The organism is Pseudoalteromonas sp. BSi20311 (genome assembly GCF_000239875.1).
In the GTDB taxonomy this organism is placed as follows: domain Bacteria; phylum Pseudomonadota; class Gammaproteobacteria; order Enterobacterales; family Alteromonadaceae; genus Pseudoalteromonas.
The window spans coordinates 1-47546 of record NZ_BADU01000083.1 but is presented as its reverse complement, the minus strand read 5'-3'; the positions used below and the strand labels follow the sequence as shown (position 1 = coordinate 47546).

The window sequence follows — 47546 nt, the reverse complement described above, 5'->3', positions numbered from 1 at the left end:
TTATTTTTATTAAAGGCTTTCTAAGAAATCTTCGTCAAAATCTTCAGGCTCTTCTTTTATTGGCGGATTACCATCGTAGAGTTCATATAACTGACGCTGAAAGTAAATGTCTTTAACAAACAGGTATGGGTCTAATGAATCATTTAATAAACCCTCTTGAGCCATTAAAGACGCCCTTGCCTCAACCGCCTTTAACGCAAACACTAAAATTGTTTGTGGTGTTGTCAGTGCAATTTTAGGTAAAACCACATTATCAACAACATCACCGGTTAAGTTGCGTGCAGTTGATGGCCCCATTGCAGGGATCATTAAATAGGCACCATCGCCTACTCCCCACACACCTAAGGTTTGGCCAAAATCTTCATCAGTTACTTCAAGCCCTAACGAACTTGCAACGTCAAATAAGCCAAACACCCCCACCGTAGAGTTCACTAAAAAGCGCGCAAAATTAATTCCGGCACTGCTTGGCTTTCCTTGCAGACCCGCATTAATAATATCAACCGGTGCTGTAATATTATCGGTAAAATGCACAATACTTCGACGCACAGGCTGTGGGGTTACTGTTATATAACCCACTGCCGCAGGCCTTAAAATATAAGCATCAAGTACGTCCATATTAAAGTCATAAATAGGTCTGTTTACACTTTGTATGGGATCGCGCTCATCATATTTACTCTCAGGCACTTGAGCACAACCCGATAACGTGAGTAAACATAATAAAAGTAAGCCTTGTTTTAACATCTCAAATCCTTAAGGTATTAATGTATCAATGTTCAGTTGCACTTGGCGCACCTCTTTAGAAGCAAGCACTTGAGAATGCCCTTCAAGCTCCCCAGTGCTTGGCATCACTGAATCATCATTAGAGATACGCGCAGAAATGATAATTTCACTGGCACTGGATAAATTTAGCCCTGCCATCATGGCATTAGCATCGCTCAGCTCAACCGTAATTGGAAAGCTATAGTCTGTTAGTTTGACCACGGCTAAAGGCATCGGTGATCCCTTAGCCGCTTTAGCAAACACAAACAAAATACCGTTATTGGGCTGTTTGTCTGCAAGTTGCTCGTCAATCTTAACCGTGACCTGAATACCCTGAACAACGTGCTGTTCATGACTGTTTAACTCACTTTGCTGAGCTATTTGGCCATCAATTTCACTGATGCGCTCAGAAATCATAGCATAACGCGTATCTGACTCGTCCATACTGGCAAGAAGTACTTCAAATGCAGCTTTTGCCTGTATCCAATCTTTTCTCTCAAAGGCAATCAGCGCAAGTAACGAAATCGCATCGAGGTTATTTGGTTGTGCTTGTAGTACTTTAGAAAGCATACCCGCTGCGCGAGTCATATTCTCATCACTGCCCTCAAGTAATAGCACCTGAGAGTAGCTAACAAGCGCTTGCATATTATCAGGGTTTATTTTTAATGTTTTATCGAATGACTGTTTCGCCATATCAAATTCATTTAGCATTAAAGCAACACGCCCTAACAACATCCAAGCGACTTCATCATCACCGCTTTGACTTAACTTAGTACGCAGTGCTAGGGCAAACGCTTGTAACTCATTTTTAGTTAACGGCTCGCCCTTTTGCATTACGGCGCGCTGACCATAATCGGCCAAGTTATCCATTGCATCATGCCAAGCTGCAATTTGTTGCTGGCTGCCTGTCATTGCATAGAAAATACCTGCTAATGCAATTAAAAACGCCGCCCCTGTTAAAGCAAATATACGATTGTCACCACGACTATTGAGTGACTTCTCTGGTGATAATTCATTTAGCAAACGGCGTTTTAGCTCAACAATTGCCTCGCTGTGGTTTTGCGAGTCTATGCGTTGGTTGTCTAAATCAGCCTGTAGTTCAACTAAACGCTGCTCATAAATGCTGATAAGCTCAGCATTAGCGTTATGAGTAATGGTTACTACGCGCTCTTTTTTTAAAAAAGGCACAATAATAAACAGCAATGCAATGAGTGTGAGTAAAGCAAAAGACGCCCACATTAAAATCATTTAACTTTGCTCCTGACGTTTATTTTGTTTAATCAACTTATTGAGCATCACTTCATCAGTGTCACTCCACGTTTGTTTTACCGACGCTTTACGCTGGCGAATAACAATAAAGCCAAAGCCTATTATTACAATGAGTACTGGCAACACCCACAGAATTAACGTAGCCGGCGTTACTGGTGGATCGTAATGAACAAAGTAGCCATAGCGGTCAATCATGTAATCAATAACTTCATCTTTGGTTTTGCCATCTTTTACCAACGCCAGCACTCGCTCGCGCAAGTCTTTTGCGACAACGGCATCAGAGTCAGCAATATTCTGATTTTGACACTTCGGGCAACGTAATTCTTTTGTTAGCTCTTCAAAGCGAACAGCTTGCTCGTTGCTATCAAATTGATAACGGTCTTGCTGAGCAAACGCAGCTACACTAACAAACAAGCTAAGGGTTAATAAAAACAATCTCATGGCTGCAGCTCCTGCATAATAGGCGCAAATTTAGCGCGCCAAACTCGAGGGTTTATATCACCGGTGTGGTGTAACAAAATAGTGCCATTTTTATCAACTAAAAATGTTTCTGGTGCTCCAGACACACCCAAATCTAACGCCAAAGAGCGCTCTAAATCTAAAATATTAAATTGATAAGGGTTACCTGCGCGCGCAAGCATATTACTCACATCGTCACGCAGTGCTTGCATATCAAACGGGCCATCAAAATCAGCATCGTAGCTTTGTACATAATACAAGCCGATAATTTTAATGCCTTGCTCGCGAAGCTTAGTTAAATAATCAAGCTCAGATAGACACGTTGGGCACCATGTACCCCACACGTTTAATAAATACACGTCACCTTTTAATTGCTCATCAGTCCAACGTTTGTCATCTTGCATTAAATCAGGCAAGTTGAATGCTGGTAAGGTTTGACCAATGCGCCCCGTTTGTATTTCCCGAGGGTTAGCAAACAACCCTTGATATAAAAACACACAAATAAAGATAAAAATTAGTAAAGGTACAACTGCCATCAATTTACGCTTCATAATGCCCCCTCTAATTCATCTTTGCGAGGTGAGGCGCGATAGCGCTTATCAAATAAAATTACAAAACCAGCGAGTGAGATCAGAACACCACCAATCCACATCCAACGCACAAACGGCTTGTGGTAAATACGTAATGACCAAGCCCCCTCACTTAGTTGCTCACCAAGCGCGAGGTATAAATCACGAGTAAAACCAGCATCTATTGCGGCTTCAGTCATAAATTGCATACCAATGTCGTATCGGCGTTTTTCTGCATATAAACGCGTTACAGTGTCATTTTCTTTTAATACCGTTACCACGCCAGCATGACCACTGTAGTTTGCACCACGAATTGTCTTTACGCCTTCAAAACGATATTGATACTGATTAAGCTGTACACTATCACCTGGCTTCATGGCTACATCGCGCTCAACTGAATACGCTGAGGTAAGGGTAATACCGGCAATAACAAAAGCTAAACCAACATGACCAAGCACCATAGCCCAGTAACTTAAACCTAAGCGTTTGATGCCGACTTTAAGTGAGCCATGAACAGCGGCTTTGGTGTAAAGGTCAATAAAGGTGGCTATAAATATCCATACACCCAATGTAGTCGCTAACAGAGTGAGTGGCGTAACCACTTCATAACTGCTAAACAGCCAAGCACAGGTAATAACAACGCTGGCTAGTGCGCCAACAAATATTTTATTTTGTAAAAAGGCCCATTTATTTTGCTTCCAGCGCAAAAATGGTCCTATGCCCATTAAAATCGCAAATGGCACCAGTAGAATTGCAAACATTTTATTAAAGAAAGGTTCGCCAATAGAAATACTACCTAAGCCCATTTCTTTGTGCACCATAGGTAATAAAGTACCTAATAGTACAATTAAGGTGGCAACCACTAAGAAAATGTTATTTAGCCAAAGTGCTACTTCACGAGAGACAAACTTATAACGTCCTTCACTTTTAACTTGTGAAACACGCAAGCCGTAAAGCGCTAAGCCGCCGCCAACAACAATAGCTAAGAAAGCAAGAATAAATAGCCCACGATCCGGATCGGTTGCAAAGGCGTGCACCGAAACAATAATCCCTGAACGAACAATAAAAGTGCCCAGTAAACTTAATGAAAAAGCAGCAATTGCTAATAATACGGTCCATGATTTAAATACACCGCGCTTTTCAGTCACACTTAAAGAGTGTAATAAAGCCGTTGCCACTAACCATGGCATCAGTGATGCGTTCTCAACTGGATCCCAGAACCACCAGCCGCCCCAGCCAAGTTCTGCATAAGCCCACCAACTACCAATGGTAATACCTAAGGTTAAAAAGCCCCATGCAGTCATCGTCCATGGGCGTGACCACTTAGCCCAGGTATTATCGAGCTTACCGGTTAATAGCGCGGCAATAGCAAAGGAAAAAGCCACAGAAAGACCCACATACCCCATGTAAAGTAATGGTGGATGAATGATCATACCTGGGTCTTGTAATAATGGGTTTAAATCTCGCCCTTCAACTGGGAAATAGGGCAATAAACGCTCAAACGGACTTGAGAGCAGTAAGGTGTACATCATAAAGCCGACACCTAAAAAGCCAAGCACACCTAATACACGAGCACGAAGCACCCAAGGAAGTGACTTTGAACGCACCGCGACCAGAGCTGTCCACCCGGCTTGCATAAGTAACCACAGTAAAATAGCGCCTTCATGACCACCCCATGTAGAGGTGATTTTATAATACCAAGGTAAGGTGCTACTTGAATGATAAGCAACGTAAGACACGGTAAAATCATCGGTTAGGCTGGCATAAATAAGAACAGCGAACGACAAAGCAACAAATGCAAACTGACCAACCGCTAATGATGGCGCTGCGCGCATCAATCGAAGATTACCTGTGTGTGCTCCCCAAAGTGGGAAAATACACAACAGCACACTGAGCACCATGGCCAATGTTAAAGAAAAATAACCAATTTCTGGGATCATATCAGCTCCCACTATCTAAGTTATATTTTGGCTTTTCGTGCTTAATGCCTTTTACTGCCTCAGCAACTTCTGCCGGCATATATTCTTCATCATGCTTGGCCAACACTTCAAATGCTTCAATCACGTTAGGCTCAACTAACACACCTTGCGCAACAATCCCTTGTCCTTCACGAAACAAATCAGGCAAAATACCTTGATAGCGTACCGTTACCAATGGCCCCGTATCAATCAGCTTAAAGCTTACTTTTAAGCTTTGTTCATTTCTGATCACAGAGCCTGGCACTACCATGCCGCCAATTCTCAGCTTTTGGCCTACAAACGGCTTTTCTTTATTGGGACCTTTACCATCAATTAATTCGCTGGGGGTGTAAAACAAATTAATATTTTCTTGTAAGGCGTACAACACTAAACCTATTGATCCACCAATACCAAAGAGTACGGCGATAATAACCAAAAGGCGTTTTTTACGTCTAGGGTTCACGAGGTTTGCTCCTGCTTAGAATTTTTAATTCGAGTTTCACGTGCAATTTGTTGCTCAACCGATGCTAAAATTTGTTTTTTGTCGCGTAACGAGCTAAATAAAATACCTAATAGAATCAATGCACATGTACCAAAAGAAAGCCATACATAAAAACCATAGCCTCCCATTGCAATAAAATCTGAAAACGAGTCAAACTGCATAATTACCCCTTAGTTAACAACTGTCGCACCCATGGGCGGTGCTTTTCACGGTGTAAAATTTCATTTTTAAGACGAATTAAAGTCACCGTACCGACAAACGCGGCAAAGGCTAAAATATTAATCATTAATGGCCAAAACATACTAGGGTCAACCGCATCGCGATTAAACTTAGTGATACTCGCCCCTTGGTGCAGGGTATTCCACCACTCCACCGAAAAGTGAATAATAGGTAGGTTGATCACCCCTACAATGGCTAAAATAGACGCGGCGCGACCTGCTGACTTTTTATCTTCAAAGGCATGGTACAAAGACAACACCCCTAAGTATAAAAATAATAAAATAAGCTCAGAAGTCAGTCGTGCATCCCATACCCACCAAGCGCCCCACATAGGTTTACCCCATGCAGCACCGGTAATTAAAGCTATTGCAGTCATACACGCGCCAACAGGCGCGATTGCAATTACCGCAAGCTCGGCATTACGTAGTTGCCATACCAAGGCAACAATGGCTGCAATCGCCATTGATGAATAGGCGCCCATAGATAAAATAGCGGAGGGCACGTGAATAAAAATAATACGGTAACTGTCTTTTTGTTGGTAATCGGCAGGGGCAAAACCTAATCCCCAAACCCAACCAACAATCATACTAACGACCGTTACTACTGCAAAATATGGCAGTAGAGTATTGCATAACTGATATGCTCGCTCTGCTTTCGCATACGGATGTAACCACTTCCACATATTAACTTACACTCACTTTTAATGCTGATGATATGGCAATTGGCGCACTGATAATCGCAACGACTAACATGGCACCAAGGATTGCAAGCTGACCACTGTAATCCAGCGACATAGTGCTGGTATCAATAGCGGAAGTTGCAAAAATTAAAACCGGAATATACAAAGGCAGCACTAGTAAGCTCATTAAAATGCCGCCTTTTTGTAATCCCACAGTCAAACCCGCTCCTATTGCGCCAATAAAGCTCAATAAGGGAGTTCCTAGTAATAGCGTTAATAACGTAGCCATTAAGGCCGTCGTTTCTAAATTTAATAACAAAGCAAATAAGGGGGTCATTAGTACCAGCGGTAAGCCAGTGATCACCCAATGTGCCGCTACTTTGCCCAGTACCGTTAATGATAATGGGTATGACGAAGCAATGAGCTGCTCCAAAGAGCCGTCGTGGTAATCATCTCTAAACAGTTTATCAAGGCCAAGCATGGTCGATAATAAAGCCGCAACCCAAATAATGCCCGGTGCCATCCTTGATAACAAGCCTGGCTCAGGCCCTATGGCTAATGGAAACAACGAGATAACAATTAAAAAAAACAAGATAGGATTAACTATTTCAGCGCGCTGACGAAAAGCGAGCTTAACGTCTTTGCTAAATACCGCGACAAATAACTGCCAATATGAATGCTGTCGTATCATTAGTGGCGGTACTCCAAAGTCAACGTTTGTAAGTCACTAAAGTGGGTGGTTAAATCTTGGTGTGTTGTTAACAAAATAGCGCCCCCCTTTGATAAGTGCTCAGTAAAACGTTGCTGTAAAAAGGCAACCCCGCTTTTATCTAGCGCCGTGAAAGGTTCATCTAAAATCCATAACTTCGCTTCAGATAACCATAATCGAACGAGTGCCACCCGCCGCTGTTGACCCGCAGATAACATTCTTACAGGCACATCTTCCAGCCCCACTAAACCTAACTTACTTAATAAAGGGTATAAGTCAGGAGTATCAACATAACCATTAATAGCCAACCAATGTGCTACATTTTCAAGTGCACTAAGTTGTACGTTAACACCGGTTTTATGGCCTATAAATAATAAGTCTCTGGCATATTCGTCATAATATTTTTTGATAGATTGATTTAGGTATAAAATATCACCTTCATCCGGCAGCGAAAAACCAGCAATAATGCGCAGTAATGATGTTTTACCAGCCCCATTAGGGCCAGCTAACTGCATGATTTGACCGCTTTTAAGGCTAAAATTAAGTTCATCAAACAAACAACGCTCTTGCTTGATACAAGTAACGGACTTAATGTGTAACAAGATGACGATTCTCTCTGCCAAAAATTAGCCGTAAGTCTACCATAATGATAGGGTAATACGAATATTTCTTTAGAATCGATTTACTTAAAATAAAGAAAACTTGATATAAAACAATGAATACACCAACGCACATCACATTGTCTAACCCACAGGTTAGTAATCAAACAACTGATTCAGGTAAGGCTGCGTTAGCAACACTGCCACCTGAAGTGCTGGCGGCAAAAAATATTCAGTTTTCTAAAGATTCAGTCACGCTTGATGTGTTTATGAATAAGCATTGGCAAACGATTCGCCTTGGGACAACTGAGACATTCACAAACGTTGAAAAAATAGCAAGCGCTAACATACAGTTAAGTGCAGATGGTAAAAGCTTAACCATCATCCCTAACAATACAACGTTAACAATTAAACAACCGGCTCAGTTGCAACGATTTTTAAATTTTATAAACACCCAAAGTGATATTCAAAACAGTCCACTATCACTTCAGGTGGTATTACAACCCACACCAAAGTTGGTCATTGAAAAATTTAATGCCAGTATTGCTATTAATAAACACGTTGCACAATTACTCGCAGATGAGCCTTTAATAAAGGGGATGATTGAAACGGATAGCAAAGGTACACGACTTAATATTATTAACCGTTTTGCTGATATAGTGCATTCACAGCCACTAAACCAAGCCAAACTAACACAGTTGCTTGCCAGTAATTTAACCTCTGCTCAACTTCATGCTATGCCTAAGTTTGCGGTATTAAGCCCAAACTCTTTTAAAGACTCATTAACTATTAACCTAAGTCATCGACAATTAAGTGAACTACCTACCATCCCGACTAAGGTAAACATTACTCACCAAGCAGATAAATTACTGATCAAAACCGCTTATCACACTATGACTGTGAGCCTTAAAAACTCATTTAGTAAACCGTTTAATGAGATGCTCTCTTTGCAACAGTCGCAAGGCCTAATTGATCCCTCGCCAAGTAAACAGCATCCGCTCAGCACGATAAACAGTCCCATACAATCATGGTTAAAAAGCAGTTTTGCTGATTTTAAAACACGTATTTTAGATGCGGTAAAGTACTTTGAAAGCAAGCCATTTACGACCTCGGTAAGCTCATCTCAAAAACCAGTATTTACAGGCAATGCTCAGCAAAAATGGCTCACCCCAATGCAAAAAATTGACATGACACAATTAAAAAACGTGTCAAATTTAGCGCCGCCCCTAATGCAATTTACCCAGCAAATAAAATCAAGCGTTTCTATGTGGCAACAACAACCGTTAGCAGCACTCGCTTTATCTCCTTTAGTGACTCCTTTTTCATCCTCACCAACTAACGCGGCTACATTTGGTCAGAGCTTACAGCCTTTAGAAAAACTCTTATTAGCGACGGTTTTAAAACACAGTCCAAACACCTCAATAGAACAAAAAGATGCGACCAACCAAATAGTAAGCAGCCAACTTAATACCATTACAAGCAAACTGACTGATCAAGGAACCGATTTAAACCGTTTAGTTAATCAGGCTTTTAATCGCATGTTGTCAGATAGTAATTTGCACCCAGCAACCATACAGCGCGAAATACTCAGCACCATAAAGCCCACACAACTTCAAAGCGACATCTTACAAAGCTCGTTTAATAGAGGTGTTGAACAGCTTTCATTAAGCATTTTAGCCGCGCCTATCATTAACCAAAATCCAAGTGCGGTGAGTATTAATAATCAAACGGGTTTAGAAGCTTTACTGCAGGTTTTATTACCGACGTTTAAAGTGGGTAATAGCGCCAATAAATTGTTGGAACAATTACAGCAACCACAAGTACAAGCATTAGCAGGTGAATTAACCCAAATTAAGAACACATTAAGCCAAGTACAAACGCCCGCGATTAGTCAACAACCTGACACAAACGCCTTGGTACAATTTTTATTACCGATGAAGTTGCCTGCTGAAGCGGCGCAAACAGAAATAACTTTAGGGCAGTATAAAAAGCACAGTAGCGGTAAACTAGCGGATAAAAATGTTTGGTTTGTTAGGCTCAACTTTGATTATGCCGAGCTGGGTAAGCTACAAATAATCGCAGAACTCATGGATAAAGCTTTAGATTGTCAGTTGTTAGCCTCAACCCAAGCGGTGAGCGCTTTAGCTCATCCACATCTTGATAATTTACGCTCAAAACTGGCAAAACAAGGCTTACAAGTGGGTGAGCTTAAACTAAAACGAGCGGATGACAACCATCAAGCATTTTACCAATCCCATGCCATTATTAATATTAAGGTTTAGCCATGACTGAGTCATCAAAAAGCAATTCAGCAATTGGACTACTCTACGAGGCGGGACATTCACCCATTGTAAGTGCTAAAGGGTTTGGTGAACTGGCGGATGAAATTATTGCCCTAGCCAAAGAAAAAGGAATTTTAATCCATCAAGATGAAGCACTTGCAAATACACTATCGAAACTAGACCTCTCAGAAGAGATCCCCAAAGAGTTGTACTTTGTTATTGCTGAGCTCATTGCGTTTTCATACGTGGTTAGAGGAAAGTTTCCGCCTGGTTGGCAAGACTTTCAGGGAAAGCTAAATATAAAAGCATAACGCAGTGTTATAAAAGCAAAAAAGGCGCTAAGCGCCTTTTTGTTTGTGTAATGAAAACAACAGTTCAGCCTCGGCGCGGGGTAATTCACATTCGCGAATAACCTCATCTAAATCAGCACCTAACTCAACCATTTTTACCGCACGAGAGTATATTTTAGCATCGGGGTCATCGTATTTTTGAGCTGCTTGTTGCTGTATCAGCTCTTGGTTTTGTTGTTCTACCTCAAGCACACGCTTACCAATACTCAGTAAACCGGTTCGCAACTCTGACACTTCGCTACGTAAAATATTAATCTGCTCTGATGAATCTTTAAACTGTTGTAATTGCGCGCCAAGCTCACTCGCATAGCGCTTTTTAAACATCACAATTAAAAGCAGCGAGAATAGTCCAAAAACTAAACCCGCAATAGCAATACCAAGTAATAACATAGTTTTATGTAGAGAAGCTTATATATCGCTTAACTCATCCCATTCGTCATCACTAAGTAGTTTATTTAAATCAACCAGAATAAGTAACTCATTGTCGCGGTTACATACACCTTGAATAAATTTAGCACTTTCCTCTGTACCTACATTTGGCGCACTGTCAATTTCAGAGCTACGTAGGTAAACAACCTCAGAAACGCTATCGGCTAGAATGCCAATCACTTGCTCTTCTGCTTCAATAATTAAAATACGTGAATTATCCGTCGCTTCAATATCAGGTAAACCAAAACGAGAGCGAGTATCAATAACGGTAACAACATTACCACGTAAGTTAATAATACCAATCACATACGAAGGTGCACCTGGTACAGGAGCAATCTCGGTGTAACGCAGTATTTCTTGCACTTGCATTACATTTACGCCATAAGTTTCATCTTCTAGCTTGAACGTAACCCACTGCAAAATCTCATCATTATTATCTGCATTTTTCTTAGCTGACAGTAATTTATCTTCACTCATGCTCTTACCTCGTAATGGTCATTACTTGTGACGGCTATCTAAGCCTTTCTCTAATAGTGCGTTTAAATTATTAACATCTATTAAAGCACACATTTTTTCTTTAATTACTCCAGCAAGCCATGGGCGCTTACTGTTATTTGTACGCCATTTTACATCTTCTTTACTCAATGTAATGTTATTTATTAGTTTTTCTGCTAATAAACCCCATTGGCTATCACCTAAAGTGATGAGATATTGATAATTTAAAGATGCCTCTAACTGCTCATCGTACTTTTCAGGCATAACCCAGCGAGCGGTATCAACAACATTGAGCTTTTCTTCTCGGTTTATCATAACCCCTTTAAACCACTTAGGCTTGCCAAATAAATGATTTACTTCTCCAAGCTCATGAATGCCACCTAAGGCTTTTAGCGGCACCGCTAAAGTAAGCCCTGCCACTTCAAAAAACAGCGCTTGAAACTCACCATCAAAGTAGTCAGCTTCACCACCTACAACCACCTCTTGCTCAGGCACGACGTGTTGCTCTTGGTGGGTGTCAATTTCTACATTCGATACTTGCTTATTGAGCTTTTCAACTTCAACAACAGGCTCAACTATTACTGGTTGTTCTTTTTGCTCTTCATACGTTACCTGCTCAAGCAGTTTAGCAACAGGCTCAAGGTCTTTTGTTGGTTCGTCATCAGATAATAACGCCCCTAAGTACTGAGTGACTACTTTTTCATTAGCAAATAATTGCTTACTCATTTATTAACCTTGTTTTATTAAATATTTAAGTAATGCTTTATAAGCATAGACTCCACGCGCATTTGGGCAAAAATCTACCGGTACTTTTTGCGCTAAACTTGCATCTCTAAATTTAGTATCAACAGGAATAACGCCTGGCCATACTTTTTCTTTATACGTTTCTTGTAATGTTTTATAGGCCTCAAGCGATGCTTTGGTTCGTTTATCATACATAGTTGGAATTATAGTATATTCATAGCTTTTCGCTTGAGAGGTTTGCATTAACTCCATAGTACGCATCATTCTATCGAGCCCTTTAAGCGCCAAGAACTCAGTTTGCACCGGCACTAACACTCTTTCACAGGCGGCAAGCGCATTGACCATCAGCACACCTAAAACAGGTGGGCAATCTAAAATTGCGTAATCGTAATACTCGCTAATTTTAGCCAGTGTTTTTTTTAAAATCAGGCCCATTCCCGTTTTATTACCCATGCTACGGTCAAGTGTCGCGATCGCCATAGTTGCAGGTAAAATATCAAGGTTTTCAATTGTTGAGGGGCATAATGCTTGCAGTATTTCTTCACTTTTCATACTCGAGCCGCGAGTAAAAATATCGTAAACACTGACCTCTAAATCTTCTGAATCAATACCAAAGTAATAGGTTAGTGAAGCATGAGGATCTGTATCAATCAATAACACGCGCTTGCCTTGAAGCGCAAGGATCCCTGCAAGGCTAACCGCTGTAGTGGTTTTGCCTACTCCCCCTTTTTGATTGGCTACTGTCCAAACTTTCACATTACATCCTAATTACTGTTCGTTGCGCGTGGTAACACGGATGCCACCATGCTCTAAACGGATTATTTTTATTGTATCGTCTTGGGCAGGTAGCTCAATTTCTGGCTGACTTTGCTCTGATACTGAAATTGATGATTTCGTTTGTTCATCAGAGGGCTCTGGTGCTAAACCATATTTAGAAAGTGCAATCACGACTTTACGGTTTTCAGCACGCCCAGCTTCGGTATCATTATCGGCAAAGGGCGAGTATTGACCATATCCCTCAATGGCCATGCGCGCGGATTCAATGCCCAAACGCTCTAGCTCAACTAATATTGAGGTTGCACGCGCCACTGATAACTCCCAATTAGAACGAAATATTTCATTTCGTATGGTTTCGTTATCTGTATACCCGCGTACTCTTATATAGTTATCGACTGATGCGATGATTGCTTCAATTTTTTTTACAATCTCTTTGGCCTTGTTATGTGCAACAGCACTACCACTGGCAAACAACAATCCGGAATTGAGCTCAATAACCAACCAGTCTTGGCTTAGTTCTAAGCTAGCCTCGCCACTGCGTATCTCATCAATCAGCGACGATTGTAATTTAGCCAATAAACTATCCAGCGGCTTACCTAAGTGGCGTTGACTAATATTGCTATTGTCACTTTGACCATCGAGTAACATTGGGCCTTGCTCTAGCTCTTGAATACTTTCGCCATAGAGAATTTCAGCCTCAGGGGTAACCCTTTCAAGCAATAAAGCATCACCATTTACCCCGTTACCCTGCTTAGAATATTGTTTTGCAGACTTATCAAAAACATGCTCAAGAGAATCAGATAAAACCTTGATGTTGTCTTCTTTGTTTATCGCAATTGCATACAATACAACAAAAAATGCAAACATTATGGTCATATAATCCGCATAAGAAACTAACCAACGCTCAGTATGTTGGCTCTTTAATTGGTGATTACGTAAGCGACGGCGTAACATAGGCGCTAATGGGCCTGTAAAATTGGACGTTCAACGCGGTAGGCTTCAAGCTTTAGTTCAATATTAATAGGGCTCTCACCTTGGCTAATAGCAATTACACCTTCCGCTAACATTTCGTGATAAAGCATCTTTTGTTCAACCCGTTGCTTTAGCTTATTGGCCATAGGTAAAAATAATAAATTAGCCAAACCAACACCATATATAGTTGCAATGAACGCGGTGGCAATACCCGTTCCTAACTGCTCAGGATCGTTAATAAATGACATGGCTTGAATAAGCCCAAGTACCGCACCTAAAATACCAATAGTTGGGCTATACCCACCCATTGCTTCATATACCCGGCTAGCATCAAGTAATCGTTCTCGCTCAAGTAATAAGTCAATCTCGAGGGTATCGCGTAGTTTTTGCTCTGAACAGCCATCAACTAATAAACTCAGTCCTTTGGCGGCATAGGGATCTGAATGCACAAGTGCTTCGTTTTCTAATGCTAAATACCCTTCTTGACGGGCTTTATGCGACCAGCGTTTTACTTGCTCAATAGCATCTTCAATATCATGGTCGTCGGTAACAAAAACCCAATGAGTAATACTAAGCATTTTTTTAAATGTATTGGCTGATGTTTGTAGCATCACCGCACCTAATGTACCGCCTAATACAATAATTAGTGCAGGCCCATTAAACAGCGCAGATACCACACCTCCCTCTAAAGAATAACCGATTGCAATAGCACCTAATGCAACCAGTAATCCTAAAACAGAAAGCTTATCCACAGCCAACCTCTCTTTTTAAACGTGCAGCCACATCATGAAGGCTAATGCTTTCGCTCGCTAAACCTGCACTGGCTATCGCCTGAGGCATACCATAGACAACACAGCTTTTTTCATCCTGAGCCCAAATTGTAGCGCCAGTTTGCTTAAGCATGCGAGCACCATCACGACCATCTGCACCCATGCCTGTCAAAATAATGGCAAGCACATCACCTTGATACGCTTTGGCCGCACTGGCAAAGGTAATATCAACACTTGGTTTATAGTTTACTCGTTCATTTTTATCTTCAAACACACGAAGGGTTCTATTAGAGCCACGTCCTTCTACCATCATTTGCTGGCCACCTGGCGCTAAATAAGCGCACCCAGGTTGTAATCTATCGCCTTGCTGCGCTTCTTTTACCTTAATCTTACACAAGCCATCTAAGCGAGTAGCAAAGGCCGGGGTAAATGCAGCAGGCATATGCTGTATGAGTAAAATAGGGTGTGGAAAATTAGCAGGTAATTGCGTCAAAATAGTTTGCAGTGCAACTGGCCCACCTGTGGATGTACCAATAGCAACTAACTGATACTGCTTACCACTGGCACGCGCTGAGGCACTGCTGTTAGTAGGTGCAGGACTCGCATTATTAAAGCTACGATCAGGTTGAACTATCGGCTTTTTAGCAAGGTTAGAAAAGCGTTCAGAACTGTTTGACGCTGGTTTACTAATACTTGGAGATGGGGCCGTTCTCGTAATTCTTCCAATACGCTGGCGGCCTATTTCCTTAACCTTATTTTGCAATAACTTAATTGCATCATCGTTATTGCGAGCAATATCTTCAAACTTTTTAGGTAAAAAGTCCATCGCCCCAGCATCAAGCGCATCCAAAGTGGCAGATGCCCCTGCTCGTGTTAACGATGAAAACATTAAAATAGGTGTTGGATTACTCGCCATGATCTCTTTCACAGCACTAATACCATCCAGCACCGGCATTTCAACATCCATGGTGATAACATCAGGACGTAACTGAGCTGTTTTTTCGACGGCCTCTCGGCCATTTACAGCAAAGCCTATTACCTCAATGCCGCTGTCTTGTTCAAGAATTTCACTCACTCTGCGGCGAAAAAAGCTTGAATCATCAACTACTAAAACTTTAACAGCCATTTCGCTCTCTTATTCAATGAATAGGTAGGCATAAAATATATGCCTACTTTTAATTATCCAGCGTAATGCTTTAACATACTTGGCACATCTAATATCAGTGCAATGCCACCATCAGAGGTGATTGTTGCACCTGCCATACCAGGCGTACCTTGAAGTAATGCGTCTAAAGGCTTGATCACCACTTCTTCTTGACCTATTAGTGAATCAACAACGAACCCTACTTTTTGAGTCCCTATTTGCACAATAACGACATGCCCTTGTGCTTTTCGCTGACCTCTATCGGCCCCTTTTATGAGCCAATGTTCAAGGTAGAATAACGGAATCGATTTTTTACGAACAATTATAGTAAGCTGACCATCAACCACATTGGTTTTTGTTAAATCTAAGTGGAATATTTCACTTACACCCGCCAGCGGCAACGCAAAGGTTTGCTCTCCCACCACCACCATTAAGGTAGGCAATATCGCAAGTGTTAGTGGAACTTTGATTTCTAAAATAGTCCCTACGCCCATTTCTGATTTTATGTTAACCGAGCCATTGAGCTGAGTGATTTTTGTTTTAACCACATCCATACCAACACCACGGCCAGAAATATCTGAGATTTCTTCTTTGGTTGAAAACCCAGGTGCAAAAATAAGGTTATAAGCTTCAGTATCAGAAAGACGACTCGCTTGGTCGTGATCAAGCACCCCTTTACTAATCGCAATCTTTTTAAGCTTTTCAGCATCCATACCGGCACCATCATCTTGGATGGTAAGTAGAATATGATCACCCTGTTGCGAAGCTGATAAAGTCACCGTACCTGTTCTAGGTTTACCCGCTGCTTCACGAATATCGGGCATTTCAATACCATGGTCGACCGAGTTGCGAACCAAATGCACCAATGGATCGGCCAATGCTTCCACTAAATTTTTATCTAAATCGGTGTCTTCACCGACAAGTAATAAATTAATATCTTTTTTAAGTGTTCGTGCTAAGTCACGTACAACACGAGGAAAACGGCCAAATACTTTTTTAATCGGCTGCATTCGTGTTTGCATTACTGCACCTTGGATATCAGCAGTCACTACATCTAAGTTAGAGATTGCTTTACCCATGGCCTCGCTATCAGAGTTAGTCGCTAGACTTACTAAACGATTTCGCACAAGTACCAGTTCACCTACCATGTTCATTATTTGATCTAGGCGTTTGGTATCAACACGTACTGTTGTTTCTGCCGGTGGTGGCGCTGCTTTTTTAGCGGGAGCTGCTTTTGCAGGCTGTGCAGCCGGTACCGGCTTGGCTGGCTCTGGCTTGGGCTGTGGTTTTGCTGCAGCAACAGGCGCTGGTTTGTTAGCGGCTACGGGTTCAGATTTACTTTCAGGAGCCGGTGTTTCTATCGACTTAGGTGCACCTTTGCCGTGTAACTCATCTAGCAGAGCTTCAAACTCATCATCACTTATTTCATCATCGCTCGCGCTTGAATCATTATTTTGCGAGGCTGTAGGAGCTGATGGTGCTTGCTGTGGTGTGCTTGGGGCGTTTTGAGTTACTTCACCAAAACTACCGACACCATGAAGCTCATCTAATAAGCTATCAAATTCATCATCTGTAATATCGCCACTGACATCACTGTCGCTTGATGAGGATTGTTTTTCTTGCGGGGCTTGCCCTTTTCCATGAAGTTCATCAAGTAGACTTTCAAATTCATCTTCAGTGATCTCATCAATCTGAGAATCTGTACTACTAGTATCTGGGCCGCTAAATAATTCATCAAAAGCAAACGGATCTTCTTCCGCATCATTGCTTGGCTGCTCAACTACAGGTTCAGGTTCTACCGAGGGAGTTTCAACAGGAGCTATGTCTTCAACTGCAGAATCGCCGGCGAGTTCTTCAGCCGTTGGTGGTTGTCCAAGCTTGTGAAGTACTGCAAGTAACTCTGGATCTGCAGGCTCTGGCTGGTCACGATTTTTAATTGTGGCAAACATTTCATTAATGGTATCAAGTGCTTGTAAAATCACATCCATTAATTCAGAGTTAACTGTTCTTACACCTTGGCGCAATAAATCAAACACGTTTTCAGCACCATGACATGCATCAACAAGCTCTGTCATTGCCAAAAATCCGGCACCTCCCTTAACGGTATGGAAGCCACGGAATATTGCGTTTAGTAGTTCAGTATCATCTGGGTTGTTTTCCAGTTCTACTAACTGTTCAGATAAAAGCTCAAGGATTTCTCCGGCCTCTACTAAAAAGTCTTGTAAAATATCTTCATCGACTTCAAAGCTCATGCAGTACTCTCCTATTAGAAGCCCAAACTTGATAATAGATCATCAACTTCATCTTGATCAGATACAACATCATTACGCGATTCTTTATCAATAATAGGCCCTTCTGGACCTGCTAGTGTTTGTGCAACAATGGAATCTTCTGTTTCTTCTGGTTGTTCAGTTGGTTGTACTTGCTCAACCTCACCTTGCGCCGCAAATGCAGTTAACAAGTGGATTAAGCTCTCTTCAACTTCACGCACAAGTTCAATAACACGACGAATAACCTGACCAGTTAAATCTTGATAGTCTTGAGCCATCAATACATTGGTCATCAACATTTGTAACTCATCCGTTTTATGATGAGAGCTGTTCATAAACTTATCAATGCTATGGCAAAGTGACTTAAACTCACCAAGCTCAATTTCACGGTTCATTAACCGATCCCATGTTGGCTTGATATCAGCTATTTCGTCAGCAATTTCTTGCGCTAAAGGTAAGCTTGCTTCAACCGCATCCATCGTTTTGTTGGCTGCGTTTTCTGTCATTTCCATAACATAGTTGAGGCGTTTTTTAGCATCAGGGATGGCATCAGTGGTAATGTCTGTTAATCGCGTATCTAATTCAAAGCTTTTTAAAGCTTCGTGCAGTTGACGCGTTAACTTACCCACCTCAGCAAATAACTGTGATTGCTCTTGTGAAGCTGTTTCTAAAATTAACTGATTCGCTTTATCTTGCTCACCATTTTCTAAAAAAACCACTAACTGGCGAGCTTGTTCTAAAGTAATCTGAGGCGCAGCAGGTGCTGACATAAGCCTCTCCCTCTCATTAACCTAAGCGTTCGAACACTTTTTCTAATTTAGTTTTCAATGTACCTGCAGTAAATGGTTTAACAATATAGCCATTAACACCTGCTTGGGCCGCAGCAATTATTTGTTCTTTTTTAGCTTCTGCTGTAACCATTAAAACAGGAATATGCTTTAATTTTTCATCAGCTCGAATTGCCCTTAAAAGATCAATACCTTGCATGCCTGGCATATTCCAATCTGTTACAACAAAATCAAACGCTTGATTTTGCAACATAGGCAAAGCAGTTGAGCCGTCATCTGCTTCTTGAACATTGGTAAAACCTAAATCGCGCAACAGGTTTTTAATAATACGTCTCATTGTTGAGAAATCATCAACAACAAGAATTTTAATGTTTTTATCCAAAACATCCTCCAGTGAGGCCTGAACCTTTATTTACTTACTTCTAGTTTATCCAGTCATTGATTTTTGCTTTAAGCTTAATCATCGCCTGACCATGTATCTGACTTACACGCGATTCACTTACATCGAGTATATGCCCAATTTCTTTTAAATTCATCTCATCGTTGTAGTACAAAGAAAGCACCATTGCATCTTTTTCAGGTAACGACTTTATTGCACTGAGTAAAGACTCATTAAACCGTTCATTTTTAACATTATTGAACGGTTTGTCTAGTGCTAAATCTTGGCCATGAGGTGTAATCACATCATCATCTATACCAAGGTCTTCAATGCCTAACACTTTGCTTACATTTACATCGTTTAAAATATGATGGTACTCATTTAGCGAAATTTCAAGTTTTTCAGCAACTTCACTATCTTTAGGTTCACGGTTTAAACTGTTCTCAAGCGCAACAATAGTCTCTGCAACCAAACGGCTTTTTCTGTGAACTGAACGTGGAACCCAATCGCCTCGGCGCATTTCGTCTATCATCGCACCACGAATACGAATACCGGCAAAGGTTTCAAAGCTTGCGCCTTTGCTTGCATCAAAGTTTTTTGAAGCTTCAATTAAACCAATCATACCCGATTGAATTAAATCATCTAGCTGCACACTGGCCGGTAAACGAGCAATTAAATGGCACGCCACTTTTTTGACTAATGAGGCATGCTTTTCAACAATCATATTTAAATTTTGTGTTGACTGATATCCCATAGCTCTATTCACCGGTATTGTCATTGTTAGTTACTAACTAGTTTCTCAATGAAAAACTCTAAATGACCCGAGGCTTGACTAGGTGTTGGCCACTTAGCAATTTTTGTCGCCAGTGTTTTAAAAGCAATTGCAGCAGGCGACCCAGGAAAAACCTCAACAATTACTTTTTGGCGACGCGTTGATTTGCGCATATTCTCATCATAAGGAACTGTTGCAACCAGCTCCATTGATATATCTAAAAATCGGTCGGTTACTTTTGAAAGTTTAGCAAATAATTCCTGCCCTTCACGTAAGCTACGCACCATGTTGGCAACAATTTTAAATTTGTATACGCCGTGCTCACGGCTCAGTACTTTAATGAGCGCATAGGCATCGGTAATTGATGTTGGCTCATCACATACCACCACAACCACATCCTGTGCGGCACGAGAAAAGCTCAATACCATGTCAGAAATACCCGCAGCGGTATCAACAATTAAAATATCAAAATCAGTGTTAAGTTCACTAAATGCACGAATAAGTCCAGCGTGCTCTGAGGGTGATAACTCAACCATACTTTGCGAACCCGATGTTGCAGGTACTATTTTTATACCTGCAGGGCCTTCAACTAAAATATCTTCAAGTTCACACTCACCTGATAAAACATGAGATAAATTGCGCTCTACACGCAGTCCAAGCATAACATCACAATTAGCTAACCCTAAATCAGCATCTAAAACCAGCACACGTTTGCCTTGTTGGCCTAGCGCGATTGCCGTATTAAGGGATACGTTTGTTTTACCTACTCCACCTTTGCCGCCGGTGACAGCGATAACTTTTACGCCGTTATTATTATTCTTGCTCATTTTGCGAAGGCCGCTTGCTTGATCTAAAACTGTGTTAATCATACATCTCTACTGTGCTCGACGCCACTGATTGGTGTCGTGATTGTTGTGCTTTTATTCTTTTTAAATACAATTGCTCAGCTTTTTTTACTAGTTTTTCGGCATTTGCCACTCTAATATCTTCTGGTACTCGCTGACCGTTAGTAAGATACCCTATTGGGAGACGATTTTGAATCGCAATACTAATAATCTCACCTAAACTCAATGACTCATCAAGTTTAGTAAAAATACATCCGCTTAGCTGTACTTTTTTAAAGTGCCTTACTGTTTCTTGTAATACATTAATTTGCGCCGTCGCACTTAATACTAAATAACTACGTATATCAACACGCTGATTACGCATCAAGGTGTTTAACTGCTCGGTTAAGCGTAAATCACGTTGACTCATTCCTGCTGTATCAATTAAGACTAGACGTTTATTTCGTAAATGGTATAAAACTTCTGCTAATTCATTTGCATCTTTAACTTGTTTAACGCCACAACCTATAATACGACCATACGTTGCTAGCTGCTCATAAGCACCAATACGGTAGGTATCGGTAGTAATAAGCGCTACTTTATCGGCACCGTATTTTTGTGCACCCAATGCTGCCAGTTTTGCAACTGTGGTGGTTTTACCCACGCCAGTAGGTCCGACTAACGCAAAAACACCGCCTTGGCGAAGTATTTCGTTGTTCGTGGTTTGCATTTGATCTTCAACCATGTTCAATAAAGCTTTCCAGCCTTGTTGGCGAGACACATCGTCTGGTACAAAACATGCCATTTGCTCAGCAACATTTTTTTCTATCCCCATACCGACTAAGCGGTCAATCATACATGCACGGGTCGGGTCGCGACGTGCCATATCTTGCTGCATTAAACCTGATACTTGGTGCTCTAATAGTTGACGAATTGCGTTCATTTCTTCACGCATTGTGCTGATGTCACTGGATTCTTTATGCATTGTTTGCTGACGCGGTGCGCTAGGTGAATCTAAATCGTCAAAGCCACTGTCTAAGTCGTCGAAACCTAAGCTATCGGCTTGGGGGCGAGGGCGCACTGGCGCGCTTTGTTCACGTTCAAACATATTTTTAGGTCGTGATTGCACAGGCTCTTGTTCTTGATAGTGACCAGAAGTGTCAATGCCAGAGTGTGAAAACATTGAAGCAAGCTCTGCTGAACGAGGACGTGGAGACTGACGCTCTAGTAAAGCTTGTAAGCTATCTGCAACCTTTGCCTGTGGCTTAGGTTGAGCGCGTTGCGGTTCTGGTTTAACAAAATTATGTGAACTTTGCTCAGTATGTGCAAATGAAGCTCTTGCAGCAGGTTGGCTTTGAGGCTGCTCTGGCGCTTTTGTCGCTGCTTTGTCGTAATCAACTGCAGCAACAATTTCAACGCCATTAGCTAGTTTTTTATTTGACATAATAACCGCATCAACACCCAACTCTTCTTTTACTTCTTTTAGTGCAGTGCGCATGTCTTTAGCAAAAAAACGTTTAATTTTCATAATTCAAACCCCTTTAAAATCTTATTGTTGGCCTACAGAGCTGACAATCTTGATCTGTCTTTCATCTGGTATCTCTTGATAAGACATCACTCGCAATCCTGGAATGGTGTATTTAACAAATCGAGATAACACAGTGCGTAACATTCCTGACGTTAGCAATATTGAAGGTTCACCGGCCATTTCTTGATTTTGATGCGCTTCATTCAATGATGTTTGAAGTCTATCAGCAAGCCCTGGTTCTATTCCGGCACCTTCATCACCTGCATTTTGAAGTGACTGATGCAACATCTGTTCCAACTCAGGCGCCAAGGTTATGACAGGGATTTCAGAAGACATACCAACGGCATCTTGGACGATTAATCTACGCAGTGATATTCGCACTGCAGCCGTTAATACATCTGGGTCTTGGCTACGAGGGCCATACTCAACAAGGGTTTGAACAATTGAACGCATATCTCGTATTGCCACCCCTTCGTTTAATAAATTTTGTAGTACTTTAACGATGGTGGTCAGCGGTAATACCTCAGGTACAAGTCCTTCAACTAAGCGAGGGTGACTCTTACCTAACATATCTAATAAGTTCTGTACTTCTTCATGTCCGAGTAATAATGCGGCGCTATTGGTGAGTAACTGGCTAATATGGGTTGCCACCACGGTCGCCGAATCAACCACCGTGTAACCTAAAGACTGTGCTTCATCTTTTTGATCGGGTTTTATCCAAACCGCATCTAAACCAAACGCAGGATCTTTAGTTTCAATTCCTTTTAGCGGGCCAAATACTTGGCCTGGGTTAATCGCTAATTCATCACCATGTTTAAGCTCACCCTCACCACTTGATACACCCATCATGGTTATGCGGTATGCATTTGGGTCGAGTTCTAGATTATCGCGTATATGCACCGGCGGCACTAAAAAGCCCAGCTCTTGAGATAGTTTTTTACGCACTCCTTTAATACGGTTTAACAGCTCGCCACCTTGTGATTGGTCAACGAGAGGAATGAGTCGGTAACCGACTTCTAGACCAATAACATCAACTTGTTGAACATCATCCCAACCCAGTTCTTTTTGCTCTTGTTTAGCCGCAATTCCGGTACCTGAGGCCGCATTTTCGGCTTCTTCTGCTTCTGCAGCGGCTAATTTCAGTTTATTTTGCTGAGTATAGTATGCAAGGTAACCTAAAAGCGCCCCTAAGCTTAAAAATGCAAGGTGTGGCATACCTGGGACTAAGCCCATAGTAATAAGGATACCTGAGGCAATAAATAACGATTTTTCGTTACCTAATTGCTTCTTAAACTGATCGCCCATGTTGTGCGATTCATTTTGACGGGTTACAACAATTGCAGTACCAATTGAAAGTAGTAATGAAGGTAATTGCGCGACTAAGCCATCACCAATGGTCAATAGTGTGTACACTTCCATAGCGCGTGAAAAACTTAAATCATGTTGGATCATGCCAACAAATAAGCCACCCACAATATTGATCACTAAAATGACTATGCCAGCAATAGCATCGCCTTTTACAAATTTACTAGCACCATCCATAGAACCATAAAAGTCAGCTTCACGAGTTACTTCCTCACGACGTTCTCTGGCTTGCTCGGCACTGATAAAACCGGCATTCATATCTGCATCTATGGCCATTTGCTTACCTGGCATAGCATCTAGAGTAAAACGCGCTGATACTTCTGAAATACGACCAGCACCTTTGGTGATTACCACAAAGTTAATGATGATCAGAATTAAAAACACCACCAAGCCCACGGCGTAGTTACCACCGATTACCACTGAACCAAATGCTTCAATGACTTTACCAGCAGCATCCCCACCGTTATGACCCTCAAGCAGTACCACCCGGGTACTGGCCACATTGAGTGCTAAGCGCATTATGGTTGCAATTAACAGCACGGCTGGGAACATACCAAACTCAAGCGGTTTCATGGTGTATACAGTGACCAGTAATACAACTAACGCAAGCGCGATATTAAACGAAAATAATATATCAAGCAGGAATGGAGGCAGTGGTAAAATAACCATACCCAGCGCAGCCAACACCAAAAGCGGTGTACCAACGCCCTTCGCATATTCTTTTTTATCTTTATTAAGTTGTTGTAATACCGCTTTAAATTCCATAACTCTACAATTTCAAAAAATTGACACTACGCTGAAATTGCAATAACTATTCCAAGTTAGTTGGTTAGCAGTTAATACTTAAATTCATCGGGGATAGGCAGCTTTTTATTAAGGGCAACAGGGCGTTTTCCACGGCCTTTTTTAAACCGTTTAAGCTGAAACACATAAGCAAGCACTTGAGCAACCGCAGTAAATAGCTGATCGGGGATTTGCTCACCCACTTCTGCAGTATGATAAAGCGCTCGGGTTAAAGTTGGAGACTCAACAATAGGCACTTCATTACCCAATGCAATTTTACGAATTTGCATGGCGAGCTCATCCACACCTTTGGCTAATACAATAGGCGCGCCTGCTCGCTCTGTATCGTATTTTAAAGCTACGGAATAGTGAGTAGGGTTGGTAACAATAACATCGGCGTCTGGCACATCCTGCATCATTCTCTTTTGCGACATTTGACGTTGGGTTTGCCTTATGCGCGCTTTAATCTGCGGATCACCTTCTGAGTTTTTATATTCGTCTTTTACCTCTTGCATAGTCATTTTAAGCTGTTTGTTATGGCTATAACTTTGAAAAGGCGCATCAATAGCAGCAATAATAATTAAGGTGCAAGACATGGCTAAAAACATCCACGCTAAAATTTCCAAAGCATGAACAATATTGCCAGGCGCACTTTCTATACTTAAATGTAAGATTTCATCAAAAAACGTATTAATTAAAAAAATAGCAAATGCGGCCACCAAGCCAAACTTTAATAATGACTTAAGCAATTCTATAGCCGCTTGTGGACCAAACATGCGGGTAAAGCCTTTCATTGGCGACATTTTACTGGCTTTGGGCGCAGCTGCTTGCCAACTAAAATTAAAGCCGCCAAGCATGGTATTACCGATAAATGCAGCCAATACAATAATGAGTACAAACATCGACATAGGAAATAACAGTACGTCGGCCACCTCTCCCCATACGGCAAACATTTTGGTGGTGTCGTAGGTTTCATTGCGGTTAAGACTCAGCATTCTTCCCATAATGCGGTACAAGCCTTTGCCAATTTCAGGCCCATACATTAATAAGGAAATAGCAGAAAAAATAAGCACAAACATGGTACCTAACTCTTTAGAACGCGCTATTTGGCCTTTCTTTTTAGCATCATCAACTTTTTTTGGGGTGGGTTCTTCGGTTTTTTCTTGTCCGGAATCTTCAGCCATTACGCTCTCCTAAGGGGAACAACCAATTAGAGTACACATCAGCTCAACCATTTTTAGCCATTGGAACTCAAACTGAGTGACAAAGTTACCGAGCGTTGCCCAAATAATAACGAGCCCTGCCACTAAGGTAAACGGGAAGCCTATCGAGAAAATATTTAACTGCGGTGCAGCACGGGTCATAATACCAAATGCCATATTAATAACCAGCATGGCGGTTAATGGTGCTAATGACAGCACTAATGCAGTGGTAAACATCCAACCACCCCATGTCACTATGTCCCAGTAATGATCAACCGCCCACCAATTACCATCAATTGGCAATACCTGAAAACTATGCACCACCATTTGAATCATCATTAAGTGGCCATTAAATACAAAAAATAACAAGGTAGCTAAAATGAGGTAGAACTGCCCTACAGCAGGCACACTCATTCCATTTGAGGGGTCAACAACAGACGCAAAACCTAAACCGGTTTGCATAGCAAGAATTTGCCCTGCTAATACAAACGTATTGAGCAATAGTGTAGATGCAAAACCAATCGCGACACCAATCAGCATTTGTTGTAGTACCACTAAAATCATTTCAAAAGAAAATAAATTAGTAAACGTAGCAGGAGGTAAAACAGGCACTACTAAAAATGTGACTACCACAGCTAAGCCCATTTTAATTCGAGAGGGTACATTTTTGGCGCCAATACCCGCCATGATCATGATCATTGAGCTTATGCGGACCAAAGGCAGTAAAAAATCACTTAGCCATTGAATAACAACGGAAAATGGAAACTCCATCGTTAACCTGCTATTTCGGGTATAAGAAGTACTAAGCGATTAAAAAAGTCCATCAGCTCTTGAGTAAACCAATGTCCACCCACAATTAATGCACCAATGGTAATTAATAAACGCGGTAAAAAGCTCAGTGTTTGTTCGTTAATTGAGGTTGCCGCCTGAAATACTGCCACTACTAAACCAATAATTAAACCAGGGACCACAATAGCAGACACCAGCTTAATCACTAAAAACAGGGCTCCACTTAAAATATCAACAAATACTTCAGGTTCCATGGGCGACTCCTAGTGTGATTGGTTCAATTTATAAAGCACTGCTATGTGCCTAAACCAAAGCTTTTAGCGAGCGTACCCATCACCAAGCTCCAACCATCAACCAATACAAACAACATAATCTTAAACGGTAGCGATACAATCATGGGGGATAGCATCATCATACCCATGGCCATCAACACCGATGCAACCACCAAATCGACAATCAAAAAGGGAATGAAGAACATAAACCCAATAATAAAGGCCGTTTGTAGCTCACTGGTTACAAACGCCGGAATAAGAACAATCATTGGCGTTGCTTCAGGTGAATCAAGCTGATCGTACCCAGCTATTTTTGCAAAGGTTTCTAAATCTTTTAGTCGTACTTGAGAAAGCATAAAGGCTTTCATTGGCTCTTTGGCTAAATCGAGTGCCTCTAGTGATGTTACCTGCTCACTTAAGTACGGTTCGATTGCACGTTCGTTTATTTGCTCATAAATAGGCGCCATAATAAAAATACTTAAAAACAGCGACATACCTAATAAAACTTGATTCGAAGGGGTTTGCTGTAAGCCAATCGCTTGGCGCAAAATAGCCAATACAACAATAATTCGAGTGAACGAGGTCATCATGATAATGGCCGCTGGAATAAAGCTCATTGCCGTCATGATCGCTAATACTTGAAGCGTCACTGAGTAATCTTGTGTGCCGTCAGCATTAGTGGTTATGGTTAGCGCATCAATTCCCTCTGCATTAACACCAGGAATGAACACGATGGCAAGAATGATAAGCAGCCATTTAGTCATAATATTAATTCTTTTTATTTTGATTAAGTTGCGGATTCAACATTTTGCCAAAACGCTTCGCTAATTCTGGTAACTCTTTTTCCGTTAAAGGAGTTTCTAGCTTATGTAAATAATTAATGCTGTGCGGGGTCACCCCTAATAGGTGCTGAGCGTTATCTATTTCAACAACCATTAATCGCTCGCGTGATCCTAGAGGAAGACTACGGATCACTTTAAACTCATCGTTGTTGGTTAAATTTGGATTGAGCTTTTTAACAAAAAAAGCCAACACTAAAATTAACACCACTACCACAGCTAACGACATCACCATTGAAATAATGTCTGTGGTGGGTGTTGCAGCATCGGTAGCTGCAAACACTGAATTGCTTAAACCAAGTAATGCTATCATCGTAATTTTTTGATCCGTTCAACCTGACTAATTACATCTGTTAAGCGAATACCAAACTTATCGTTCACCACAACCACTTCACCATGTGCTATCAATGTACCATTAACTAATACATCAAGCGGCTCACCAGCAACCCTATCAAGCTCAACAACTGAGCCTTGGTTAAGTTGTAGTAAATTACGAATATTAATTTTAGAACGCCCTACTTCCATCGAAATAGTAACGGGAATATCTAAAATAGTGTCGAGTTTACGTTTTTCTTCACCGCTGAGCTCATGTTTTGAATCATCCAGCTCATCAAGTTCGGTTACTTTAACCTCTGCACTATCATCAGTTCCCTCAGCCTCAGCAAGTGCTGCTGCCCATTCGTCCATTGTATCTTGATCATCGCTCATACTTTTAACCTTTTAATCAATTACCAGTCTAAGTCTACACCGTTTGAAAGGTGTAAATCATCTTCTAGTTCTGCTAATTCTGCATCTGAATCAATTTTTTTGCCGCCTTTGGTAAAGACATGCAGCTCAGATTTAACTGAATCAGGGCGTTTAATTTTTTCACTTATTTGTAGCGCAACGTTATCGCGTGAACGACCCATTTTAGCTCTAAATGTAGGTAACTCTTCCACAAACACAGTAATATGCTCTGGCATTTCAACAGGAATAATATCCCCAGCCTTAAGCTCCATAATTTGTTTTAAGCTTAAATCAACTTCAAGTAGCTGAGTCGATAAGTCGACTTCTACATCCATTATTTCGTCACGAAGCGCCTTACTCCAGCGTAAATCAGTATCTTCAGTATCAGACTGAACACCTGCATCCAGTAGCTCTCGAATAGGTTCGAGCATTGAATACGGCAGCGCAATATGAAAGTCACCACCACCGCCATCAAGTTCAATGTGAAAAGAGCTTATAACCACCACTTCGGTTGGACTAACAATGTTAGCCATGGCGGGGTTCACCTCAGAATCAAGATACTCGAACGACACATCCATCACAGGTGCCCATGCCTCTTTGTAATCTTCAAAGATTATTTTTAGTAGCATTTGCACGATTCGGCGTTCTGTTGGGGTAAATTCACGCCCTTCAATTTTGGCATGATAGCGGCCATCGCCACCAAAGAAGTTGTCTACCAATATAAAAACTAAGCGCGCCTCCATAGTAATTAGGCCGGTGCCTTTTAGTGGACGAAAACGCACCATGTTCAAACTAGTTGGTACAAATAAGGTGTGAATATACTCACCAAACTTGATCATTTGCACGCCGTTAATTGACACCTCTGCGGTGCGGCGCATCATGTTAAATAAGCTAATTCGCATATGACGCGCAAATCGCTCATTAACAATTTCAAGTGTCGGCATGCGACCACGTACGATACGATCTTGCGAAGAGAAGTCATATTGAAGTGTACTTCCATCACCTTCGTCACCGTCGTGTATATCTTCCTCTTCGACCTCATCAACACCGTGTAATAGCGCATCAATTTCGTCTTGGGATAATAAATCGCTCACACTGACCCCTTATTGCATTACAAAGCCGGTAAACAGTACCCGCTCAATTACTTTACTTCCTTCCACATCCATCATAGCTGCTTGCACTTTATCAAGCGCAGTAAAGCGCAGTGTTTCCTTACCAACACTGCTACTTAACTCATCAGCTGTGGTCATAGAAAATACATTTAACAACGTACCTTCTATAAGAGGAATATGCTTTTTAGCTATTTCTTCATTGCCATCCCCGCGCACCAGTAATTGCACTTTAATTTGCACAATTCTATCGCGACTTGCCCCAGGGACATTAAATACAAAAGGTCTTGGCATTGAAATATATAAGGCTGTGCCTATTGTTGCTGAAGAGCTTGATGATGCAGCAGCTAATTCACCACTGGCACTATCATCTGTTAGAGTTTCTAAGGCCTCATCATCCCCCGATAGTAAAAAGTAACCAGCTACACCGCCAACAATTACCAATACAGCAGCTATAATTATAATGAGTTTGCTTTTATTTTTACTGACTTCTTCTATTTCTAAATTAGTATCTTCAGCCATTGTATTTCCTTTATTCGCAAAGGTATTTGCTTGTTTTAACTATTATAATAGCAGGACTTAGGCATAGTAATCTATTGATGATGACGTTTGTTGTCCAGAACTGTCTGTTTGCATATCTGATTGCTCACTATTTGTCTCATCTGAAGAGCGATTATTAGCCATTTGACCTTGTGCCTGACCTTCTTGTTGCTCGTTTTGTTCTGCCGATGAATCGCCATAAGAAATACTGCTTTCACCTAGTTCTAAACCCTGTTGCATTAATAATTCTCTAAGCCTAGGTAATGACTGCTCCAGCGCTTCTTTGGCTTGCTGATTTTGCACTACAAAGTTTATTTGTGCTTGTTCCGCGTCACTTCGAATGCGAATTTGCATACTGCCCATCTCAGGTGGATCTAAACGAATTTCAGCTTCTTTATTATTAATGCTTAACATTGAGGTAACGCGCTCTTGTAGCATTTTTGCAGCATCACTTTTAATAATATTTAACGCCTGTAAGGTAGCAGGATCAATGCTTACCTGTTTAGCTTGTGCAGTACTTTGCAACTGCCCGGCCTGTAAACTTTGCGCTTCAATAATAGCTTGCTCGTAGCCTAAAGTATCGTATTTAGCGAGCGTATTAAGCGACGATTTATCAAATATATTAATGATTTGAGAAAAAACCTGTGCAGCACGCGGTGGCATTTGTTCTGCGTTAGTGGCACGCATACTCTCTTTTTGTAACGCGTCTAACTGTTTGGCAAGCTCTTCAGGGTTATCAGCTACCGATTTTGAACTCTCTAATTTTAGCTCAGGTTTTACATTAGCTGATTCAGTACCTTGTTGTGTTTTAGGTGTAACAACTGGTGTCAAAGTATTATTGGCAAACAATGGCTTATCTTTGGCACTAAACAAAGTATCTGCGTTAATAGCAGTTTCTAAATCACTGATAACTCCTTTTAAAGAGGTCAGTTCTTTAGTAGATAGAGACTCGCTTTTAATGTATCCCTGCAATTGATTGAGCAATGCCTGTTTCTCTGGGGTAGTTAGCGTACTTATTTGTGCATTAATGACCTGCTGAGGTGTTTGCGGCTTCTCACTTTCACTCACATACTTACTGAGTAATTGCTTTAAATCCGCTAGGTTATCTTTATTAATTGGCTTGCTCATCGCATTAAGCTCAGTGGCTAATTCACCTTGCTGAGCAGGTGTTAAATTTGCCAATAATTTATCTGCTTTAATGGCATTATCATCTTTTGATAACAGCGCCAAAATTGATGAGTCTAATGATGATTTTACGGTTGTGGTATCAGTCGGCTTATCGGCCACCTTATCTGTTGCTAATTGGCTTGAAACAACATCGCCTTTTTGACTCGCATTAACAGCTGCTAGCGCTTTTGTGTCAAGCAGTGTCGGCTCACCTTCGCCTTTTCCTGCTAAATTAGCACCTTGTACATTTTGTGTTTGTGGAATGATTTCATCATCCATAACGGCATCACTTGGCATAGTAATAATAGGTGCCAGCTTATTTTCAGGCTTAGCGTTTATTTTAACAGCGTCTTTGTCTATTAACTGCGCACCACCATGGGGGTTATTTTTTACTGAGGTATCGATGACTTGTGCCGCATTAATTTGCGCCAGCATATCTTCACCGCTCAAAGGCTTTTCTTCGCTACTTTGCTCTTTTAGATCGGATTGTTCATCTGCTGATTGTTTGTTTGGCGCTTTAGCTTGCGTACTGTGTGTTTCAGAAGCTTGGTTAGCAAGGGCTAATTGATCAAAAAAGCCAGCATCATTACTGCTATCTAGCTTTGTTTTATCACTGTCTTTTTTAACTAAGTATGAGTCTTGCTCAGATACCGCTAACATTGAAATATCATTTATCGCCATAAATCACCTAATAAAAGCGGCAACAGCCCACCGCACAATCCTAAAAATCATTGCTCTTGTAGAATCTAAGCAATTAGCATGCCTACCTTATAGTGCTTTATGCCTTTGATAAAACTGATTAGAGGAAAATTCATCGAGCATTTTTTGCTCACTTTTAGCGGCCAACATATCCGCTTTTATCTGTTGTTTTTCAATTAACTTAGCAACCGCTTTCGCTTTTACTTGTTGCTTTAACCACAAGGTTTTACGCTGGCTAACCACCTGCTTTGCAGTGTTAACAGTGCTTGCTTGTTGACGTATCGCTTCTTCAATCTTAGCAATGAATGCATGATACTGACTAAATCCGGCACTTGATAAACCCGACTGCCCCTTAATATGAAGTTGCTGCGTGTATTCAAGTCGAAAGTCATTTAAGCCCTGCAGCTTTTGCTGATTTACTTGCAAATTTTGATTAGCTTGCAAGTAGCTCATGCGCAACGTTTCTTCTTTTTCGTTTTCAAGCCTGAGCAACAAATGCAGTTTATTTTTTGCCATTATGCTTGTCCTAATAATTGCGCGAGCCCTTGAAGGCCATCATCATAGCTAATCACATCACGCATCCCTTGTTGTAAAAATGCGTTCACTCTTGGCATCATGTTTATTGCCTGATCGAGCATTTGATCACTGCCTTTTTGATAAGCGCCCAAGGTGATCATGTCTTTGTTCTGTTGATACATTGAATACACTTGCTTAAGCACCCGAGCTTGTTGCATGTGCGATTCAGACACCACTTGAGGCATAACTCGAGAAATCGATTTTTCTATGTCAATGGCAGGATAATGGCCGCTGTCGGCTAAATCACGAGATAAAACAATATGTCCGTCAAGTATGGCACGTGCAGCATCAGCAATCGGGTCTTGCATGTCATCGCCTTCACTCAGTACGGTAAAAAAGGCAGTAATAGAGCCTTGCCCTTCCCCGCCATTACCCGCTCTTTCCACCAGCGCAGGTAATTTAGCAAATACTGAAGGTGGGTAACCTTTTGTTGCAGGGGGCTCACCGACGGCAAGGGCGATTTCACGCTGTGCCATAGCATAACGCGTCACCGAGTCGAGTAATAACAATACGTTTAAACCTTGATCTCGAAAATACTCTGCAATGGTTACCGCACTTTCGCAGCCTTTTAATCGCATTAATGGTGAGGCATCAGCGGGGGCTGCAACAACAACTGAACGTTTACGCCCTTCAACACCCAGTATTTCTTCAATAAATTCTTTTACTTCTCGACCACGCTCACCGACTAAACCCACTACAATCACATCGGCTTCACTGCCTCGGGTCATCATGCCTAATAATACTGATTTACCCACACCAGAGCCTGCAAATAAGCCCATGCGCTGGCCTTGGCCGACAGTAATCACCGAGTTAATAGCACGTACCCCCACATCCATAGGCTTACTAATGGGGCGTCTTGCAAGAGGGTTTATTGCATTTTGAGCAAATTTGAGTGTATGTTCTGCATTAATTTTACCTAAGCCATCTAAAGGTCTGCCTAAGCCGTCTACCACTCGACCAAGTAAGCTCATGCCAACAGGCAAACCTGTGTCATTAACTTGGGGGATAACTCGCGCACCAGGAAGTACGCCTGAAATGTGGTCGTTAGGCATTAAATACAAAGTTTGATCGTTAAATCCAACAATTTCAGCGTCAACAAAGCCGTTCATTGTTTCAATTTTACATTGGCTGCCTACCGGAGCGCGCAAACCTTTGGCTTCCAGTGTTAAACCAACCACACGCGTTAAAACTCCCGCGACTGCAGGCGCTGGAATTTTAATATGTCGTTGGTATTGAGATAAGCGTTCGCTTAATGAAGTATCGCTCACAGACATGACACGCCAATAAAAAAGTTAGATACCACTATTATGCAAAAAGCTATCCAACGTTTCTTTGACACGGGTTTTCAAGGTCATATCTAAAGATGATAACGTTGTTTTAACTTCACAACCGCCCCGCTCTAGAGTGGGTTCTGCAATTAATTGCCAATGATTATCTTCAATAGCTTGTTCACCATAACTGGCTTTTATCAGCGTTAAGTCATCTGGATGAAGATGAATTCGAACTTTTTCTTGTTCTGCATTAAGTGCATCAATGCTTTTTTTCAAAGTATGTAAAATAATATCAGGTGATGTTTTTACTTCTTGATAAATAATCGCTTCACTGAGCATAGTGGCTAGCTGTACCAGCTGTTTTTCTGCTTGCTCGTCCACTTTTTTAAGCGGGTCGCTTAAACTATCTAGTAAGCCACGCAGGCTGGTCAACTGCTCATCAATTAAGGGTTTAACGTCTTCTTGGCCTTGTGTTTTACCCAGCTCTACACCTTCTTTGTAACCCGCCTCTTTACCCTCGGTTACGCCTTTGTCAAAGCCATCTATATAGCCTTGTTCGTGCCCTTGTTTAAGGCCTTCTTCGTAGGCATCTTGGCGAATACGCTCCAGCTCTACCATAGTTAATGAAGGCAGCTCTGGTTCTTCCGGTTCTTCTACTTGTTCTTTTGCTATTTCTTTACGGTATAGCTCGGCTAAGGGTGTGCCATAAGCCGTAGAGCGATTGCCAAAACTTCGCTCATCTGGCGCAACGTCAGGAATTGGCCAATTTTTTAATAGCTCATCAGCTTCATCTGCCTGTAACGGGCGACCCTTAGAGTTACTCATAGATTACAAGAACTCCTCACCACCGCCACCACCAAGCATAATTTCACCTGAATCTGACAGACGACGTGCTGTTGAGAGTATTTCTTTTTGCGCTGCCTCTACTTCGCTAATACGCACTGGTGCCATAGCCTCTAAGTCATCAGCAAGCATTTCAGCGGCACGTTTAGACATGTTACCCAAAATCTTCTCTTTAAGCGCTTCGTCAGTGCCTTTAATGGCTTTCATCAGTACATCTTGCGGCACTTCGCGTAAAATTGCTTGAATACCTCTGTCTTCTACATCCATTAAGTTTTCGAAAACAAACATTAAGTCTTGAATTTGTTGTGACATTTCTTCGTCATGCTCACGGATAGAATCCATTAACTGCCCTTCAACATTGGTATCGAGGTAGTTCATAATATCTGCAGCCGCTTTTAAGCCACCCATTTTCGCAGCTTGTGCGCCTGCTTGACCAGCAAATTGTTTTTCCATAATTTCATTCAATTCTTGTAAAGCCGCTGGTTGTACTTCTTCTAAATTAGCAATACGCATGGTTAAATCGAGGCGCACTTTTTCAGGAAATTGCGCTAAAATTTCAGCTGATTGTTCCGGCTCTAAATAAGAAAGCACAATTGTTTGAATTTGCGGATGCTCATTACGAATAATGTTAGCTACCTGCTTTGAGTCCATCCATTTTAATGAATCAAGCCCTTTAGCGCCTGAGCCCATAACAATTTGGTCTATTAAGCTGGCGGCTTTATCTTCACCTAATGCAGCTGTAAGTGCCTTTTTGATAAAATCTTCAGACTGAAAACCTATCGTACTAAAACTTTGAATTTGTTCGATAAACAAATTATGAACTGCGCTAATTTTAGCTTGCGACAAATCATCGATTGCCGCCATAGCCATACCTACCTTTTGCACTTGTTTTGGCTCTAAGTGTTTAAGGATTTGCGCTGCATCTTCTTCAGATAAGCTCAGCAATAATATCGCCGCTTTATCTACACCATCGAGCTTATCAACATCAAACGTCGGTGGTAGTTGTTTTTGTTCTTGATCAGTCATCTTCTGTTAACCACGCTTTAACTACTTGTGATGATAGTTCTGGTTCATTGGCTACAAGGGCACGAACCGCTTTCAATAAGTCTTCGTCGCCATGTAAGTCTGGTAAGCGTAGTGTACCATCGCTTGAGAAGCCAACTGAAGCAGAATCAAAGTCATTATTTAGCATATCTAATGTGCTGTCACCAAGGTCAACACCTGAACTAAGAGAGTCTTCATCATATTCTTCAAGTGTATTATCTGGGTAAATTAAGCGTTTAAGCATAGGTTTAACAACAGCTAATATCAGTACAATAATAACCAGCGCACCTAATACTAAGCGCATCATTTTCATAAACCAGTCTTGTTCCCATAAAGGCAATTCAAAATCAAGCGCTGAGTCTTCACGAACGAATGGCACGGTTACTACTTCAAGAGCATCGCCACGTTGCATATCAAAGCCTACGCCACCTTGTAACAAGCGACGAATATTTGACAAAGCTTCTACCGAGCGTGGTGTCATGGTTGTTTCACCATTTTCACCCACCGTAGGTAAGTAATCGACCGCCACGGACACACTTATTCTGCGGATCACACCGGTTTGCTGACGCTTATGTGAAATAGTGGTATCGAGTTCATAGTTACGAGTGGCTTCTTTGTGAGTTCTACTCGGTGAGGTTGCAGTGCCTGCACCGCCCGCCATCGCATCTTCAGGAATAGTTGAGTTAACTGGTGGCTGATTAGTCAGCGCGCCTGGAATACCAACCGCTAGGCCACCAATATTATTTTCTTCAAAGGTCGTTTCACTTCTTACCGCAGGTAAATCTGGGTTGTAACGTTTTTGTGTTTCTTCTACCGCACTAAAGTCCATACTTAAATCTACTTGTGCGGTGTAATTACCTAATCCAACCACGGGGATCAAAATACTGTCGATTTTTTCTAGGTATTCTTGCTCACGTTTACGTTCTATATCGTATTCTTTACGCGAGCGTGCAGCTAAAGAGGTTTGCGAGCCTGAATTTAATAAACGACCATTTTGATCGGTCACAGTAACGCGCGAAGGCTCAAGCCCTTGTACCGCTGAAGCTATCATATCAACAACCGAGTCAACTTCTTCGCCATCTAGAGAGCGACCGCGTTTAAGAGTAAGTACAACAGTCGCAGAGGGTTTTTTCTCTCTACGGGCAAATACATTTTCTTTGGGAATAGCTAACAATACTTTGGCGCGAGTAACATTATTTAGCTCTTCTATAGTACGGGCAAGTTGTTGCTCACGGCCATGTTTAAGGCGCTCACGTTCTAAACGTTGGCTTACCCCAAACCCCATGTCTTGCATAATAATGTCGCTACCTGATGTAGGCCCTTGATCTAAACCTTCACGGGTCATCAATAACTTGATATTTTGATATTCAGTTTCATCCACCGAGACCACATTGCCATCAAGTTGGTAGTCAATTTTTTGTGCATCTAAAAAGTCGAGTGTTTCTATTAACTCTTCAGTTTGCATTTTACCTAAAGGGCGCATATCTGGCTGACGAGCCCAAATAATAACGAAAATAGCAATGGCTAAACAAATAGCTAATGCAACAATCAGGGTAATTTGACGTAAAACATCAACACCGCCAAGGGCACTGAAATAGCCTGATTTTTGCTCTTGTTGATCTTCGTTTTCACTTTGCTCCATCATGCCATCAGCAAGTGCCAGATCTGTAGATTGATTAGATTGCGCCACAATAATTCTCCACTACCTAATTAAACAGGCATGTTCATAATTTCTTTATAAGACTCAACAAGCTTATTACGAACCTGTACCGTAGCTTCAAATGCCACAGAAGACTTTTGCGAAGCAATCATAGCCTCGGCAAGTGACACGCTTCTGTCGCCATTCTCTACCGCTTTTACTTTTTGCCCTGCGTCTTGCTGAAGTTCATGCACTGTATTAAGGGCATTACTCAACATGTCACCAAACTGTGCTGTAGAGGTTGATTGCACTTGCGTTGGCAAGTTATTAACTTGATTACTACGTGTGGCTTCTGCAGCCATTGATTGCATTTCTTGAAATAAAGCACTGTTTTGAATTTTCATAATTGTCTCTGATAATGCAGTAAACTCTTAAAGAGAATAAAGCACAAAACATGCCAAAAATTAAAATCAATTAAAACAACGCTTTAAGTAAAATAATTAAGCAGTCAGAGTTTTGACAGCCCTAAATTCAAGTGATTGAACTTAGGGCTTATGGGGGTTATGCTGGGAGGGAAATACCTAAATCACGCATTTGTGCTAATTTGTAGCGTAAAGTACGCGGGCTAATACCTAAGGTTTCGGCGACCTCTTTACGTTTTCCTTGGCAGCGTGCCAAGGTTTCTAAAATAATACGATGTTCTTTATCTTTAAGCTCATCTTTGTAACTACCAGTATCGACGGCTAACAAATCATTTTTTTGCTCATCTGCAGGCGCTGCTTTTTCATCATAATAAGCGTTACTGAGACTACTTTTTACAGGCTCAATGTCAGCTTTAGTTTCTGCCACAAAATGCGTTGGAGCTAGATTTTCGATAAAAATAGCATGCTCATCAATACTATTCCCACTGCGTAAAATTAATGCTCGCTGAATAACGTTATCTAGTTCGCGTACGTTACCGGGCCAGCTATGGCTAAGCAGTTTTTGCTCTGCACTGCTATCTAAATACGCCATTGGCTCTTTGCTTTTACTTAAGTGACGTTCAATCAAATGTTTAGCCAACACTATAATGTCCCCTGGGCGCTCACACAGTGGTCGCCACAGCAGTGGGAAAACATTGAGTCGATAGTATAAATCTTCGCGGAACTGGTTTTCAGCAACCGCTTCTTTTAACTCTCGGTTACTTGTGGCAAGCACACGTACATCCAGTGCAATGGTTTTACGACCACCTAAACGCTCAACTTCACGCTCTTGTAGTACACGTAACAGCTTGGCTTGCAGGCCTAAATCCATTTCGGTGATTTCATCAAGTAAAATAGTACCGCCCTGTGCTTGTTCAAACTTACCAGGGCAAGCTTGAATAGCACCGGTAAACGCGCCTTTCTCATAACCAAATAAAGTGGCTTCGAGCATATTTTCAGGAATAGCAGCACAGTTAATCGCAACAAACGGTTCATTACAGCGTTTTGATTTGTCATGAATATAACGCGCCAGTACTTCTTTACCAGAGCCACTTGGCCCAAGCACCATCACACTGGCATCTGAACGAGCAACTTTATTAGCAAGTTCGAGTAATTGAATACTACTAGGATCGGCGACAATGGGCCCGTCTGTTTCTTTTTCTTTTTCTGGTAAGTAACGACTCACCATATTCAATAGCACTTCTGGTGCAAATGGCTTAGCCATATAATCAATCGCGCCTAAACGCATAGCCTCTACAGCATCATCAATAGTGGCGTAGGCCGTCATCATTAGTACGGGTAAATCAGGGTAATTTAATTTAATACTACGTAATAAATCCAAGCCGCTCATTGCGCCCATTTGTACATCACTGACCACCAATGAAAATGCTTCTTTTTTTAGTAGCACCATGGCTTGCTCGGCACTATTGGCGGCCATACAGGCTATACCTGACATTTCAAGCGTATCAATTAATGCTTCACGAAGTCCGGCGTCATCTTCTACAACTAAAATAGTGTTACTCATTGTGACTCCCCTAATTTAGATGTGACACTAATAGGTAGCAACATACTAAAAATTGCTCCCCCTTGTGGGTTGTTGTTTGCTTCAACACGTCCCTGATGTGCACTGGCCACTGAACTTACAACGGCAAGTCCTAAACCAGTACCTTGGCTTTTAGTGGTATAAAAGGGTTCAAATATTTTTTCGCTTTGCGCTAAGTCAATCCCAGGGCCATTATCACTAACACTAATGCGGACATAATCAGGGTCTTGCGTATCACGCAAAGCACTAAGATGTACTTGTGCACCACTGCCAATGACTTGAATACTATTATGAATTAGGTTTTGAATTGCGCTTGCCAATGCTGTTTTGTTACCCATAATTTCAATATCGGGTTCAGGTAAGCTCACATTTAATTCGCTATCATTGAGCGCTACCATAGCATCGGCACCGGCTTTAACTTCACTTAGTAGCTGTTGCATCGACACTTGCTCAACAACTTGCTGATCACCACTTTTAGCAAATAACAGCATGTCGTTTACTTGGGTTTCTAAATCTTTTAAACGTGACATTAATTTAGTATGAAAACTGCCGCGAGAAGCTTCGGGTAAGCGTTTTGAGCCTAAATTTGCAGCATACAACATAGCCGCTGATAACGGTGTGCGTACTTGATGAGCCAAAGACGCCACCATTTTACCTAAGGCACTTAAACGCTGCATATGCGCGACTCGCTTTTGTAAGCGTCGGGTTTCGGTTAAATCGGTCATTAGTATAAGTTGCCCAGGCTCAGGCGCGAGTGCAGTAATATCGAGCTTTATTAAGCGTCCATCTTTTAACGACACTTCATGACCATCATCTTGATGAGGACGAAATGAGCGCTGAATAACGCTAAACCACTTCTCTCCTTCTAATGGCTCGCCGAGCATATCGATAGCTATTTGGTTTGCCTTAGCGATCATTCCTTTACCATCAAGTACAATCACGCCCGCAGGCATGGTATCAACCAGATGAGAGAGCCAACTTGCTTGTTGACGCAAATCACTCAACTCACCAACATACTCCTCTTGCAGTAAACATGGGTTATACTGATTAGCAGAAATAAACTGAGGTTTTAGCACACTTGCAAGGGCCATAATCAACTCTCTAAAATAATGTAGATACACTGGATAATGCACAATATGTACCAAAATTATTTCCTTATAATATCAACAATTTAAACAGTTAAAATACGTGCCGTAAAAATGACGCGCTAAGGAATAAGCATGAAAGAGGAAGCTCAGTATCGCTGTCCATGGTTAGATACTTCAAAACCAGACTACGTGGATTACCATGACCATGAATGGGGCGTACCTGTGTATAACGATCACCTACTTTTTGAGTTTTTGACATTAGAATCGGCACAAGCGGGGCTCAGCTGGTACACCATATTAAAAAAGCGCGCTAATTATAAAAACGCCTTTGCCAACTTTGACGTAAATAAAGTAGCGGCCTTTACTGAACACGACATAGAAACATTAATGCAAAATGAGGGAATTGTTCGCAATCGCTTAAAAATAGCCGCAACAATTAATAATGCAAAGTGCTTCATTGCTATTCAAGAAGAGTTTGGCAGCTTTAGTGATTACCAGTGGCGGTTTGTTGGTAATAAACCTCAGGTAAACGATTTAGAGACGCTTGCGGATTACCCTGCAGTTACTGAGGCATCAACATTATTTGCAAAAGATTTAAAAAAGCGTGGCTTTAAATTTTTAGGCCCAACCACAGTGTATGCCTACATGCAGGCCTGTGGAATGGTTAACGATCATAGTAATAATTGCTTTAGAAAAGAAGAAGTTAAAAAGTTAGGGTTAAAGGTTAAAGGTTAAAGGTTAAAGGTTAAAGGTTAAAGGTTAAAGGTTAAAGGTTAAAGGTTAAAGGTTAAAGGTTAAAGGTTAAAGGTTAAAGGTTAAAGGTTAAGCAAATAGCATAACTTTAGGCTTTTTGGTTTTAACCCTTTAATTGTTATATTTACCCAAAAAACAGTAAGTTGGCACCCAACGCAGACGTGGGGTAAACCTGCTAAAAAATAGAACCTGTAACGGATTCAGTGTAACTACCGGTGTTTAGTTTTTCTAACCTAATATCTAATACCTAATACCTAATACCTAATACCTAAAATATAACACCTGCACTTTGCTCTTAATCCCTAGACAAGTTATATTTTTTCATTTTTTCGACCAGTGTGGTTCGCCTTACGCCAAGTACTTCAGCAGCACGGGCGACAACGTAATCAAAGCGCTCTAATGCCTGTGTGATTAAGTTAATTTCAAGCTCAGCTAAGTACTCTTTAAGCTCAATACCTTCATCGGGCAATAAACCAGGTGCGGCCTGAGCAAAGTCATCTTCTAGATCTATTTCGTCTTCACTAAATCCGCCGCTAAAAATATCATTAAACGCATCACGCTCCATCAGTTCTTCTGGATACTGAGGCTCATAGGCTTCAACTTCAATGTAGCGGTATTTGTTAGGTAAGTCAGGAACATCCACCACCTTATCTGGGAACATAATAACCATACGCTCAACTAGGTTCGCGAGCTCACGGATATTACCCGGCCAAGAATGTTCTTTTAAACTATCAATAGCACGCTCTGTAAACTTAGCCGTAGTACCGCTTTGCTCATTTACGCGGCGCATAAGCTCTTTAAGTAGTAATGGTATGTCTTCTGCGCGTTGAGCAAGAGATGGGCTCTCAATAGGAAAAACATTTAAGCGATAGTATAAATCTTCTCTAAATGAGCCTTTTTCTATCATGTTTTCAAGGTCTCGGTGGGTTGCGGCAATAACACGCACATCAGCTTGAATCGCTTTAGTACCACCAACGCGCTCATAGCTGCGCTCTTGTAGCACTCGCAGTAACTTAACCTGCATTTGCAGTGGCATGTCGCCGATTTCATCTAAAAATAGCGTGCCACCTTGCGCTAACTCAAAACGGCCTTTTCGTGCTGAAATAGCCCCAGTAAACGCGCCTTTTTCATGACCAAATAGTTCACTTTCTAGTAGCTCTGCAGGAATTGCCCCACAGTTTACTGGTACAAATGGGCCTTTGTTACGCTTAGAAAGCAAATGTACGTTTCGGGCAACTACTTCTTTACCTGTGCCCGACTCACCTAAAATAAGTACGTTAGCATCGGTTTTAGCAACCTGCGTAATTAAAAAGCGTAAATCTTTTACGGCTTTGGTTTCACCAACAAGACCATCAAAGGTGCTTTTCTCTTTATTATTTTTATGTTCATGCGGCAACATGCGCTGATATTGCTGACAGTCGTGTAACAGCTGTGTGGTTATTTCATGAGTAAATGGCTCACATATCAACCCCACAACATTAGCCAAACTCAACAAAGGTTTAAGCGTTTCACCAATGAGTAAAAAAGGAAATGTTGGGTATCGTTTAATTAAACTTTCGTGATCTAAAGACTGCAAAGCACCTAACACCACAATACATTCTTTGTTTTGATAGTGGCTACATGCCTGTTCAAAGTCAGCTTCTGTTTGCAACTGTACCGCCTCACCAATAAAAGTAAGCGATGCGTATAATCCAATAGAGCGATTGTTATTATTATCTAAAATTAAGATCATCTTTAGCGAGCCATTTATTTCACTAATTTGTTTTATTAATCAAATTGTAAGCCAGTTGGGTTTGGATGCAAGCAATAGCGGCGATTTTTTGACATTAACGCCAAAAAACAGACACTGGCCGCACAAAGTCAATACTTTATAACTATTAATTGCCTGGGTAGTTTTAGTGACATACATACTTAGGATGAATTAAACGACATATAATGCGATTTTCAATGATACGATTTCACACAGTAAAAACTCATAAAAACTGCTATTATTATTTAAAGGTGTGACTGTTTTGGCCGATAAAGTAATAGTCAAACTTATGTTGGAACTAAACTTGCTTAGAGTTCTGAACATGTAATTAAAATTTAAGGAATTACCTATGGCTCATGCATCAATCAATAAATACCGTCAAATAACAGTTAGCAGCGTTAAAGAGATGACACCTTATGATCAAGTCAAACTCGTGTTTGTAAATATTGTTGGCAAGCTCTCTGCTGCAAAAGGATTTATTGAACGTAAAGAGTTAGAAAAAAAAGGCAACGCAATCTCTGATTGTATTGTGCTACTTGGTGCGTTGCAGCAAGTGTTAAATTTTGAAGACAATAATGAAGTATCAACTAACTTAGACTCTTTGTACGATTACTGTCAGCGTTGCTTATTAACTGCAAACCTTGAAAACAACATTGATAAAATTGATGAAGTAATTACCTTAATTAAAGAGATTAAGTCAGGCTGGGAAGCAATTCCATTCGAACAAAGAGAACCACAACTGTAATGTCTTTAAATCGGGTTACAAGCTCACAAGTTAAAGATAGTGAGACTCGAGCATATTGCAATGAGCTAGTAAGTTTGATTGCTGACTCAGAAGATTGGGATATTGAGCAAGCGCTGAATATTCATAATAAACTTGATATTCACATAAGTAGCTCACTTTCTAGAGAAAAAACTCATTATTCAGCTACTGAACTTGAGTTTTTAATTAACCTAATAGAACAGCTATCTGTTAAAATAGATAATCAAAAGCAACTATTAGCGGTTAAAATAGTTGGTAATCAAAAAAATAAAAAAGCTGTAAATAAGTATAAATCTAATATTTAAAAACACTTCTTGCCTTAGCTAACCCCCTATTTTATTCCCCTTTACAGAGTGATTAAGCAGATTTTTCACTCTGTATTTTTATTTCCTCAAACCTCACTATAAAACAACACAGTTAGTTACTAACAATCGAACAAACATAAAAAAACCTGACTCATAAGCCAGGCTTTATTTGCTAAACAAAGTTAATTGTTTAGCTAGACTTTTTAGCCACACCCGGTAGGTTAGCTAATTGCTGCTGCAAGTAACCTCCTGTCGAGTTTAGGTTAGCAACTAATATATCCATGGCATTGTATTGGCTATATAGTCGCTCTTCATACTTTTTCATTCGGCTATTAAATGCATCAACTTCATCTTGTAGCTTATCGAGTTGTGTTTCACGCCCTTCAATACGTGAACTAAAAATACCATCAGAGGCCGTATAACCTTTAATAACAGTATCTAACTGGCCAACAAAACCATCACCGTCATTTTCGCCAACAAAAAACGTTTGGATAGCTTGTGGATCACTTTCTACGGCAGCTTTAAGAGCGTCAGAATCAATACTTAACTTACCTGAGCGCTCAGTTCTAATACCAAAGTTAGCTAAAAAGTCGGTATTACCATTACCCGTGCTAAATTCAGATGTTAACATCGAACGTACTTGGTTTACAGAGCCTCTAAGTAATGAATCACCCGCAAGTGCACCAACGCCCTCTTCAGCGCTAGAGCGACCGAGCTGATTTGATAAATCAATAAATGCATTAAACTTCTCTACAAACGACTTTAATCCAGCAGCAACATTATTATTATTTTCAGTGATAGTTGCTTTACTTAAATCATCGTCTGCATTGTGAGTTTTTTTTGGCATTAATGGTGACGCCCTCAATGACATCTTTAAATTCATTTGTACTGCTTGTCGCAACAAGCGTCCCATCAATCGTAATTGAAGCATCCGTCGCTGCTGTTACTTCGTTTAAGTTTTCAGCATACGTTGTTGATGTTGTATCACTATCATACGCAAGACGAGACAAGCCAGACAAGTCTGTATTACCACCATCACCGACATCATCAACTACAATTTTTATTGCGTTTTCTGCGCCGGTTTCTTTACTTGATAACACTAATCGCTGACCGGTGTCATCAGTTATAATGGTGGCGTTTACAGAGTCATTATCAACTGAATCATTAATCGCGTCACGTATATCAGCCAGCTTTGCTGTGTCTGACACATTTATGTCAAAACTGTTAGAGCCAGAACTAATCGTGAGCTTACCCTCTCCCACCGCTTCATCGCCAGCTATAGCATTTGATGTTAGCTTTTGGTTCTCAGCCAAACTATTAACTTTAATAGAGTAATTATTGGTTTGCGCGTTTTTTTCAGAGCTTAAAGAAACAAAGTCGTCACTGCCACTGATAGTGCGCTTTTGAAAGTTTTCGATGTCACCCAATGATTCTAGTGAACCATTAAGCTCTTCCAAAGAGGCTTTTAGGGTACCTACTGCAGATATATCGGTAGTAAAGTTTGCTTGCTGTTTAGTTACTCGAGCTTGGTAAGGGCTTTTTTCAGCATTCACTAAAGCAGTTACAATTTCATTAACTTGAAGCCCTGAACCTATACCTTTAAATGAAATATCCATAATAATTACCCTCTTAAATTACTGAAAACTAAACTTTAAAATCAACCAATACACCGGTGGCTTCCGCTAATTTAGCAACGATACCTAATACCTCTTCAGACGGGTACTGCTTAACTAAATCACCACTTTCTTTATCAATCACCTTAATAACATTACGGCCAGAATCTTCGTCGACCTTAAACTGAAGGCTGCGATTCATTTCGCCCATAAAGTCCTGCAATTGCTGTACCACCTTCTCTAGTTTTTCAGGTGATAACTCAGTTTTAGAAATTTCGCTATTACTTGCAGTGGTGGTGATGGGTGTATTCTTTTGTTCATCAGCATTTTGCTTAACTTGTGATGGGGTTTGGTAACTTGAGGTAACCTCACCTTTTTGCGCTGAGCTGATATTTAGATTTAAACTTTGCGTTTCCATAATTCGCTCCTACTATAAAGCGATATAAAGCTTTATACCTATACAAGAAAGGAAGGGTTGCCCCTTCCTTAGTAGTTAAAGTATAGAGCTTATTGTTAAATTAACCTAATAAGCTAAGTGCTGCCTGTGGCAACTGGTTAGACTGAGCTAAGATTGTTGTACCAGCCTGTTGCATAATCTGGTTCTTAGTTAGTTTAGCCGTTTCTGCAGCATAATCTGTATCTTCGATACGGCTTTTAGAAGCAGATACGTTTTCTGATACGTTTGCAAGGTTAGCAATGGTAAAACCAAAGCGGTTTTGCACCGCACCTAAGTCAGCTCGTTGCGCATCAATTTGCGCAAGCGCGGCATCAATTGTTTGAATTGCATCTTGTGCACCTTCGCTAGTCGAACCAGAAATATCAATAGATTCAATGCTAACAAGACCGCTGCCCGCACCTGTTCCAGTCACAGAGGAATTTGCAGTATCATCACCTAAATATTCAGATACATTGGCACCTGCTGTTGAATCACTAATCGCTATTTTATTAGCAGAAGTAAGCGACAATGTTGATGCTACTGCTTGATCACCATCTACTGTACCTGTATATGCAGCGGCTCCCTCATTAGCATTAACTAGCTGCACTGTACCTGTCCCCGTGCCTGCAGCTGTGTCAACTTGAACCCCGTTAACTCCGGTTGCATTTAAGGTAATAGTTTCGTCATCTGAGTTATAAACGGCATCATAACCGTCAGCCACCATAGCTTCAGCTAGTCTAGCACCATCCCCACCGAAATTACCCAAATCGTAATCATCTCCGCCAACAGATAACACGTCATCATCCGCTGAACTCAAATTTTGGATTGTAACGCTTAATTTGGCTTCAGCTGTTACACCCGTTGCAGCAGCATTTATTTTTTCTGCCATATCATTTGCGCCGTCAGTAGCTCCAAAAGCAACTGCAGTACCATTAACGCTCCAGTTTGCTGGTTGAGTTTGAGTGGCTAACTGAGCCGATAAAAGAACATCACCACCAGAACCTAAAACCGAACCTGAACCTGATATATTATTTGCACCGATTGCATCTGCTGATACATCACGCAAAGTTACGTTAATTGTTTCATTTGCGTTAGCACCTACTTGAAACTGTTTAGTACCGAATGAACCATCTAGTAAGCTTGTGCCACCAAATTTAGTCGTTTCAGCGATACGAGTAAGCTCTTGCTGTAACGCGCCCACTTCTTTTTGTAGTGCGGCACGAGCGTTTGCATCGTTTGAACCATTAGCTGATTGCAAAGATAGGTCACGCATACGTTGTAAGATGTTTGATGACTCTTGCATCGCACCTTCAGCGGTTTGCGACATTGAAATACCGTCATTCGCGTTACGCTGAGCAACACCTAAACCATTAATTTGTGAAGAAAGACGGTTCGCAATTTGTAGACCTGCCGCATCATCTTTCGCACTGTTAATTTTCATACCAGATGAAAGACGTTGCATTGATGTACCTAATGCTTCGCTAGATTTTGATAAGTTTCTTTGTGCATTTAATGATGCAACGTTAGTATTTACTGATAAAGCCATGTTATAACTCCTGATTACTTTCGTAATGTAACTAATTGATTTTAACCAAGAGCCATCACAATAAAAATCTGTTCAAGCTCCGTTCTAATTAAGTTAACGGCCGTTATAAAATTACCTTTAGCTTTTTTTTAAAAAAAACAGTAAAAACTTTTAATTGATTGAAATACAAATAAAAAAG

General features: G+C 41.1%; 49 protein-coding genes and 1 pseudogene. 5 read left to right on the top strand and 45 right to left on the bottom strand.

Features of this window, described 5'->3' with window-relative positions; translation table 11 throughout:
• Positions 1-9 precede the first annotated feature (9 nt).
• From P20311_RS09730 to ccmA, 10 genes are read right to left on the bottom strand one after another with little or no spacing between them, the layout of a single operon-like run.
• A complete protein-coding gene (locus P20311_RS09730) occupies positions 10-741 on the bottom strand; it encodes a VacJ family lipoprotein (protein ID WP_008112252.1) in 732 nt (243 codons plus the stop codon).
• A gap of 9 nt (positions 742-750) precedes the next feature.
• On the bottom strand, positions 751-2007 hold the full coding sequence (ccmI, locus tag P20311_RS09725; protein WP_008112250.1) for a c-type cytochrome biogenesis protein CcmI: 1257 nt from the start codon (positions 2005-2007) through the stop codon (positions 751-753).
• Positions 2008-2469: a cytochrome c-type biogenesis protein gene (locus P20311_RS09720; RefSeq protein ID WP_008112248.1), complete on the bottom strand. Its 462-nt coding sequence runs from the start codon at positions 2467-2469 to the stop codon at positions 2008-2010.
• A complete protein-coding gene (locus P20311_RS09715) occupies positions 2466-3038 on the bottom strand; it encodes a DsbE family thiol:disulfide interchange protein (protein WP_036985045.1) in 573 nt (190 codons plus the stop codon). Before P20311_RS09715 ends, P20311_RS09720 begins: the two co-directional genes overlap by 4 nt.
• The gene (locus tag P20311_RS09710; RefSeq protein WP_008112244.1) at positions 3035-4996 is read right to left on the bottom strand and encodes a heme lyase CcmF/NrfE family subunit; all 1962 of its coding nucleotides are present in this window, start codon (positions 4994-4996) and stop codon (positions 3035-3037) included. The genes P20311_RS09715 and P20311_RS09710 overlap by 4 nt, the downstream gene beginning before the upstream one ends.
• Position 4997: 1 nt before the next feature.
• Positions 4998-5477 carry a cytochrome c maturation protein CcmE gene (gene ccmE / locus P20311_RS09705; protein ID WP_008112242.1) on the bottom strand — a complete coding sequence of 160 codons (480 nt, stop codon included), beginning with the start codon at positions 5475-5477 and terminating at the stop codon, positions 4998-5000.
• The gene (gene ccmD / locus P20311_RS09700; protein WP_008112240.1) at positions 5474-5677 is read right to left on the bottom strand and encodes a heme exporter protein CcmD; all 204 of its coding nucleotides are present in this window, start codon (positions 5675-5677) and stop codon (positions 5474-5476) included. The genes ccmE and ccmD overlap by 4 nt, the downstream gene beginning before the upstream one ends.
• A 2-nt stretch (positions 5678-5679) precedes the next feature.
• A complete protein-coding gene (locus tag P20311_RS09695) occupies positions 5680-6417 on the bottom strand; it encodes a heme ABC transporter permease (protein ID WP_036985043.1) in 738 nt (245 codons plus the stop codon).
• 1 nt (position 6418) lies between these two features.
• Positions 6419-7105, bottom strand: a complete 687-nt coding sequence (gene ccmB / locus P20311_RS09690; RefSeq protein ID WP_008112235.1) for a heme exporter protein CcmB — start codon at positions 7103-7105, stop codon at positions 6419-6421.
• Positions 7105-7725 carry a cytochrome c biogenesis heme-transporting ATPase CcmA gene (gene ccmA / locus P20311_RS09685; RefSeq protein WP_076920609.1) on the bottom strand — a complete coding sequence of 207 codons (621 nt, stop codon included), beginning with the start codon at positions 7723-7725 and terminating at the stop codon, positions 7105-7107. The genes ccmB and ccmA overlap by 1 nt, the downstream gene beginning before the upstream one ends.
• A gap of 113 nt (positions 7726-7838) precedes the next feature.
• Here ccmA and P20311_RS09680 point away from each other — a divergent pair, with 113 nt between their 5' ends.
• Both P20311_RS09680 and P20311_RS09675 read left to right on the top strand, forming a co-directional pair.
• Entirely contained in the window at positions 7839-10004 is a 2166-nt protein-coding gene (locus P20311_RS09680) for a flagellar hook-length control protein FliK (protein ID WP_008112232.1), read from the top strand.
• A 2-nt stretch (positions 10005-10006) separates the two neighbouring features.
• Positions 10007-10315: an EscU/YscU/HrcU family type III secretion system export apparatus switch protein gene (locus P20311_RS09675; RefSeq protein WP_008112230.1), complete on the top strand. Its 309-nt coding sequence runs from the start codon at positions 10007-10009 to the stop codon at positions 10313-10315.
• Between the two features lie 27 nt (positions 10316-10342).
• Here the strand turns inward: P20311_RS09675 and P20311_RS09670 are convergent, their stop codons facing one another.
• From P20311_RS09670 to P20311_RS09520, 31 genes are all read right to left on the bottom strand, one after another.
• Positions 10343-10744: a DUF2802 domain-containing protein gene (locus P20311_RS09670; protein ID WP_008112228.1), complete on the bottom strand. Its 402-nt coding sequence runs from the start codon at positions 10742-10744 to the stop codon at positions 10343-10345.
• A gap of 18 nt (positions 10745-10762) precedes the next feature.
• Entirely contained in the window at positions 10763-11260 is a 498-nt protein-coding gene (locus tag P20311_RS09665; protein ID WP_008112225.1) for a chemotaxis protein CheW, read from the bottom strand.
• Positions 11261-11281: 21 nt separating this feature from the next.
• Positions 11282-12004, bottom strand: coding sequence for a chemotaxis protein CheW (locus tag P20311_RS09660; RefSeq protein ID WP_008112224.1), 723 nt, complete (start codon positions 12002-12004; stop codon positions 11282-11284).
• A 3-nt stretch (positions 12005-12007) separates the two neighbouring features.
• Positions 12008-12778: a ParA family protein gene (locus tag P20311_RS09655; protein WP_008112222.1), complete on the bottom strand. Its 771-nt coding sequence runs from the start codon at positions 12776-12778 to the stop codon at positions 12008-12010.
• Positions 12779-12790: 12 nt separating this feature from the next.
• Positions 12791-13753, bottom strand: a complete 963-nt coding sequence (locus P20311_RS09650; protein ID WP_008112220.1) for a flagellar motor protein MotB — start codon at positions 13751-13753, stop codon at positions 12791-12793.
• A gap of 5 nt (positions 13754-13758) precedes the next feature.
• Entirely contained in the window at positions 13759-14523 is a 765-nt protein-coding gene (locus P20311_RS09645) for a flagellar motor protein (protein WP_008112218.1), read from the bottom strand.
• Entirely contained in the window at positions 14516-15667 is a 1152-nt protein-coding gene (locus tag P20311_RS09640) for a chemotaxis response regulator protein-glutamate methylesterase (RefSeq protein WP_008112216.1), read from the bottom strand. Before P20311_RS09640 ends, P20311_RS09645 begins: the two co-directional genes overlap by 8 nt.
• 53 nt (positions 15668-15720) lie before the next feature.
• Entirely contained in the window at positions 15721-17937 is a 2217-nt protein-coding gene (locus P20311_RS09635; RefSeq protein WP_008112214.1) for a chemotaxis protein CheA, read from the bottom strand.
• A 14-nt stretch (positions 17938-17951) separates the two neighbouring features.
• Positions 17952-18725, bottom strand: a complete 774-nt coding sequence (locus P20311_RS09630; protein ID WP_008112212.1) for a protein phosphatase CheZ — start codon at positions 18723-18725, stop codon at positions 17952-17954.
• Between the two features lie 16 nt (positions 18726-18741).
• The gene (cheY, locus tag P20311_RS09625) at positions 18742-19125 is read right to left on the bottom strand and encodes a chemotaxis response regulator CheY (protein ID WP_008112210.1); all 384 of its coding nucleotides are present in this window, start codon (positions 19123-19125) and stop codon (positions 18742-18744) included.
• Between the two features lie 40 nt (positions 19126-19165).
• On the bottom strand, positions 19166-19876 hold the full coding sequence (locus P20311_RS09620) for an RNA polymerase sigma factor FliA (protein ID WP_008112209.1): 711 nt from the start codon (positions 19874-19876) through the stop codon (positions 19166-19168).
• A 26-nt stretch (positions 19877-19902) separates the two neighbouring features.
• On the bottom strand, positions 19903-20763 hold the full coding sequence (locus P20311_RS09615; RefSeq protein ID WP_008112207.1) for a MinD/ParA family protein: 861 nt from the start codon (positions 20761-20763) through the stop codon (positions 19903-19905).
• Positions 20756-22246: a flagellar biosynthesis protein FlhF gene (flhF, locus tag P20311_RS09610; RefSeq protein WP_008112206.1), complete on the bottom strand. Its 1491-nt coding sequence runs from the start codon at positions 22244-22246 to the stop codon at positions 20756-20758. The genes P20311_RS09615 and flhF overlap by 8 nt, the downstream gene beginning before the upstream one ends.
• Positions 22247-22267: 21 nt before the next feature.
• Positions 22268-24376: a flagellar biosynthesis protein FlhA gene (gene flhA / locus P20311_RS09605; RefSeq protein WP_008112204.1), complete on the bottom strand. Its 2109-nt coding sequence runs from the start codon at positions 24374-24376 to the stop codon at positions 22268-22270.
• A gap of 71 nt (positions 24377-24447) precedes the next feature.
• Positions 24448-25578, bottom strand: coding sequence for a flagellar biosynthesis protein FlhB (gene flhB / locus P20311_RS09600; protein WP_008112201.1), 1131 nt, complete (start codon positions 25576-25578; stop codon positions 24448-24450).
• 9 nt (positions 25579-25587) lie between these two features.
• Positions 25588-26367 (bottom strand): flagellar biosynthetic protein FliR, encoded by a 780-nt coding sequence (fliR, locus tag P20311_RS09595; RefSeq protein ID WP_008112199.1) that lies wholly within the window; start codon positions 26365-26367, stop codon positions 25588-25590.
• Positions 26368-26369: 2 nt separating this feature from the next.
• Positions 26370-26639 (bottom strand): flagellar biosynthetic protein FliQ, encoded by a 270-nt coding sequence (locus tag P20311_RS09590; RefSeq protein WP_008112198.1) that lies wholly within the window; start codon positions 26637-26639, stop codon positions 26370-26372.
• Positions 26640-26680: 41 nt separating this feature from the next.
• Positions 26681-27421 (bottom strand): flagellar type III secretion system pore protein FliP, encoded by a 741-nt coding sequence (fliP, locus tag P20311_RS09585; RefSeq protein ID WP_008112196.1) that lies wholly within the window; start codon positions 27419-27421, stop codon positions 26681-26683.
• Positions 27422-27425: 4 nt separating this feature from the next.
• A complete protein-coding gene (fliO, locus tag P20311_RS09580; RefSeq protein WP_008112194.1) occupies positions 27426-27809 on the bottom strand; it encodes a flagellar biosynthetic protein FliO in 384 nt (127 codons plus the stop codon).
• Positions 27806-28204, bottom strand: coding sequence for a flagellar motor switch protein FliN (fliN, locus tag P20311_RS09575; RefSeq protein WP_008112193.1), 399 nt, complete (start codon positions 28202-28204; stop codon positions 27806-27808). The genes fliO and fliN overlap by 4 nt, the downstream gene beginning before the upstream one ends.
• A gap of 20 nt (positions 28205-28224) precedes the next feature.
• The gene (fliM, locus tag P20311_RS09570; protein ID WP_008112191.1) at positions 28225-29316 is read right to left on the bottom strand and encodes a flagellar motor switch protein FliM; all 1092 of its coding nucleotides are present in this window, start codon (positions 29314-29316) and stop codon (positions 28225-28227) included.
• Between the two features lie 9 nt (positions 29317-29325).
• A complete protein-coding gene (gene fliL / locus P20311_RS09565) occupies positions 29326-29853 on the bottom strand; it encodes a flagellar basal body-associated protein FliL (protein WP_008112190.1) in 528 nt (175 codons plus the stop codon).
• 57 nt (positions 29854-29910) lie between these two features.
• Positions 29911-31719 (bottom strand): flagellar hook-length control protein FliK, encoded by a 1809-nt coding sequence (locus tag P20311_RS09560; RefSeq protein ID WP_008112188.1) that lies wholly within the window; start codon positions 31717-31719, stop codon positions 29911-29913.
• An 87-nt stretch (positions 31720-31806) separates the two neighbouring features.
• Positions 31807-32253: a flagellar export protein FliJ gene (gene fliJ / locus P20311_RS09555; RefSeq protein ID WP_008112186.1), complete on the bottom strand. Its 447-nt coding sequence runs from the start codon at positions 32251-32253 to the stop codon at positions 31807-31809.
• On the bottom strand, positions 32253-33587 hold the full coding sequence (gene fliI / locus P20311_RS09550; RefSeq protein ID WP_008112184.1) for a flagellar protein export ATPase FliI: 1335 nt from the start codon (positions 33585-33587) through the stop codon (positions 32253-32255). The genes fliJ and fliI overlap by 1 nt, the downstream gene beginning before the upstream one ends.
• An 18-nt stretch (positions 33588-33605) precedes the next feature.
• Positions 33606-34409, bottom strand: a complete 804-nt coding sequence (fliH, locus tag P20311_RS09545) for a flagellar assembly protein FliH (protein WP_008112182.1) — start codon at positions 34407-34409, stop codon at positions 33606-33608.
• A gap of 3 nt (positions 34410-34412) precedes the next feature.
• On the bottom strand, positions 34413-35453 hold the full coding sequence (fliG, locus tag P20311_RS09540) for a flagellar motor switch protein FliG (protein ID WP_008112181.1): 1041 nt from the start codon (positions 35451-35453) through the stop codon (positions 34413-34415).
• Positions 35446-37161 carry a flagellar basal-body MS-ring/collar protein FliF gene (fliF, locus tag P20311_RS09535; RefSeq protein ID WP_008112179.1) on the bottom strand — a complete coding sequence of 572 codons (1716 nt, stop codon included), beginning with the start codon at positions 37159-37161 and terminating at the stop codon, positions 35446-35448. Before fliF ends, fliG begins: the two co-directional genes overlap by 8 nt.
• A 20-nt stretch (positions 37162-37181) precedes the next feature.
• Positions 37182-37514, bottom strand: a complete 333-nt coding sequence (gene fliE / locus P20311_RS09530) for a flagellar hook-basal body complex protein FliE (protein WP_008112177.1) — start codon at positions 37512-37514, stop codon at positions 37182-37184.
• A 157-nt stretch (positions 37515-37671) separates the two neighbouring features.
• Positions 37672-39096 (bottom strand): sigma-54 dependent transcriptional regulator, encoded by a 1425-nt coding sequence (locus tag P20311_RS09525; RefSeq protein WP_008112175.1) that lies wholly within the window; start codon positions 39094-39096, stop codon positions 37672-37674.
• Complete coding sequence (locus P20311_RS09520) at positions 39093-40205, bottom strand: PAS domain-containing sensor histidine kinase (protein ID WP_008112173.1); 1113 nt, start codon at positions 40203-40205, stop codon at positions 39093-39095. Before P20311_RS09520 ends, P20311_RS09525 begins: the two co-directional genes overlap by 4 nt.
• A gap of 129 nt (positions 40206-40334) precedes the next feature.
• Between P20311_RS09520 and P20311_RS09515 the strand changes: the two genes are divergently transcribed.
• Positions 40335-40937, top strand: a complete 603-nt coding sequence (locus P20311_RS09515; RefSeq protein ID WP_008112172.1) for a DNA-3-methyladenine glycosylase I — start codon at positions 40335-40337, stop codon at positions 40935-40937.
• A 313-nt stretch (positions 40938-41250) separates the two neighbouring features.
• On the opposite strand, the gene P20311_RS09510 is transcribed toward P20311_RS09515, so the two are convergent.
• Positions 41251-42687, bottom strand: a complete 1437-nt coding sequence (locus tag P20311_RS09510; protein ID WP_008112169.1) for a sigma-54-dependent Fis family transcriptional regulator — start codon at positions 42685-42687, stop codon at positions 41251-41253.
• 367 nt (positions 42688-43054) lie between these two features.
• On the opposite strand from P20311_RS09510, the gene fliS reads away from it, so the two are divergent.
• On the top strand, positions 43055-43450 hold the full coding sequence (gene fliS / locus P20311_RS09505; protein WP_008112168.1) for a flagellar export chaperone FliS: 396 nt from the start codon (positions 43055-43057) through the stop codon (positions 43448-43450).
• Positions 43450-43773, top strand: coding sequence for a hypothetical protein (locus P20311_RS09500; RefSeq protein WP_024602019.1), 324 nt, complete (start codon positions 43450-43452; stop codon positions 43771-43773). Before fliS ends, P20311_RS09500 begins: the two co-directional genes overlap by 1 nt.
• A gap of 190 nt (positions 43774-43963) precedes the next feature.
• On the opposite strand, the pseudogene fliD reads toward P20311_RS09500, so the two are convergent.
• The 3 genes and pseudogenes from fliD to P20311_RS09485 form a co-directional block, all read right to left on the bottom strand.
• Positions 43964-45389, bottom strand: a pseudogene (gene fliD, locus P20311_RS09495) (flagellar filament capping protein FliD).
• Positions 45390-45417: 28 nt separating this feature from the next.
• Positions 45418-45804 carry a flagellar protein FlaG gene (locus tag P20311_RS09490; protein ID WP_008112160.1) on the bottom strand — a complete coding sequence of 129 codons (387 nt, stop codon included), beginning with the start codon at positions 45802-45804 and terminating at the stop codon, positions 45418-45420.
• Positions 45805-45904: 100 nt separating this feature from the next.
• Positions 45905-47368 (bottom strand): flagellin, encoded by a 1464-nt coding sequence (locus P20311_RS09485; protein WP_008112158.1) that lies wholly within the window; start codon positions 47366-47368, stop codon positions 45905-45907.
• Positions 47369-47546: the final 178 nt, after the last annotated feature.

Coding starts and splice junctions, on each gene's coding strand:
- fliJ (WP_008112186.1), bottom strand. CDS start 32,253: ATGGCAAAAAATAAACTGCATTTGTTGCTCAGGCTTGAAAACGAAAAA.
- fliH (WP_008112182.1), bottom strand. CDS start 34,409: ATGAGTAACTCTAAGGGTCGCCCGTTACAGGCAGATGAAGCTGATGAG.
- flhA (WP_008112204.1), bottom strand. CDS start 24,376: ATGGAATTTAAAGCGGTATTACAACAACTTAATAAAGATAAAAAAGAA.
- flhF (WP_008112206.1), bottom strand. CDS start 22,246: ATGAAAATTAAACGTTTTTTTGCTAAAGACATGCGCACTGCACTAAAA.
- fliN (WP_008112193.1), bottom strand. CDS start 28,204: ATGAGCGATGATCAAGATACAATGGACGAATGGGCAGCAGCACTTGCT.
- fliR (WP_008112199.1), bottom strand. CDS start 26,367: ATGGAGTTTCCATTTTCCGTTGTTATTCAATGGCTAAGTGATTTTTTA.
- P20311_RS09710 (WP_008112244.1), bottom strand. CDS start 4,996: ATGATCCCAGAAATTGGTTATTTTTCTTTAACATTGGCCATGGTGCTC.
- P20311_RS09630 (WP_008112212.1), bottom strand. CDS start 18,725: ATGTCAGCACCTGCTGCGCCTCAGATTACTTTAGAACAAGCTCGCCAG.
- P20311_RS09520 (WP_008112173.1), bottom strand. CDS start 40,205: ATGGCCCTTGCAAGTGTGCTAAAACCTCAGTTTATTTCTGCTAATCAG.
- ccmB (WP_008112235.1), bottom strand. CDS start 7,105: ATGATACGACAGCATTCATATTGGCAGTTATTTGTCGCGGTATTTAGC.
- ccmI (WP_008112250.1), bottom strand. CDS start 2,007: ATGATTTTAATGTGGGCGTCTTTTGCTTTACTCACACTCATTGCATTG.
- P20311_RS09675 (WP_008112230.1), top strand. CDS start 10,007: ATGACTGAGTCATCAAAAAGCAATTCAGCAATTGGACTACTCTACGAG.
- P20311_RS09730 (WP_008112252.1), bottom strand. CDS start 741: ATGTTAAAACAAGGCTTACTTTTATTATGTTTACTCACGTTATCGGGT.
- P20311_RS09695 (WP_036985043.1), bottom strand. CDS start 6,417: ATGTGGAAGTGGTTACATCCGTATGCGAAAGCAGAGCGAGCATATCAG.
- fliG (WP_008112181.1), bottom strand. CDS start 35,453: ATGACTGATCAAGAACAAAAACAACTACCACCGACGTTTGATGTTGAT.
- P20311_RS09485 (WP_008112158.1), bottom strand. CDS start 47,368: ATGGCTTTATCAGTAAATACTAACGTTGCATCATTAAATGCACAAAGA.
- fliL (WP_008112190.1), bottom strand. CDS start 29,853: ATGGCTGAAGATACTAATTTAGAAATAGAAGAAGTCAGTAAAAATAAA.
- fliP (WP_008112196.1), bottom strand. CDS start 27,421: ATGACTAAATGGCTGCTTATCATTCTTGCCATCGTGTTCATTCCTGGT.
- P20311_RS09665 (WP_008112225.1), bottom strand. CDS start 11,260: ATGAGTGAAGATAAATTACTGTCAGCTAAGAAAAATGCAGATAATAAT.
- P20311_RS09590 (WP_008112198.1), bottom strand. CDS start 26,639: ATGGAACCTGAAGTATTTGTTGATATTTTAAGTGGAGCCCTGTTTTTA.
- P20311_RS09490 (WP_008112160.1), bottom strand. CDS start 45,804: ATGGAAACGCAAAGTTTAAATCTAAATATCAGCTCAGCGCAAAAAGGT.
- P20311_RS09650 (WP_008112220.1), bottom strand. CDS start 13,753: ATGTTACGCCGTCGCTTACGTAATCACCAATTAAAGAGCCAACATACT.
- P20311_RS09500 (WP_024602019.1), top strand. CDS start 43,450: ATGTCTTTAAATCGGGTTACAAGCTCACAAGTTAAAGATAGTGAGACT.
- flhB (WP_008112201.1), bottom strand. CDS start 25,578: ATGGCTGAAGATTCCGGACAAGAAAAAACCGAAGAACCCACCCCAAAA.
- ccmD (WP_008112240.1), bottom strand. CDS start 5,677: ATGCAGTTTGACTCGTTTTCAGATTTTATTGCAATGGGAGGCTATGGT.
- P20311_RS09715 (WP_036985045.1), bottom strand. CDS start 3,038: ATGAAGCGTAAATTGATGGCAGTTGTACCTTTACTAATTTTTATCTTT.
- fliE (WP_008112177.1), bottom strand. CDS start 37,514: ATGAAAATTCAAAACAGTGCTTTATTTCAAGAAATGCAATCAATGGCT.
- P20311_RS09560 (WP_008112188.1), bottom strand. CDS start 31,719: ATGGCGATAAATGATATTTCAATGTTAGCGGTATCTGAGCAAGACTCA.
- P20311_RS09640 (WP_008112216.1), bottom strand. CDS start 15,667: ATGGCTGTTAAAGTTTTAGTAGTTGATGATTCAAGCTTTTTTCGCCGC.
- fliI (WP_008112184.1), bottom strand. CDS start 33,587: ATGTCTGTGAGCGATACTTCATTAAGCGAACGCTTATCTCAATACCAA.
- fliO (WP_008112194.1), bottom strand. CDS start 27,809: ATGATAGCATTACTTGGTTTAAGCAATTCAGTGTTTGCAGCTACCGAT.
- P20311_RS09680 (WP_008112232.1), top strand. CDS start 7,839: ATGAATACACCAACGCACATCACATTGTCTAACCCACAGGTTAGTAAT.
- P20311_RS09515 (WP_008112172.1), top strand. CDS start 40,335: ATGAAAGAGGAAGCTCAGTATCGCTGTCCATGGTTAGATACTTCAAAA.
- P20311_RS09525 (WP_008112175.1), bottom strand. CDS start 39,096: ATGAGTAACACTATTTTAGTTGTAGAAGATGACGCCGGACTTCGTGAA.
- P20311_RS09635 (WP_008112214.1), bottom strand. CDS start 17,937: ATGAGCTTTGAAGTCGATGAAGATATTTTACAAGACTTTTTAGTAGAG.
- P20311_RS09615 (WP_008112207.1), bottom strand. CDS start 20,763: ATGATTAACACAGTTTTAGATCAAGCAAGCGGCCTTCGCAAAATGAGC.
- P20311_RS09620 (WP_008112209.1), bottom strand. CDS start 19,876: ATGGGATATCAGTCAACACAAAATTTAAATATGATTGTTGAAAAGCAT.
- P20311_RS09510 (WP_008112169.1), bottom strand. CDS start 42,687: ATGATCTTAATTTTAGATAATAATAACAATCGCTCTATTGGATTATAC.
- P20311_RS09670 (WP_008112228.1), bottom strand. CDS start 10,744: ATGTTATTACTTGGTATTGCTATTGCGGGTTTAGTTTTTGGACTATTC.
- P20311_RS09720 (WP_008112248.1), bottom strand. CDS start 2,469: ATGAGATTGTTTTTATTAACCCTTAGCTTGTTTGTTAGTGTAGCTGCG.
- fliS (WP_008112168.1), top strand. CDS start 43,055: ATGGCTCATGCATCAATCAATAAATACCGTCAAATAACAGTTAGCAGC.
- P20311_RS09660 (WP_008112224.1), bottom strand. CDS start 12,004: ATGAGTAAGCAATTATTTGCTAATGAAAAAGTAGTCACTCAGTACTTA.